Genomic DNA, 55,420 nt, shown 5'->3' with positions numbered 1-55,420 from the left:
CGTCCTCGGCGGGTGCGCCGCGATCGAGAAGGCCGCGGCCGACGCCGGCGTGTCCGTGGAGGTCCCGTTCACCCCGGGCCGCACCGACGCCTCGCAGGAGTGGACCGACGTCGACTCGTTCACCCACCTCGAGCCGTCGGCCGACGGCTTCCGCAACTACCTCGGCAAGGGCCACCAGCTCCCCGCCGAGTACCTGCTGGTCGACCGGGCCAACCTGCTCGACCTGTCGGCACCGCAGATGACGGTCCTCGTCGGCGGCCTGCGCGTCCTCGGCGCGAACACCGGCGGCACGACCCACGGTGTGCTGACCACCCGCCCGGGGCAGCTGACGAACGACTTCTTCACCAACCTCCTGGACATGGACACCACCTGGTCGAAGGTGGCCGAGGAGGAGGGTCTCTACGAGGCGCGCGGCGCCGACGGCGAGGTCCGCTGGACCGGGACCCGCAACGACCTGGTGTTCGGCTCGAACTCCGAGCTGCGCGCCGTGGCCGAGATCTACGCGGAGAACGGCTCCGAGGAGAAGTTCGTCCGGGACTTCGTCAAGGCCTGGGACAAGGTCATGAACCTCGACCGGTACGACCTGGTGCGCTGACGCCCTCGTGAGCACTTTCCGGGGCTATAGCCCCGGAAAGTGCTCACATGCCGAAGGCACCTGCGTCGCCTCGGCGGACCGTCCCGCCGCGGACGACCTCGGCGTACGCGCCGGCGCAGGGCAGCACACCGAACCCCGGTACCTCGACGCGGTTCCCGGTCAGCAACGGCCGGAGTGCGCCGGGGTTCCGGGGCAGGTCGCCGTGCTCGAGCGTCGGCACCGAGCACCGCGGGGTGGGCAGCGTCAGGCGCAGCACCACCTCGCCGATGGTGAGCTCCCGGCCCAGCCACCCGTTCTCGGCGAACGGCTGGACGTCGGTGCCGGAGGTGTCGATCACGAGGTTCGGGCGGTAGCGCAGCGCCTCGACGCCGAGGCGGTCCAGCGTCGCCGTCGTGATCAGGTGGACCGGGGAGTGGTCGACGAACGTGTCGCCCGCCGTCCCCTGCGAGATCTCCAGCGTCGGCGCCTCGACCTCGGCCTCGACGCCCTGCGCGAGGACCTCCTCGGGGTCGGGCCGCTCCACCGACGACGCCGGCGGGCGCTGGTCGCGCATTTCGACGGGGCGCCCGAGGTCGGCGGTGAGGGTCTCGACGAGGCGCGGGTCGTCGGCGTCGAGGGTCTCGCCGGCCGGCGTCGTCACCAGCACGCGATCGTCGTGGGCCGCCGCCGTGTACTGCAGCAGCCGCCGCCACAGCCGCGGGTGCTTGGCAGTGCACACGTAGCCCGTCGCCGGGTCGGTGAGGGCCCGCCAGCGGTCGCGCTCCAGCCCGGTCTCGCCGACCACCGCCTCGTCCAGGTGCTGGCCGAGCATGGACTTCACGGGGTAGCGCGTCAGCGTCGACACCTGCACGGGACCCAACATAGGTGCGCTCCGCGCCCGTGAGCACGTCCCCGTCCCGCGGGCGCCGAGTGGACCTCCACGGCTGCCCGGCCAGCCCTGACGGTCCACTCGGCAGGCATTACCTATCGGCGCGGAGTCAGCACCGGCTTGAGGTCGACGACGGGCGTGCCGTCGAACGCCTCGAGGGCGTCGACGTGGACCCGGGTGCCGTCGACGACGAGCACGCGGACCGTGTGCAGCCCGAGCGGGTTCGGCCGCGCCGGCGAGCGGGTGCTGAACACCCCGGTGGGCGGGCGCGCGGGGTCGTCGCGGGGGTGCACGACCTGGACGTCCCGGTCGGCCTCGTGCAGCCAGGTGACGACCACGAGCTCGTCACCGGGGGCGAGGTCGGCGCAGGCGTCGGCGAGCCCGGGGTCGAGAACCAGCCACGCGTCCGGGGCGCCCTCGTCGGCCTGCTTCGGGGCGTCGTCGCCGGCCCGCAGCCGCGACTCCACGTGGCCGAGCGCCCGCAGCTCGAACGTCGCCCGCGGCTGCCCCGGCATGACGTCAACCTAGCCGTCGTGGCGGCCGCGTCACGCCCCGTACGCCGCGGCGATCTCCTGCGAGCTGGGCCATCGCATCTCGACCATCGGCACGTCAACCCGCGACGATGCGCTCGACGACGGACGCGAGCGAGCGCTGCAGCTCGACGGCCGCGGTGCCGCCGCACGGAGCGACGACGGAGGCGAACCCCGGGTGATCCGTCCCGACGTCCAGGAGCGTCGCCGCGGGCGGTCCGGCGTCGAAGTCGTCGGCGACGACGAGCACGTCGAGCGCGCACACCGCGCCGTCGGTCAGCTCGAGCCCGTCGGCCCGCACGCGCGCCAGGTCGGTGAGTTCGACGAGGGACACCTGGTCGCGGTCGAACACCTCGAGGTAGCCGTCGTCCAGCACGGCGCGGCGAGGCTCGCCGGTGGGGATCAGCCGGGGGTCGCGCGTGCGTGCCCGCATCGCCGCCCGGTCGGGCACCGGCCGCACCACCTCGCCCGGGAGGTCGGCGAACCGGGCCTTGTAGTCCTCCCGCTCCCGCCAGCCGTAAGCCGGGTTCACCCGCCGCACGACGTCGACCGCCCCAGTGCTCACCACGACCAGCTCCGCCACCCGGTCGGCGATCCACGGGACCAGCTGGACCGTCGCGGGCGTCGTCCCGACGATCCCGACCCGCCGACCCGTCAGGTCCTGCCCGTTCTCCGGCCACGCGGCGGTGCGCACGACGAGCCCGCCGAACGCGCGGACGTCGACGTCCGGTTCGACCGGCACCCGTCCGGTGCACGCCACCAGGTGCCGGGCCCTGACGGTCTCGTCGCGGTCGGTCCGCACCGTCCACCCGCCGTCGTCGGGCCGGGCGGAGACGACCCGCGTCCCGAGCCGGATGTCCCGGCGCAGGTCCAGGCGATCGACGACGAAGCGCAGCCAGCGCTGCACCTCGTAGCCCGCCGGGTGGCGCTCGCTCCAGCCCCAGTCGCGGTAGAGCGACTCGGAGAAGAAGTACTGGTAGAGGTGGCACTCGGTGTCCAGGTGGGAGCCGGGGTAGGCGTGCCACCACCACGTCCCCCCGACGTTGCCCGCCTCGTCGTAGGCGCGCACGCGCAGCCCCCGCTCGCGCAGCAGGTGCAGCGCCGCGAGCCCCGAGAACCCCGCGCCGACGACGACGACGTCGACGGCCTCGCTCACGCGGCCGACACCGCCACCTCGAGGCGCGCGAGCCCGCGCAGCCCGTTGTTGAACATCGGCGCCGCGTCCACGATCTCGAACCGCTCCACCCGGTCGGCCAGCCGGTCGAACAACGTCGACATCTCGAGCCGGGCCAGGTGCATGCCCACGCAGACGTGCTCGCCGCGACCGAACGCGAGGTGGTCCGACGGGCGGCGGGCGACGTCGAAGCGGTCCGGGTCGGGGTACTTGCGCTCGTCACGGTTGGCCGAGCCGTAGAGGAGCGCCACCCGGCTCCCCGCCGGGAGCGGCACCCCGTCGATCTCGTGGTCCTCGGTCAGGACGCGGGTGAACTGCGGGACCGAGGTCTCCACGCGCAGCACCTCGTTGATCGCGTGCGGGATGAGCGAGCGGTCGGCGCGCACCAGGTCCCACTGCTCGGGGTTCCGGGCGAAGAGCGCGACGGCGGCGGTGATGCCCAGGATCGTGGTGTCCAGGCTCGGGGTGACGTAGTCCAGCATCATCACCGGGCACTTCTCGCGCGGCATCTCCCCGCGGTCGGCGGCCTCGTAGAGGTGCGCGGCCCACCCGTCGGGGTCGATGTTGCCGGGGACCGCCTCGTTGTTCGCGAACCCGAGGAACTCCTCGACGGCCGGCATCGCGGCGTGGAAGCGCTCGTTCGCCGGGCCCTGGACGTCCCAGATGGCCGCGGCCCACTCCAGCATTTTCTGCCGGTGGCCCTCCCCGAGGCCGACGAGCTGGGAGACCACGGTCATCGGCAGGTGCTCGGCGAGCTCGGTGGCGGCGTCGAAGCGCCCCTTCTCCACCAGCGCGGTGACGATCCGGTCGGCCTCCCGCTCGATCGTCGGGGCGATCTCGCGCATCCGGTCGGGGCGCAGCGGGCGGCCCAGCACGGAGCGCATCATCGTGTGGTCCGGCGGGTCGCTGCACAGCGTGATGCCCTCGAGCTGGGCGTTCATGGTCTCGTCGACGAACACGCTCCTGGCCGACGAGAACGTCTTCCAGTCCATGAGGGCGGCGCGCACGTCGGCGTAGCGCGGCAGCGCGTAGTGGCCGTGGCGGCGCATCTCGACGACGGGGCCGAGGTCGCGCAGCGCGCGGTAGATCGGGTACGGGTCGACGCGGGCGTCGTCGGCGAAGAGGTCGACGTCGCTGACCGGGATGTCCGGCACGGGGCCTCCGGAGGTGGTGGGGATCGTCATCCTGCGCCGCCGGGCCGCCGGGTGGAACGGCCTTCCCACCCAGCGGACGGCGCCTGGTTCATCCCTCCCGTGGCCTCACCCTCCGGACCCGACGAGGCGTCCCGCGAGGACCCGGCCGGCACCTCTCGCATCCCGGAGAGCCGCACGATGGCCCGCGACGGCCGTCGAGCTCGCGCTCCAGCTCCTCGAAGGCCCGCGGTAGGCGCGGCCACGGGCCCGGCTTCCTCACGACGGTCCCGCCGTGGTGTCCTCCCCGCGCGTTGCGGAGAGGAGCTTGGCGGTGTCGAGGAAGTGCCGGATCGCGACGATCTTGCCGTCGCCGTCGAACGTCCACAGGTGCAGCTGCTCGTCGCGGTAGCGCCCGCCCGAGGGCATCGTGTACTCGAGCGCGACGCGGGCCACTGCGCGGTCGCCGTCGACGATGACGTCGCGGACCTCGAGCTGGTGAAAGGTGTTGGCGCCCATCGCCTCGAAGAAGCCGCCGAGGGAGTCCCGGCCGCGGAACGGGCGGTAGAACGCCGGGCCGCCGGCGCGCTGGGCGAAGTTGTCCTCCCAGTCGGACTCCCAGCGCACGTCGTCGGCGATGAGGCCCAGGAGGGTCTCGATGTCGCCCGAGCCGAAGGCCCGGTAGACGGTCGCGACGGTGGTGGCGTTGTCGGTGGTGGTGCTGGTCATGGCTCCGCGCTCCTCGGGTGGCGGGTCCCGGGTCCGGGACCGTGCGACGACGACGGTGCCGTGACCGGGTAGCGGGGCGGGTCACCACGGAGTCACCGCGCGAAGTGACCGGTGCCCCGGAGGGGTGAACCGTGGGAGGCTCGTCGGGCCGGTGAGGTAGCCGGCTGCGACCGGGGGGCGGCGCATGGAGTTCCGGGTGCTCGGGCCGCTCGAGGCCGTGGACGACCAGGGCAGGCCGGCGGAGCTCGGGGGCACGCGCGAACGAGCGCTGCTCGCGGTGCTGCTGCTGGCGCCCGACGCCGTCGTGCCCGCCGCCCGGCTCGCCGGCGAGCTGTGGGGCGAGCGGATGCCCGAGGGCTGGGCGCACGGGCTGAGGGTGCACGTGTCGCGGCTGCGCCGGGCGCTGCGCGCGGCGGGCGGGGACGGCCTGCTGGTCACGCGCGCCCCGGGCTACCTGCTCGCGCTCGCCCCCGACACCGTCGACGCCCGCCGCTTCTGCGGGCTGGTGGCGCAGGGGCGGGCGGTACTCGCGAGCGATCCGGACACCGCGGCCCGCACGCTGCGCACCGCGCTCGGCCTGTGGCGGGGCCCGCTGCTGGGTGACGCGCTCGACTCGCCCCTGATCCGTGCCGAGGCGTCGCGGCTCGAGCAGGACCGGCTCGGGGCCCTCGAGGAGCGCCTCGAGGCCGATCTCGCCTGCGGGCGCCACGGCGAGCTCCTCGGCGAGCTCGACGGGCTGGTCCGTGCGCATCCGCTGCGCGAGCGGCTGCGGGGCCAGCTGATGACCGCGCTCTACCGCGCGGGCCGGCAGGCCGACGCGTTGCGCGCCTACGACGACCTGCGCCACCACCTCGCCGAGGAGCTCGGCATCGACCCCAGTGCGGCCCTGGTCCGGCTGCACGCCGCCGTGCTGCGCCAGGACCCGGCGCTCGAGGGCCGGCCCGCCGCGCCTGCGCGGCCGGCACCCGTCGTCGGGACCCGGTCGGTGACCCCGGCGGCCGCCGGGCCCGCGCTGCTCGCCGAGCGCGGCGGGGTGTTCGTCGGGCGCGGCGGGGAGCTCGGGCGCCTGGAGGCGGTGTGGGACGCCGCGGGCGCGCTCGGCGCCCGGCTCGTCCTCCTCGCGGGCGAGCCGGGGGTGGGCAAGACGCGGCTCGCGGCGGAGCTCGCGGACCGGGCGGCGCGGGACGGCCCGGTGGTCGCCGGGCGATGCGACGAGGACCTCGGCGTGCCCTACCAGCCGTTCGTGGAGGCGCTGCGCGACCACGTCGCGCGCAGCGCCCCGAGGACCCTGCGCGACGGGCTCGGGCGGTGGCCGGGCGAGCTGGTCCGCCTGGTCCCGGAGATCGCGGAGCTGGCGGACGGCCTCGACCCGCCGCTGCGCGCCGACCCGGAGACCGAGCGGCACCGGCTGTTCGAGGCGGTCGCGTCCTGGCTCGCCGCGGTCGGCGCCGGGGGACGGGTGCTCCTCCTGCTCGACGACCTGCACTGGGCGCCGCGGCCGACCCTGCAGCTGCTGCGCCACGTCACCCGCTCCCCGCTGACCGCGGCCCTCGTCGTCGTCGCCACCTACCGCGACACCGAGACCGGCCGTGGGCACCCACTCACCGCGCTGCTCGCCGACCTGCGCCGCCAGCCCGGCGTCGAGCGGATGCACCTCGACGGGCTGGGGGAGTCGGCGGTCGCGGAGCTGCTGCACGGCGCCGCCCCCGACTCCCCGGTCGACCCGGCGCTGGCGCGCGCGATCCACGCCGAGACCGAGGGGGTGCCGTTCTTCGTGCTCGAGGTGATGCGCCACCTCGCCGAGACCGGCACCCTGCACGGCCCCCACGCGCGCCTGCACCTCGAGGAGACGGGGCTGCCCGAGGGCGTGCGCGAGGTGATGGGGCGCCGGCTCACCCGGCTCGCCGACGGGACGGTCGAGGTGCTGCGGATCGCGGCCGTGGCCGGGGCGGAGTTCGACCCGGCCGTCGTGCGCGCGGCCGGCGGCCTCGACGAGGACGCCGTGCTCGACGCCCTGGAGGAGGCCGGCGCGGCGCGGCTCCTCGTCGAGGTCGCCGGCCCGGTGCCCCGGTACCGGTTCGCGCACGCGCTGGTCCGCGCGACGGTGCTCGACGAGCTCACTGCCGCGCGCCGGGCGGCGTGGCACCGGCGGATCGCCGCGGCGCTCGAGGAGCTCGGACCGGCCGCCGACCACCTGCCTGCGCTGGCCTCGCACTGGCTGCGGGCCGGGGGCGGCGCCGCCGAGCGGGCGAAGGCCCGCACCTACGCCGTCGCCGCGGGCGAACGGGCCGCCGCCCAGCTCGCCCACGACGAGGCCGCCACCTGGCTGCGGCAGGCCGTGGAGCTCCTCGAGCCCGACGACGACGCCGGGCGCGTCCGCCTGCTCATCGCCCTCGGCGAGGCCCAGCGCCGCGCCGGCGACGTCGCCCACCGCCAGACCCTGCTCGCCGCCGCCGGGCACGCCCGCAGGCGCGGCGACGTCGAGGGGCTCGCGCGGGCGGCGATCGTGAACAGCCCCGGCAGCAAGCCCTCGGTCTTCGGCATCACCGACCGCGAACGGGTCGCGGTGCTCGAGGCCGCGGTGGACGCCGTCGGGACCGCCGACTCGCCCACCCGGGCGCGTCTGCTCGCGGTGCTGGCGCTCGAGTTGTTCCACACCGGCGACCGGGCGCGGCGGCTCGCGCTCTCGGACGCCTCGCTCGCCATCGCCCGTCGGCTCGGCGAGCCCGGGGTGCTCGCCGACGTCCTCGTCGCGCGGCCGTTCGCGATCGGCGGCCCCGACACGCTCGCCGCCCGGCTGGCCGAGACCGGCGAGCTCGTCGACCTCGCCCGCCGGCTCGGGGATCCGGTGGCGGTGCACCGCGCGTGGTGGACCCGGTTCCGGGTGGCGGTGGAGGTCGGCGACGTCGCCCTGGCGGACCGGTGCCTGACGGCCGAGACCAAGCTGCTCGCCGAGGTGGGCCAGCCCACGCTGGAGTGGATGACGGGTCTGCAGCGGGTCGCGCGGGCCCTGCGGTGCGGCGACCCGGACGCCGAGGGGCTGCTGGAGCGGGTCGCCGCGGCGGGGCGGGCCACCGGGCAGCCGGACGCGCGGCTCTACCACGCGATCCAGCTCTTCCAGCTCTGCCGCGACCAGGGCCGGGTCGCCGACGCCGAGGAGGTCGTCCGCCAGGTGGTCGCCGGCTCCCCGGAGCTGCCCTCCATCCACGCCGCGCTCGCGGTGCTGTGCGCCGAGAGCGGGCGTCCCGACGAGGCCGCGGCGCTCGTGGACCGCCTCGCCCCGCCCGACCTCGGGGACCTGGCCGTGGAGGCCAGCACGATGGTGACCTGGGTGCTCTGCGCGGACGTCGTGGTGGCGCTGGGCGACCGGGAGCGGGCCGCACAGCTCGTGCGCGTGCTGGCGCCCTACCCGGAGCAGATCGCGGTCTGGGCGGTCGGGCTCGGCGTCGGGTCGGTGGCGTCCCGGCTCGGACGGCTCGCGGCGCTGCTCGGGGACGCCGCAGGGGCTCACCGGTACCGGGCGCGGGCCCTGGAGATCGAGGAGCGCGCGGCGGCCCCGACGTGGCTCGCGCGCACCCGGGCGGGCTGATCGCGACGGGTGGTGCCCCGCGCGTGGTCGCCTAGGCTTCGGCGTCGGCGGAGTCCGCGCAGGGAGAGGGTCTGGTGAACGAATCGCTCGGGGTGCTCCTCGCGGTCCTCGTCGGCTCCCTCGCGGTGACCGTGCTGTCGCGCAAGCTGCGCGTCTCGCCGCCCCTGGCGCTCGTCGTCGTCTTCCTCGCCGTCTCGTTCGTCCCCGGCATGCCCGAGGTTCGCCTCGACCCGGACCTCGTGCTGCCGCTCGTCCTCGCCCCGCTGCTCTACTCGGCGGGCCTCCAGAGCTCGCCACGTCGGCTGCGCGAGAACCTTCGGCCGATCGGGCTGCTCGCCGTCGGTCTGGTGCTGTTCACCGCCTTCGCGGTCGGCTTCGTGGCGTCGTGGCTGCTGCCCGGCCTGCCGCTGGCCAGCGGCCTGGTCCTCGGCGCGATCGTCGCCCCGCCCGACGCCGTGGCCGCCGCCTCGATCGGGCGGCGTCTCGGCCTGCAGCGGCGCGTGATGGCGATCCTCGAGGGCGAGAGCCTGCTCAACGACGCCTCGGCGCTCACGCTCCTGCGGATCTTCCTCGCCGCCGCGGGGGTCGGGGCGGTGACGCCCAGCGTGCTGGTCGGGCTGGGCGAGTTCGTCCTGACCGCGGCGGGCGGCGTCGCGGTCGGCGCGGTGATCGGCTGGCTCGTGCACCGCGTCCGGCTCCGGCTGAACGACGCGGTGATGGAGAGCGCGCTCGGGCTGCTCATCCCCTTCGCGACGTACGTGCTCGCCGAGGACTTCACCGGCCCGATCCACGCGTCGGGCGTCCTCGCCGTCGTGGTCGCAGGCCTCTACCTCGGGCACAAGTCGAGCGAGAGCGGGTTCGCCTCCCGGCTCCAGGACCAGGCGGTGTGGGCAGGTCTCGACACCGTCCTCGAGGCGTTCGTGTTCGCGCTCATCGGGCTCCAGCTCGCCCCGGTGGTCAACGAGCTGCGCGCCGGACTCGGCAGCGTCCTGGTGGCCGCGGTCGCCGTGGTGCTCGCGACCGTGCTCGCCCGCATCGTCTGGGTCTTCCCCATGACGTACGTGTTCCGGCTCGTGCCGCGGATCCGGGCCCACGAACCGCGCCGGCCGCCCTGGCGGGTGCCGGCGGTCATCTCGTGGTCGGGGATGCGGGGCGTGGTCACGCTCGCCGCGGCGTTCGCGGTGCCCGACGAGGTCCCCGGCCGTGACGTGATCATCTTCCTGGCCTTCGCGGTGACGGTGGGAACGCTGCTCCTGCACGGGCTGACGCTGCCGTGGCTCATCCGGCGGCTGCGGGTCTACGACACCGGGGCGCAGAGCGACGCGCTCGCCGAGGCCGCCGCGAAGCAGGCCGCCGCCGAGGCGGCGATCACCCGGCTCGACGAGGTCGCCGAGGACAGCATCCCCGAACACATCACCAGCCAGCTCCGCTCCTGGGCCGAGCAGCGGGCGAACGGCGCGTGGGAGCGGCTCGGTCGACCCATCGAGGAGGTGGGGGAGGCGCCGACGGTGACGTTCTCCCGCCTGCGCCGCCAGATGCTCGCCGCCGAGCGGGAGACGTTCGTGCGGTTCCGGGACCAGGGCCGGCTCGAGGACGACGTGTTCGTGGAGATGCTCCGCGAGATCGACCACGAGGAAGCGATGCTGGACCGGTAGGTGCGCTACCCCCCGCCGGCCACGGACACCTCCCGGGCGCGCACGCGGCCCTCGTAGCGCGCGGCGATCTCGCCGAGCACGCCGATGAGCATGCCCCAGGAGGCGACGACGAAGAGCCACGTCCCGGTCCGCGTCCACTCCGGACTGAGGAACATCAGGCTCCCGACGACGAACGCGAGATTGCCGACCGCGCCCACCCCCAGGTGGATCCACGGGACGGCGTGGGCCGTTCGCCGGATGTAGCGGATGTACCAGAGAAGGAACACAGGCCGACGAAGGACCAGGGGAGGGTTCCCCGGCCAGGGCCGATCGGCCGTCGTGGACGACACCTTCGTCCCGGGCCGCAGGACCTTCGGGTGGTGGGCGGGGTCCATGTCGTGCCGCGACCATCATCGGCGACCGAGCACGGCACCCGCCCGGAGGAGGACGAACCATGGACGAGGACACGATCGAGGTCGGCCCGATCGACTTCCTGGTCATCGAGTTCCCCGTCGGGGGCGGCACCGGGGAGGGCCTGCCGCTGCTGCTCGACCTCGTCGACCAGGGGATCGTGCGCATCCTCGACCTGCTCGTCGTCCGCCGGGAGCAGGACGGCTCGATCACCGCGCTCGACGTCGGCGACGTCGACGGCGACGGCATCCCCGACCTGACCGTCTTCCGGGGCGCCGCGTCCGGCCTGCTCGGGTCGGACGACGAGCAGTCGGTGGGCGCGGTGCTCGAGCCCGGCGCCGTCGGCGTGGCCCTCGTCTACGAGAACCTCTGGGCCGCGCCGCTCGCCTCGGCGCTGCGCCGGGGCGGCGCCCGCCTCGTGGCCGGTGGCCGCGTGCCCGTCGACGAGCTGGTCGCCGCCCTCGAGGGCGTCGAGGCCCCGGCCTGAGTCCCTGATCGACCCCCGCACCTCCGACCCCGTTCCGACCATCGAGGGAGACGTTCATGCCCGGCCTCCTGCGCGGCATCGCCCGCACCGCCGTCGTCGCCGGCACGGCCACCGCCGTGTCCAACCGGGTCAGCCGCCGCCAGCGGGGGCGGTGGGCGGCCCAGGAGCAGGCGCAGGAACCCGAGTACGCCCCGCCACCTCCCCAGCAGGCGGCCGGCGACGACATCGTCGGGCAGCTCAAGGAGCTGGCCGAGCTGCGCTCCCAGGGCGTGCTGACCGACGAGGAGTTCTCCCGGCAGAAGGCCCGGATCCTCGCCTGACCGCGGGCCGGGGCCAGGAGGATGACTGCAACGGCGGACGGGCCCGCCGACCCGGCCCGCGTGCTCGCCGGGCGCGGCTACCACGTGCTCCTGCTCGCCGCGGCCGCGCTCGGCGCGCCGGTCGCGCTCGTCGCGTTCGGCTTCCTCGCGCTGGTCACGGTGCTCGAGGACGCCGTCTGGGAGACCCTGCCCCACGCGCTCGGCCAGCAGGAGCCGAGCGCGTGGTACGCCGTCCTCGTCGTCGGGGTGGCCGGCCTGCTGGTCGGTCTGGTCGTGGCGCGGCTGCCCGGTCGCGGCGGCCACATCCCGGTGGAAGGCCTCGGCGGCGGGCCCCCGCGGATCGTCGACCTCCCGGGCTTGCTGCTGGCCGCCCTCGCGAGCCTCGCCCTGGGGACGGTGGTCGGGCCCGAGGCGCCGCTGACGGCGCTCGGCGGCGGCCTCGTCGTGCTCGCCGTGCGCCGGACCCCGCTGGGGCGGTCCCCGTCCGGCACGACGGTGCTCGCCGCGGCGGGCTCCGCGGCCGCCCTCGGGCCGGTGTTCGGCAACCCGCTCATCGCCGCGATCCTCATGCTCGAGATCGTCGGCCTCAGCGGGTCGGGCGTGCTGCTCGTCCTGCTGCCGTGCCTGCTCTCCGCCGGGATCGGGGGGCTGCTGTTCACCGGGCTCGGGAGCTGGACCGGGATCGCCGTGCCCTCGCTGACGATCCCCGGGCTGCCGGCCGCGGCCGTCTCGTGGCCCGCCCTGCTGTGGACCGTGCCGATCGCCGTCCTGGCGGCGCTGGCCGCCCAGCTCCCCCGGCGCCTCGGCCGGCGGAGCGCGGCCCTGACCGCCCGGAGCACGATCCTCGCGACGACGGTGGCGGGGCTGGTCGTCGGGGGCTGCGGCGCCGCGTACCACCTGCTCACCGGGCGGTCGGTGCTCGAGGTCCTGCAATCGGGGGAGAAGGCGCTGGTCGCCCTGGTCGGGGCGCCCCACGCGTGGCCGATCGTCGCGCTGGTGCTGCTGCTCGCGGCCAAGGGGCTGGCCTACGGGGTGTCGCTGGGCGCGTTCCGCGGTGGGCCCACGTTCCCGGCGGTGTTCCTCGGCGCCGCCCTCGGGGTGCTCGTCTCACCGCTGCCCGGACTCGGGACCACGGCGGGCATCGCGATCGGCATGACGGCGGCCACCACCGCGGTGCTGCGGCTCCCGGTCACCTCGGTGATCCTCGTCGTCCTGCTCCTCGGGGCCGGCGGGACCGACCAGGTGCCGGTGATCATGGTCGCCGCGGCGATCGCGATGGTCACGGCGGTCGTGCTCGACGGACGCCGTCCCGACCCCGGCAAGGACTCCGCCGACCACCCCGCCGAGGACCCCGCCGACCACCCTGCCGATCACCCTGCCGAGGACCCCGCCGACCACCCCGCCGAGGGCACCGCTGCCGGTCCGGACGACCGGCCGTCGTGACCGGGGCGCACCCCGTCCGCCTCACGGCTCGCTGAGGGTCACCGTGGCGCCGGCCACCCGGCCGTCGTCGTCGTGACGGCTCGAGACCAGGACGTCGAAGCGCCGGGGGCGGTCCGGGGACGGGCACGGCACGAGGATGCGGACCGGCGCCGGGAGGTTCCCGTGGACGGCCTCCCGGATCGCCCGGGCGACGTCGGCACTGGGGCGGTCACCGGCCTCGTCGCAGAAGGCGAGATAGGAACGACCGACTCCGGCGCGCCCCGGATCGCCCCCGTTGGCGACGCAGAACTCGTCCCAGGCCCGGTTGGTCCATACGATGACCCCGGCCCGGTCGACCAGCGCGACCTCGACCCTCTCGGTGGCCGCCGCCGACGCCGCGGGACCCGAGGGGTCGGCGCGGCCGAGCACGACCTGGCGGGCACCCCGGACCGCCTCGTCGAGCTCGTCGGCCAGCCCGAGCAGGACCTCCCGCCGCTCGCACGTCGCGGTCGAGGCGAGGGCCGTCAGCCGGAGGATGACCTCCATGACGCGGTCCAGGGAGCGGACCCGCAGCTCGTGGGCGAGCTCCTCGCACGCCGCGGCCCGCATCGCGCGCAGCAGACCCCGGGCCTCGCCGGCCGAGACGGACCCGAAGTCGCGGTGCCCGATCACCGGCCTGTCCCGGCCGCGTCCGCCGGCCCCCCTGTCGTGCGGCGGACGCGGCCGGGCAGGGAGAGGAGAGGGGAGCGCACGCTCCCCGCCTCCTCGGGCGGCGCGCTGCCCTCGCCCAGGAGGGCAGCCGCGAGGTCGGGACGGGAGAGCGCGCGCGGTGCTGCTGCGGGTGCGGTCGCTGCGGGGTGTTCCCCCGGAGGTCCTGCCACTGCTGCTCCCGACGAGTGCGTACTCAGCCACCTGGGCTGAGCGGCGCCGGGGTCAGGGGCCTCCGCTGGGTGATCCGACCTCGGACGGTAGCGACACCGGCGCGCTACGACAACCGTCGGACGTGATCGACCTGTGCGCCGAGGCGGGGGACACTCTTGCCCGGCGTGCTCCAATGGGTCCCGGGACCGTCGTCGGCTCCTGAGCAGCCAGGGGTCGTGCGGCCCGCCGCCACGACGACGGTGATCGCGGCGATGCCCTCGGCATCCGTTCCGAGGAGGCCTGATGGGCCCCGACACCTCCTGCCCGCTCAACGGGCGCGACGCCCTGGAGCCGGTCGACCCGCCGTCCGCCGGCGAGGTCCCGCACCACCGCTGCGTGCACCAGGCCGCCGGCATGGTCACCGTGCAGGCCGAGGTGGGCCCGGCCGAGGCCATGTCCCGGCTCCGGGCGGCGGCCTACGCCACCGGTCGCAGCCTGGAGGACCTGGCCGCCGCTGTGGTGGCCCGCGACATCTGGTTCGATCGGCGCGAGAGGGGGTGAGCAGGAGCATGTCGAGCACCACCGAGGAGGATCCGGACACCGCGGCGCGAAGCCGGGAGGCGGCGCTGCTCGGAGCGCTGGTCGACCTGACCGCGACCCTCGTCGCCGACTACGACGTGATCACCGTCCTCGAGGACCTGACCGGCTACTGCGTCGACCTGCTGGCCGTCGACGCGGCCGGGCTCGTGCTGGCCGACGACCGCGGCGGGCTCCAGGTGATGTCCTCCTCCACCGATCACGCGCAGGAGCTGGAGCTCTTTCAGCTGCGCTCTCAGGAGGGCCCGTGCGTGGAGGCCTACCGCTCGTGCGCCTGTGTCGACGCCGGTGACCTCGCCCGGCACGGCCACCGGTGGCCCCGCTTCGCCGCCCGGGCCCGGGAGCTCGGCATCCACGGGGTGCACGCCCTCCCGCTGCGCTGCCGGACGAGCGCCCTCGGGGCCCTGAACCTGTTCGCCACCACCCGCCGGGAGCTCCCGGTGGCCGATCTGCAGGCCGCGCAGGCGCTCGCCGACGTGGCGACCACCGTGCTCCTGCAGCAGCGCACGCTCGACGAGGCCAACCGCGTCACCGAGCAGCTGCAGACCGCCCTGGACAACCGGGTGATCATCGAGCAGGCGAAGGGTGCGCTGAGCGAGCGCGGCGGGATCAGCGCGGACGAGGCCTTCACCCGCCTGCGCCGGTACGCACGCGCCCGGAGCCTCAAGGTCACCGACGTCGCCCACGCGGTCATGTCCGACACCGTCGAGGCCGCCGTCCTGCTCGCCTCCTGACCGGCCCCGGGACGAGATCGCGATGCCGCCCGAGGCCGTCGCCCGGGCCGTCGTGTTCGCGCTGGAGCAGCCGGCCGGGGTCGACGTCGGTGAGATCGTCGTCCGGCCGACCGCCCAGGGCTGACCGGCGGTCAGGACTTCCCGGCCAGCAGGTGCTCGGCGAACCAGTCCCGCGCCGCGGCGGAACTGATCTCGAAGCCCGTCCCGGTGTAGGCGTCGAAGTGGCCGCCCGGCACGGTCACGAGCTTCTTCGGGTGGGCGGCCTGCTCGAACGCGGCCGTCGCGAGCTCGCCCGCGACGAGGCGGTCGTTCGGCGCGACCACCATCTGGAGCGGGGTCGGCGCGATCAGCGGGAGGAAGCGTCCGGGCTCGTAGCCCTGGAGCAGCTCCACCGACCGGAGCGTGACCTGGTTCTCCCACGCGGGCGCCCGGTCTCGCTGGGTCCGCGTGAAGAACTCGAAGGAGTCCGGCGTCGGTAGTGCGGCGGCCGCGACCGGGTCCGTGGCGAGCACCGCACCGAGCAGGTCGGGTCGCGGTTGCAGCTGCATCACGGTTGGTACGGAGATCCGCACCCCGGCCTTGTTCTCACGATGCGTCACGCTTACGGTAAGCCGAACGGGCTAAGAACCTGCTCCCTCGGTCAGATGCTGACGGAGCGTCGATCTTCCTCCCGTCATCTCCACTTCCCAGGGCGGCGCACCCGCCGGCCGTCGGCGCGCGCCGACACCCCACAGAGAGGGACGACATGACCCACGACGAGCTGATGGCCGAGGCGTGCCGACTCGCGAAGGAGTCGGTGGACAACGGCTGGGGCGGGCCCTTCGGGGCCGTCCTCGCGAAGGACGGTGAGATCGTCGCGCGCGGCCAGAACCGGGTGCTGCTCACCGGCGACGTCACCGCCCACGCGGAGATCGAGACCCTGCGCAAGGCGGCCGCCGTCCTCAACCCCGAGGCGCCGTCGATCGCGGCGAGCCACCGCAACGCCTCGACGCTGACTCTCGTGCCGCGTCCCGGGGGTTCGGTCGACCCCGTCCCGGAGCGCGCCCGGATGTTCATGGGCCACGAGATCTACATCAGCGGCGCGCCCTGCCCGATGTGCATGAGCGCCATCTACTGGGCCCGGCTCGACGCCGTCTACTTCGCCAACGACCTCGACGCCACCAAGAGCATCGGCTTCGACGACGCGTTCCAGTACGAGGACTTCACCCGCCCCCTGCACGCCCGCCGCATCAAGATCGAGCAGTTCCGGCCCGACCTCGGCGCGGAGGCCTACTCGGCGTGGTCGTCGAAGGCCGATCGCCACCCCTACTGACCCCGTCGCTTCGCGGAGACAGGTGCAGCACATGGGCGAGACGAGGGTGGAGCCGGCGGTCCGGGGCGGCCCGGCCACCGTCGTGATCGGGCAGCGCGTCAAGCCCGGCCGCGACGCGCAGTACCGGCGCTGGCAGGACGGCCTCACGGCCGCGGCGGCGACGTTCCCCGGTTACCTCGGGACCGAGGAGTCCCCGGCCGACCGGCACGGCGACGCGACGGTCGTCTACCGGTTCGACGCCGTCGAGCACCTCCGGCGCTGGCTGGACAGCCCGCTGCGCCGGCAGCTCGTCGAGCAGGGCATGTCCCTGTTCGACGAGCTGCCGACCCAGCAGGTGCTCGTGGGGGACGGGGACGCGTCGCGGCCGGCGACGGTGGTCGTCTCGCACGCCGTCGACCCCCGCGAGGAGTCGGCGTTCCTGGCCTGGCAGGACCGGATGACCCTCGCCGAGGGCCGGTGGCCCGGGTTCCTCGGGTCGGAACTGTTCCGGCCGGTCCCCGGCGTGCAGGAGGAGTGGACCGCGGTCTACCGGTTCGCCTCCGCGGCGAACCTCGAGGGGTGGCTCACGTCCGACGAGCGCCGCGACCTGCTCGCCGAGGGCGAGCGGTTCCGGGACTTCCGGCTCCGGACGATCACGAACGCGTTCGGCAGCTGGATCCCCACCGGCGACCGGGCCGGCGGCACCGCCGGGCCGCCGTCGTGGAAGACCGCCCTCTCGGTGCTCGTCGGCCTCTATCCGACGGTCGTGCTGCTCACCCTCGCGATCAGCGCCCTCTGGCCGAGCGGGCCGCTGTGGGCGAGCCTGCTCGTCGGCAACATCGCGTCGGTGGCGCTGCTGACGTGGGTCGTCATGCCGGTGGTGACGCGCGCGCTCGGACCGTGGCTGAGTCCGCGGCCCGACGCCGCCCAGCTCCGCACCGACATCGTCGGGACCGTCGCCTCGCTGGCGTTCCTCACCGTCGCGGCCGTCGTGTTCTGGCTCGTCACCGTCCAGCTCTGGAGCCTGCCGTGAGCGTGCTCGACGACCTCGCTTCCACCTCGGGCGTCCCGGTGCTGGCTCCCGGCACCGCCGGGTACGACGACGCCCTGGGCCGGGTCTTCTTCCCGGCCGCCGCCCGGCGGCGGCCCCTCGGCGTCATCGCACCCCGGAGCGCCGCCGAGGTCGCCGCGGTGCTGAAGGCCGCGACGGCCACGGGCACCCGTGTGACGGTGCGCGGTGGGGGACTGAGCTCGAACTGCGTCGCCGACGACGCCGTCGTGCTGGACCTCTCGACCCACCTCGGTGGGGCGGGTCCCGACGGCGAGCGGGTCGTCGCCGGCGGCGGGGCGAGGGTCTCGACGATGCTCGACGCGCTCGCCTCGGCGGGCCGCGCGGTCCCGGTCGGGATCGTCGGCCACGCCGGCCTCGGGCTCGTGACCCGCGGCGGCGTCGGCTACCTGACGCGGTCCCTCGGCCTCACGCTCGACCACCTCGTCGAGGTCGAGATCGTGCTCCCGACCGGGGACGTGGTGCGCCTCTCCGACGCGAGCACCGGCGACGCCGCCGACCTGTGGTGGGCCGTCCGGGGCGCGGCGCCCGTCGTCGGGGTCGTGACCGCCGCGGTGCTGCGCACCCACGAGGTCGGCCCGGTGTGGGTCGACCGCGCGGTGGTGAGGACGGACGCGCTCGCCGCCTACTTCCGGGTCGCGCCCGAGCTGCCGCGCGACACCTCGATGGGAGCGGTCCTCGGCTGGACCGACCTCTCGCCCGACGACCCGGTGCTGCTGCTCTACACCGCGTGCGCGAGCGGGGACGCAGCCGCGGTCGCGCGGGCCCGGGCCGCGACCGACGCCGTCGTGGCCGGCGCCGGGTCCCCGCCGCGGTACCGGTCGGAGACGACGGGCCGCTACCTGAGCGGGCTCCCGGAGTTCTCGCTCCCGGGGGCCGGCGGCGCGGAGCCCGCGCCGATCCGGCTGCCGGAACGGGGGGACGGGCCGCGCGGATCGTTCTTCGGGAAGTCGGTGTTCACCGGCCCGACCCTCGACGCCGCCCTCGCCGACGCACTCACCGCGCGGATCCGGAAGGCACCGACGCGGGCGTGCCGCATCGACTTCCAGCACACCGGCGGTGCCCTCGCCGACGTCGATGACGCCGCCACCGCGTTCCACGGCCGTCGCGGGGAGTGGAACATCCCCCTCAACGCCATCTGGACCGACCCCGCGGACGACGAGTCCTGTCTCGCCTGGGCCCACGACACCGTCGAGGCACTGCGCGCGCACACCCTCGGCACGTACAGCGTCGAGCTGCGCCCGGGCTTCCCCGAGACCGATGCCGAGATCGCGGCGGCCTACGGGGACGGCCTGGCGCGGCTGCGCAGGATCCGTCGGCGCAGCGATCCCGAGGGGGTGCTCGGCGTCCTGCCCGTGTAGAGGCGCCCGCGGGCTCGTCGTTCTCGCCGGGCAACCGGGTCGCGGCCACCAGCACGATCGGTGCGCTCGCCGAGCGGGCGACCGCCGCGGAGACCCTCACGTTCCCGATGCCCGACGCCGTCGACCTCGACGCGGCCGCGTGCCTGCCGATGAACTACCTGACGATGTCGTTCGGCCTGGTCACCCGGGGCGGGCTGCAGTAGGGCGAGACGGTGCTGGTGCACGGCGCCGCCGGCGGCATCGGCACCGCGACGATCCAGCTGGCCGCCGCGCTCGGCGCCCGGGTGATCGCGGTGGCGTCGACCCCGGACAAGCAGGACCTCGCCCGCCGCGCCGGCGCCCACGAGACCGTCCCGGCGGAGGGCTTCAAGGACGCCGTCGCGGAGCTCACCGGCGGGAAGGGCGTCGACGTCGTCGTGGATCCGGTGGGCGGCGACCGCTTCACCGACTCGCTGCGCAGCCTCGCGCCGCTCGGGCGGCTGCTCGTCGTCGGCTTCACCGCGGGCGAGATCCCGACGGTGAAGGTGAACCGGCTGCTGCTCAACAACATCGACGTCCGCGGCGTCGGGTGGGGCGCCTACGCGCTCCCGCGGCCCGGGTACGCGCGTGCGGAGTGGGACCGGCTGTGGCCGATGCTGGAGTCCGGAGCGCTGGCGCCCCCGATCAGCGCGCGGCGTCCGCTGGAGGAGGCCGGCGCCGCGGTCGCGCTGCTCGAGGACCGGGAGGTGCTCGGTCGGGTCGTCGTGACGCCGCGCTGACGCGGACGCCGGGCCCCTCAGGCGCCCAGGCGCAGCGCGGTCACCCGATCCCGGTCGAGCGTGACCGCGACCTGGCCGGGGCGCACCGCGCCGTCGTCGTGGTGCCCCCGCACCCGCCACGTGGTGGTCGCGCCCGCGACGTGGCGGGCGGTGGCGTCGATCGCCACGTCGCCGGCCAGCAGGTCGGCGACCGCCGCGACGGAACCGTCGGCAGCGTCGTCGAACGGGTGCTCCAGGCGCACCGCGGCACCGTCGAGCAGCGACCGCAGCGCCTCGGCGTCCTTCGCCGCCCACGACCGCTCGAGGGCGAGGCCGAGGACGAAGCGGTCCGCCTGGTGCACCCCGTCGCGCTGCAGCCGCTCGAGGAACGCGGGCTCGGGTTGAGCTTGGACGCGGCGCCGAGGAAGTCGGTGGCGGTGGTGCGGTGAACGCGGAGTGGCTCCCGCCGCCCTGACACGCGATGGCGACGCGTCGGCCGGCTGCGGAGGGATCACGCGTCATCGTCGGCCAGGCGCCGCCCGGCCGGTAGACCCGGGTCGGCGTCAGCGTCGTCGCCACCAGGGCAGGGCCGCGCGCCGTCGGGGACCCGTCGGCGCGGTCGGGCACGCCCGCGCGCGGTGGGCCCACTCCGGCATCCGCGCGCCGAGTACCGCCTCCACGTCGTCCGCGGGCCCGCGGAGCAGGCGTTCGGTGAGGGTCGGCTCACCGCCGAGGAGCCGCGCCAGGTGACGCGCCGGGACCTCGGAGCGCACGACGGGGACGCCGTAGCGGCGGCTCAGCACCGCACGCTGCTCGGCCGGGATCACCGGGGCGGTGACGAGGAAGCGCGGGTAGCCGTGCGAGGCGCGCCACCCGCGGGTGCCCTCGACGACCTGGCCCCAGAGCGCGACCGCGCCGAGCACCTCGTGGTCGGACGGGCCCCACTCCAGCACCCCCGGATCGGCGACCGCGTACAGCCCGCAGCCGCAGCGCTCGCCCGGCGGGGTGTGGTCGCGGGACCCGCACGAGGCGACGAGCGGGCGCCGCGCGGGCCACGCCGACCCGGCCAGCGGCGCGATCAGCTCGGCGCGCCGCTGCGCCCGCCGTCCGATGCGCCACGTCCGCCAGCCGAGGACGGCGTCCGGGACGTCGGGAACGGTCCCGACGTCGGGGGCGCCCGCGCTGCTGGGCGACCGGGGTGGGAGCGGGAGGGTCACGAACGGAGGTCGGCCGGGACGTCCGGGGTCGGGACGGCCTCGCGGCCCGGCGTCTCCGGCTCCGCGTCGGCTGACGGCTCGGTCGGCGCCCGCGCCGGGACGGGCGAGCTCACCGGCTCCGCGGTGAAACGACGGCGGACGGGTCCGATCTCCATGATGTACACGCTGCCACCCGGGAGAGCGCGGGACCAGCCGTCGTGCGCCGGTTCTCAGCTCACCGAGTCGGTCGCGGAGTCGAGGAGGATCGCGGTGCGCACCGGGATGCCCTCGATCTCGCGGGGCAGGAGCCGGACGTCGGGGTCGGCGGTGGCGACGACCAGGCCGTCGACGGCGGGGTGCTCGGCGTAGCGGCGCAGCCGCTCGGTCAGCGAGGTGCTCACGCCGTACGGCGCCAGGACGACCCCGACCGACGCCTCGACGCGCGGGAACGGCTCGGCGACGAGCAACGACAGCTGCTCGCCGCCGTCGAGGGCGAAGTTCGTGAGCGTGACCAGCCCGGCGCCCGCCAGGAGGAGGGCGAGCATGCTCAGGACGGAGGCGGAGTCGAGGTGGGTGAAGGCCGTCCCCTCGATGAGTTCGACGACCCGCTGCGCCAGCGGTTCCACGTGCACGTGTCCCACCGCCGTTCCCGCGCCCCACGTGTGCCCGCCCCGCGCCGGCACCTATCGACCGATTATCGCGCGTAGATGACCGCAGGGCGATCCCCTCGTCGTCCGAACCTGCTACCGGCACACCGCCGGTTCAGGCGGCGGGGGAGTGGTCCGTCGCGCGGGACGCGAGCACCTTGCCGTCGGTGAAGCGGACGCCGTCGGCGCACCGCGCCTCGACCGCGCCGCCGCCGAACTGCTCGGCGTAGAGCTGCGCGTACAGCCCGTCGCGGGCGAGGAGCTCGTCGTGCGTGCCCTGCTCGACGAGCCGGCCGTCGTCCAGCGCGAAGATGACGTCGGCCGACAGGATCGTCGAGAGCCGGTGCGCGATGGCGATGGTGGTCCGCCCCGACATCACCCGCTCCAGAGCCTGCTGGACCAGCCGTTCGCTCGTGGTGTCCAGCGCGGAGGTGGCCTCGTCGAGCACCAGGATCCGGGGATCGGAGAGGATCACGCGGGCGATCGCGACCCGCTGCTTCTCGCCGCCGGACAACCGGTACCCGCGCTCCCCGACGACGGTGTCGTAACCGTCGGCGAGGCCCTCGAGGTGCTCGGCGATGTTCGCGGCGCGGGCGGCGGCGCGCAGCTGCTCGTCGGTGGCGTCCGGCGCGGCATAGCGCAGGTTCTCGGCGACGGTGGCGTGGAACAGGTAGCTCTCCTGGGTCACCATCCCGACCAGGACGGGGAGGGAGGCGAGGGTGAGCTCCCGGACGTCGGTCCCGTCGAGGCACACCGCCCCCGCGTCGACGTCGTAGAGCCGCGGGACCAGCGACGACAACGTCGTCTTGCCCGCCCCGCTCGGCCCGACGATCGCGGCGAGCTGACCGGGTGCGATCCGTAGCGACAGGTCCTCGAGCGCCCACGGGCCCGGCTCGTCGTCGTCGGTGGGATAGCGGAACCACACGCCGCGGAACTCGACCTCGCCGCGCGCGTCCGCCTTCGCGAGCGGGCGGGCGCCGGGGGAGTCCCGGAGCGCCGGGACGAGGTCGAGGTACTCGAAGATGCGGCCGAACAACGCCAGCGACGTCTGGACGTCCAGCGAGACCCGCAGCAGGTTGACGATCGGGAACAGCAGCCGCGTCTGCAGCGTCGTGAACGCCACGAGCGTGCCCGCCGAGATGGCGGTGTCGCCGCGCGCAAAGAGCACCCCGGCCACCAGGTAGACCACCGCCGGGATCAGCGCGAAGAAGCCGGTGACGACGGCGAAGAACGACTGGCCGCTCATCGTCTGCCGGATCTGCAGCGTCGTCTGCCGGTCGTTCTCGGAGCGGTAGCGGGCGATCTCCTGCTCCTGGCGCCCGAACACCTTGGCCAGCAGGACCCCCGAGACCGACAACGTCTCCTGGGTGATCGCGCTCATGTCGGACAGTGACGACTGCGTGCTCGCCGCGATCTTCCGGCGGACCCGGCCGACGCGGATCTGCAGCACGAGGAACACCGGCAGCAGCACGAACGCGACCAGCGAGAGCTGCCACGACAGCGCGAGCATCGCGACCACCGAGGCGACGACGGTGACGACGTTCCCGAGGATCGACGACGCGGTGTCGGTCACCACCGACTGCACCCCGCCCACGTCGTTGTCCAGCCGGGACTGGATCGACCCGGTCCGGGTGGACGTGAAGAACCCGAGGTGCATCCGCTGCAGGTGGGTGAAGAGCCGGTCGCGCAGCGACTGCATGACGCGGTTGCCGAGCACTGTCGTCAGGTAGGTCTGGCCGATCCCGATGACGGCCGACAGCGCGGCGATCCCGATCATCAGTCCGACCAGCACCGACAGCAGCCCCAGCCGGGGCCCGCCGCGGACGAAGAGCGCGTCGTCGAAGACCCGTTGGGTGAGGAACGGGGTGACGACGCCGAGCGCGGACGTCGTGAAGATGGCGAGCGCGATCAGCGTCAGGCGTCCGCGGTAGGGGGCGAACAGGGCGAGCGCGCGGCGTCCCGTGGTGTCCTTCGCCGCCGGGGTGGTCGTCGGGGTGGTGCCGTTGCGGCGATCAGCCATGCGCCCGTCCTCTCGTGCGGGCCCACTGTGCTGGTGACCGGTGTCCCGCGTCCAACCGACCGAGGCCCTGCGGCTACCGGTCGGCGAGGAGGGCCGTGGCCACCTCACCGCCGAGGGCGACGTTGCCGCGGTAGACCGCGACGTTGACCTCGAGGCTGCGCCCGGCCGTCGAGCGGCGGATGCGCTCGAGGAGGTACGGCGTCGTCGCCTGCCCGGTGATGCCGTCGGCCCCGGCGTCGTCGAGGGCGTCGTCGAGGACCCGGCGGTGCTCGTCGACGTCGAGCTGGGCCTCCTCGGCGACGGGGTTGGCCAGCAGCACCGCGCTGCGCAGTCCGAGCGCGTCGCGGGCTCGCGCGACTGCGGCCGCCTCGGCCGGGGTCTCGACACGGGCGGGCACCCCGAAGCCGGAGTCGCGGACGTAGAAGCCGGGGAAGGCGTCCGTGCGGTAGCCGAGCACGGTGACGTTGAGGGTCTCGAGGCGTTCGAGGGTCGCGCCGACGTCGAGGATGGACTTCACCCCGGCGGAGACGACGAGGATCGGGATGCCGGCGAGCGCGACGAGGTCGGCGGACTCGTCGAACGTGCTCGACGCACCGCGGTGCACCCCGCCCAGCCCGCCGGTGGCGAACACCGCGATTCCGGCGCGGGCGGCGAGCAGGGCGGTGGCGGCGACGGTCGTTCCGCCGTGGGCGCCGCGGGCGAGTGCCACCGGGAGGTCGCGGACGCTGACCTTGGTGACGCCGTCGTCGGTGGCGAGGCGTTCCAGCTGGCCCGGGTCCAGGCCGACGACCGGCCGGCCGTCGACCACGCCGATCGTGGCCGGCACGAGGCCGGCGTCACGCAGGAGCGTCTCCGCGTCGTGCGCCACCTCGAGGTTGCGGGGGCGCGGCAGGCCGTGGGTGAGGATCGTCGACTCGAGGGCGACGACGGGCCGACGCTCGGCGACCGCCGCGCGGACCTCGTCCGAGACGGTGACGGGCTCCACGCACTCCTCCGATCGTCGCCGGCGCCTCCATCCCTAGTGATAGATCACGAGCAGCGCGATCACCAGCCCGGCGACCACATCACCGCGCCGTCGACCTCGGCGGCTGGGGCACGCTCGGGCGGATCGGCATTGGCCTCGGGGGGCGAGGCGCTGAGCGAATTCGTGTCGTCGTTGGCGGGCCGGGAATCGGCGGTCGCCTCGTCGCAGAATTCCCGCGCTACGTTCGCCTCGCGCGGAGGAGAGTTCGATTTCTCGTACACCGTGCGTCCGGGGGACACCCTTTCGTCGATTGCCACCGGACACGGCACCACGGCCACCGCAGTCGCCGTCGACAACGGCCTCTCGGGCCCCGACCACATCACGCCCGGGGAGCACCTGTCCCTGCGCTGACCGTCGCGTCACCCGTCGAACCGGACCACCTGACGAGCGTTTCGGCGGGGGACGGTCACGGGGTTGTCCCAGGTCGAGTCGTGGACGTCGCCCACCGGGTGGACGTCGGTGACGACCAGGTACGACTCCTCGGCGGCGAAGATCGCCTGCACCGTCGCCGGGTCGGAGACCCGACGGGTGGGCGCCGACGCCCGGCGGACGGTGCGGCCCGCCGTCCTCGCCGTCATCTCCCCGGACAGGCGTTCGCCGACCACGGCGCTCCACTCCTCGGCGCCCTGGACGAACCGGATCCACCGCACCCGCTCCGACGGGGCCGCCACCGTGGCCCCGACCGTCGCCGCGAGATCGGCGTAGCGGGACTCGGCCCCGTCGGGATCGACACCCGGCACGAAGAACCCCGTCACCCCGGCGGCCCGGCCAGGATCTGGGGGCGGGGCCAGGGGCCGGGACAGGAGACGTCGTCGTGCCGCGCCTGCTCGGTCCGTTCCGCCAGCCAGGCCGGCCCCACGACCTCGTGCGACGACCACGTCGTCGCCCCCCACGTGAGACCGGCGCGCTCGGTCGTCGCCGCGACGAGGCCGTCGCGGTGGGCGCAGAACAGGGACGACTCCGCGAGGTCCCTCAGCTGCTCGACGTCCAGCGGGATCTGCCGGCCACGGATCGGGGACCGCAGGACGGCGCCGACGTAGGCGTGGACGTGCGGGCGCAGGCCGTTCACGCCGGGAACCCGCTCCTCGACGATGTGCGTGATGCGCAGGCGGGCGGCGGGATCGACCTCGGCGCCGACGAGGGCGCCGACCCCGGCCTGGATGCCACGGACCGTCTCGCGGGTCTGCTCGATGTGCAGCTTGCGCAGCACCGCGAGCTCGGCCGCGTGGCCCGTCGACTCGAGCATCGTCATGTAGACGGCAAGGGACAGCGGCATCGGTACCACGACGTCGAGGGCGTCGTCCGGCGGGAAGCCGGTGACCAGGTCGAACAGGGGAGCGGGGTCGACACGCGGACCGGACACCGACGTCATCGTCACCACCCCCGAGCGCCCCGCGCACCGCCGAGCGTAGGGCGCCGTCATCCACCCCGCCGGACGATCACGGCATGGAGGTGCGCGGCGAGGGCGGGGTCGGAGACGGTGACCCTCGCCACAGTCAGGGGTACAGTGGGTGTTCACCCATTCGAGTGAGGGGCGCTTCCATGAACATCGGCGAACCAGTCCGCACCCTCGTCGTCGAACCCATCGTCAGTCCCGTGCCCGACGGCGATCTCCCGGGCCACCTCGCCGAGCTGGAGCCGGCCCCGACGATGCCGATGCCCGGTGCCGCGGCCACGATCACCGTCGGCGATCCCGAGGCGTGACCCTCGCTCCCGATCTCCCCACCCCGATCGTCGGGTGGCGGGCCTGGAACGTGGTCGACCGGGGGCTGGGGCCTGAGCTCGTCTCACCGGTCCGCCCGTTGCGGTGGCGACACCGTGTCGCGACCACGGCGACCTGCGCCGCCGGCTGCGAGCAATGCCCGTCTCCGGAATGTCAGTGCGGCCTCTACGCCATGGTGCGGTTCGATGCTCTCCCCGTCGGGTTCCGGAGTGGGGCGGTCGTCGTCGGCTGCTGCGCGCTCTGGGGACGCACCGTCGAGCACAGCGCTGGTTTCCGGGGGCAGCACGCCTACCCGCTCGTCCTCGTCGTCACGTCCGGCCTCGGGCTGGAATCCACGCCCCGGATGCGGCGCCTCCGACGCCAGCTCAGACTGCCGACGCTCGAGGGCGCTCTGATCCAGCCGCAGAACGCTGATGGTGTGGAGGCGCTCTCCCGCGACCTGGGGCGCCTCTACGGGGTGCCGGTGCACCCGGTGGCGAACCTGCCCGACACCTGGTCGTGCGGCTGGGCGCGGGCGAGCGATCCCGAGGCCGACGCGGTGCGGGCCGAGGCGGTCGACGGGCTCGCCGCCCGCCGGCTCGGTGACCGGGCGGCCCATGATCGCCTCACCCGGTGCCTGCAGGACATGCTCGACTCGGGTGGGTGAGCGCGGGGACGCGGCCTACCCTCGTCGCGTGGCGACCTTCGGTGGCATCTTCCGCTCGCCCCGCATCGAGGGCGTCGAGGAGTCCGACGACGACGGCGAGCGGGGCAGGGTCGTGGGCCTGGATCTCGAGACCGGCGTCGTCCGGGTCCGGGTCGCCCGCACCGAGGACGCCGAGGAGCCGCGGCGCCCGGACCCGCCGGCGGAGTGACCCGGCGTCGGTAGGACCCCTCGGCAGCGAAGATCGCCCCGGTGGCTAGAGGAGCTCGGCGAGGAGCGCCGCGGCCCGCGCCGCACCGTCGGCCTCGACCGGTCGATAGGCGATCGGGCGATCGATCTCGGTGGCCATGGCCTCGGCCAACCGTTCGGCATCGGTGGTCGCGTAGTCCATCCGGCGCCCGGCCCCGTACTGGGCGAGCCGATGGGGCACGTGCACCTGCTGCTCGAAGTGGTGACCGAGCGGGAAGTACAGGAAGGGGCGGCGCAGGGCGGTCAGCTCCATCGTCGTGGTGAGGCCGCCCTGGACGACCGCGAGATCGCAGGCGGCGAGATGCCGATGGAGGTCCGGGACGTGGCCGCGGACCTCGACCCCCGCGGGCGCGGGCACCGATCCGGGGTCGATCCGGGGACCGGTCACCACGACCATGCGCAGCCCGGGAATCCGCTCGGCGGCCCGCGGATACGCCTCCAGCGCCCGCCCGAGGAGATCACGGCCGACCCCCGAACCGCCGACCGTGACCACACACACCCGCTCCCCGGGGCGGTGACCCAGCTCGGCCCGTATCGCCTCGCGGTCCGCGGACGGGTCGAACCCGGTGACGTAGCCGGTACACGCGTACCGTTCCGCGGCCCATTCCCGGACCGTCGGCAGTCCGGGACCGAGCGAGGAGTCCACGAGGTCCTCCGGGTTGCCGACGAAGATCGAGCGGTCCCGGAGCCGGGGGAGATGGCGCATCCGCCCGACCCGCTCGGCGTTGACGTCGGCGGTCAGCGCTGTCTCCGCCAGGCCGCCGTCGGGCAGCGGGAGCATGCCGATGAAATCCGTCAGCCACGCGTACGCGGTCGTCTTGAGCTCCGGGTTGTCGAACAGGAAGTGGTCGACGTCCCATCCCTCGTCCGCGATCCACAGATCGTACGGATCGTCGGAGACCAGGTCGTGGAAGACCATGAAGTTCGCGGCCATGATCTCGTCCATCCGCCGCAGCGACTGGAACGCGTGCAGATCGTGCTCACCGGCCTCGGACTCGAAGTGTCCGCTCTCGCTGGCCAACCACCGGGATGCCGGGTGCACGCGTTCCCCGGCGTCCGCGAGGACGCGCGTCACCGGATCCTGGGTCAACCACTCGATCTCGAGATCGCCGCCGCAGCGGTCACGGAGTTCGGTCGCGATCGCGAGATCGCGGCGCACGTGCCCGAGGCCGATCGGGGAGGCCACGAAGAGCGCCCGTTTCCGACGTCGCCGGGGCGGTGTCCAGGTGCGGTGCCGCGGGCGCGGCGTGAGCGATTCGACGAACTCGCGGATCAGGAGGTTGCTGCCCACCGGGTCGCGCATGGTGGGGGCGTGGCCCCCGCCGCGGATGGTGACCAGCGCGCCGCCGGTCCAGCGCGCCAGGTCGACGCCGGTCTCGTAGGGCACGATCGCGTCCTGGTCGCCGTGCACGACGAGGACGGGACACCGCACCTGCCGGCCGATGGCTTCGGCGTCGGCCGCGTCCGGGGCGTCCACGGCGGGCGCGGTCAGCAGCAGCGTCTCGGCGTCGGTCTCCAGCCCCCAGCCGACGCCGTCCTCCCACTGCTTGCTGGAGTGGGGTTCGGTGAAGACGCCGGACATGAAGAACTCGACGAATCCGCGGTAGTCACCGCTGATGTAGTGCCGGTTGAACTTCTCCGAGCCCTCGTACGACGCCTTGGGCTGATCGAAGTCGGCCGGTAACCGCCAGGGGAGGGCGGTGCCGATCGCGATCACTCCCGCGGCCCGATCCGGATGCCAGGCGGCGAGCTGGAGCGCGTGACGCCCGCCCAGCGACAGCCCGACCGGGACCGCGCGATCGACCCCGACCTCGTCCATCACGTCGATCACGTCCTGCACGTACTCGTGGTCGGCGTAGGCCTCCGGGACCGGTGGCCGGTCGGCCCGGCCGTTGCCCCGGCCCTCGACGACGACGATGCGGAAGTGGCGTGCGAGGTAGGGAATCTGCGCCTTCCACTGGCGGGCGTGCACGATCGCCCACGAGGTCAGGAATACGACGGTCGGCTCCGCGGCGGTGAGCTGGTCGTCGTACACCTCATAGCCGACCCGGACCCCGTCGCGCACGATCTCGCCGATCTTGTCGGGTTCCCGAGCGCGCATCGTCACCCCCCGTACTCGGAGTGCGCCCATTGTCTCGCTCGGGTGGTGGTGTCGATACCGGCATTCGTGCGCAGATTCGTTCGGACAGTGACCGGAGTGTCCCGCAGCGGTAGATTTCCACCCTGGGGCGGGTGATCGTCGAATTCGGGGGGCCACGTGGGAGACACCGCCGATCCGGTGCGGCACCGCGGGACCCTGCCGGTCGTGCCGGGCGCGCTCATCGGCCGCGACGAGGAGATCGCCGCCCTCGAGCGGCTGCTGACATGCCCCGACGTCCCGATGGTCACGCTCTCCGGCCCGCCCGGTGTCGGCAAGACCCGGCTCGCGATCGCGGCGGGGCACGCCCTCGGCGCACGCTTCGCGGACGGCGTCGTCTTCGTCGACCTCGTGTCGGTCCGGGACAGCGAGCTGGTCCTCGCGGAGATCGCCGCGATGTGCGGGTCGCCGGACCCGGGGACCGCGACGCCGCCCGACCGCCTGGCCGAGCGACTGCGCGGCAGGGAGGTGCTGCTGGTCCTCGACAACTTCGAGCACGTCCTCGACGCCGCCCCGGGCCTGACCGCGCTGGTAGCCGCCTCGACCCGGATCCGTCTGGTGGTAACCAGCAGGGAGCGACTGCACCTGTCCGCCGAGCTCGAGGTGCCGGTGCAGCCGCTGTCGCTGCCCTGCGACGACTCCCAGGAGCTCGAGCGGTTCGTCGGGACGCCCTCGGTCGCGATGCTGGTCGACCAGGTGCGCCGCTTCCAGCCCGACTTCGAGGTGACCCCCGCCAACCGGGCCGCCGTCGCCGAGATCTGTGTCCGGCTGGACGGCCTGCCCCTCGCGCTCGAGCTCGCCGCCGCCCGGTTGAAGTTGTTCAGCCCGACAGAGCTGACCTTCCGGTTGCGGCACCGGATGGGGTTGCTGACCAGCGATACCAGGGACCGGCCCGACCGGCACCGCACGATGCGGGCGGCGCTGACCTGGAGCCACAACCTCATGACGCCCGACGAACGGGCGCTCTTCCGCCGGCTGTCGGTCTTCGTCGGCGGGGCCACGCTCGACGCCGTACAGGACGTGTGCGCCGTCGACGACCCGCTCGGGACCGCGATGTCGCTGGTGGAGAAGAGCCTCGTGCGGCGCCGGCTCGGTCACGACGAGGCCGCGGAGCTCGTCATGCTGGAGAGCCTGCGTGAGTACGCGGCCGAGCAGCTCGCCGAGCACGGGGAGGTCGACGGGACCCGCACCCGGCACGCCCGGTACTTCGCAGAGTTCGGGACACGGACCGAGGAGCTCATCGGCACCGACGAGGAGTCCTGGTGGGTGGACGCGGTGGGCGCCCACCAGGCGAACGTGCGGGCGGCGCTGGCCCACGCCACCGGGTCCGGCGACGTCTGCCTGGTCCTGCCGCTCGCCTCCGCCCTGGGCTGGTACGCCTACACGCGGGGCCGGCTCGGCGACGTCCGCGTGACCGTGGACCGGGCTCTCGCCGTCGTGGACGCGAGCGGGGCCCGGGCGCCGGACGAGGCGCTGTCGGGGACCCTCCTCATCGGGGCCGTCATCGCGACGGGTCGCGGCGACCTGGACCGCGCGGAGAGCCTGCTCGCCCGCGCGATGGCGATCAACGATCGGGTCGGCGCGCCGCGGCGTGCGGCGATCGGCAGCGCCTTCCGTGGTCACCTGGCCCGCGCCCGTGGACGGTTCGACGAGGCGGTGGCCCATCACGAGCGGGCCGGCCGGCTGCACGAGGACATCGGCGCCACCCCCGGTGTCGCGTGGTCCCGGTACGACCTCGGGCTCCTGGCCCGGGGACGGGGCCGTCTCGACGAGGCGGCCGAGCACCTGCGCACGAGCCTCGCGCGGTTCCGGGAGATGGACCACGGGTGGGCGATCGGCTGTTGTGCCGGGGTCCTGGCCGCCGTGGAGCTGCGGCGACGCCGCCCGGACGTCGCCGCGACACTGCTCGCCGAGGCGTTGGAGCGCTGCGCCCGCGTCGACGACGACCGCGGGATCGCCCAGTGCCTCGAGGGCGCGGCCGCCGTGGCCGCGGCCCGGGCCGACCCCCGCACGGCGGCCCGACTGCTCGGCGCCGGCGCCGCGTTGCGGGAGCGGGTCGCGGCGCCGATCGCGGACGAGGACCGGGACGATCGCGACGACGTCCTCGCGCGGGTCCGTCGCGAGCTCGGCCCCGACACGGCCGACCTCGCCCGGTGCGCCGGCCGCGACATGCCCACGGCGTCCGCGCTCGCGATCGCACGGGAGACCGTGCGGCGGACGCCTCCGCCGCCGGCCGCGCCCTCCCCGGTGCTCGGCGTGCTCACCCGGCGCGAGCGCGAGGTGGCGCTGCTCGTCGCGCGGGGGCGCACCAACCGCCAGATCGGTCGGGAGCTGGGCATCACGGAGAAGACCGCCGAGGTCCACGTGCACCACATCATCCGCAAGCTCGACGCGAGCAGCCGCGCGGAGGTCGCCGCCGTCGTCGCCGGCGGTCGGGAGCGGCCTCTGTCCGGGACCCGCTGAGGAGGGGCCCGCAGCGGGCCCTACATGGTTCCCCCGATATCGCCCGCCCTCCTCGGCGCCGTACACCGGACGCCTGGCCTCCCGTGATGGTCACGGAGGCCGGGGGAGTCGAAGGGGAGAACGACGATGACCGCGACCGTGATGACCTCGACCTACACCGTCGAGGGCCGACTGCTCGAGATCTGTACCTGCAACGCGATCTGCCCGTGCTGGGTCGGGGAGGACCCGGACGGGGACGACTGCCAGGGCGTGATCGCCTGGTACATCGACCACGGCGTCGTGCAGGACGTCGACGTGTCGGACCGGGCGGTGGCGGTCGTCTGCCACATCCCCGGCAACGCGCTGGCCGGCAACTGGACCGCCGTCGTCTACGTGGACGACCGGTGCACCGACGAGCAGCAGCAGGCGATCCTGAACGTGTTCACCGGCCAGCTCGGCGGTGCCGTCGCCGACCTCGCGGCGCTGATCGGCGAGGTGGTGGCGGTGGAGCGCGCGCCGTTCACCTTCAGCGTCACCGAGGGGGCCGGCACGCTGCGGATCGGCGACGCCGTCGAGGCGGTGCTCGCGCCGTTCCAGGGCGCCACCGGCAGGACCACGACGCTCTCCGAGACCGTCTTCAGCACGATCCCGGGCTCGCCGGCCTACCCCGGCAAGGCCAGCGTCTACCGCCGCGCCGGCCGGCTGCTCGGGCGACCGGACGTGGACATCTCCGGCAAGAACGCGGTCCAGGGCGCGTTCCGCTTCTCGGGCTGATCCCGGTGTCCACGACCACCGGCGCGCCGCTGCGCGTACCCCGGCGCCACGATCCGGCGCTGACGATCTGGACGGTCGCCGGGCTGTGCTGGGTCGGCACCGTCGTGCTCGCCCTCACCGGCGGCCACGAGCTCGCCCACCACGACGCCGTGCTCGAGGAATCGACACTCGCCTGGCCGCTGCGGATCACGGCGTTCCTCGCCGTCTGGCTGGTCATGGTGGCGGCGATGATGCTGCCGACCGTCATGCCGTTGGTGCGGTTGTTCGGGCCGGTGAGCGCCCGGGCGCCCCGCCCCCGCGCGGCCCGCGCCGGGTTCTACCTGGGCTACCTGACGGTGTGGACCGCGTTCGGGCCGGTCGCCCTGTTCGGCGACGCCGGGATCCACCGGCTGGTCGACACGTGGCCCTGGCTCGACGAACGATCCGGGCTGGTGCTGGCGGCGACGCTCGCGCTCGCCGGGGCGTTCCAGTTCAGCCCGCTGAAGAACCGGTGCCTGAGCGTCTGCCGCGACCCGGCGTCGTTCCTCTGGCAGCACTACCGACGGGGTGCCGGCGGCGGTTGGCGCCTGGGCCTCGGGCACGGCCTGTACTGCCTGGGCTGCTGCTGGGCCCTGATGCTGGTGATGTTCGCTGTCGGCGTCAGCAGCCTGGCGTGGATGCTCGCGCTCACCGGCGTGATGCTCGTCGAGAAGACCACCCGGTTCGGAGCCCGGCTCGTGGCCCCGGTGGGTGTCGCGCTGCTCGCGGGTGCCGCGGTGGTGGCCGTGCCGGCGTTGCTCTGATCCTGCTGACCCGACCCCGGAGGACGGAACCGTGGACATCGTGATCCTCGCCCACGAGGAGACAGCCCAGGCGTACGACCCGGCGCTGGCGGCCCTGGCGGTCGCCGTCGTGGTCCTCCTGGTGCTCCTGCTGGCGGGCGCCCTCGCACGCCGCCGGCGACGGACGGGTGGTCGCTGGACGCCGTGACGCCCGCCCAGGATGCTCGCGGGCGTGACCAACACCCCGGGCCCGCGGCTCGTCGGCCGCGACGACGAGCTGCGGGCCCTGGTGGAGCGGCTGGACGGGGTCCAGCTCGGCGGCGTGGCGCTCGGCCTGGTCGGCGAGCCCGGTGTCGGGAAGAGCGCGCTCCTGGCGGGCCTCGCCGAGCACGCGCGGGAGTCCGGGTTCCGCGTGCTCACCGCGCGGGGCGCCCGGTCCGAGTCGCACCTGCCCTTCGCCGCCCTCCACCAGCTCCTGCGTCCGCTGCTCCCGCGTGCGGACCGGCTGCCCGACCGTCAGCGGGAGGCCCTGCTCGCGTGCTTCGCGATGACCGACGCGCGCGTGGACAACCCGTTCTTCATCGCGCTGGCCGTCCTCGAGCTCCTCGCCGACGCGGCGGCCGAGGCGCCGGTGCTGGTCGGCCTCGACGACCTCCACCGGATGGACCGGCCCACGGTCGAGGTGCTCGTCTTCGTCGCGCGGCGGATCGGTGGGGAGCGGATCGCGCTCGTGTGTGCGGCGCGCCCCGGGATACTGCCGGTCGACGACGACGAGACCGTCACCTGGATCGGGGTCGAGGGACTGGACGGGCCCGCGTCGGCGGCGTTGCTCGACGAGCACGCTCCCCACCTGGCCCCGCCGCTGCGCGCCCGCATCCTGCGCCACGCCGAGGGCAACCCCCTCGGGCTGCTCGAGCTGGCCGTGGCCGCGGGGTCCGGCGGGCACGGCTGGGCGGATCCCGACGACGACCTGCCGATGACCACGCGTCTGGAACGCGCGTACGCGGCGCGGGCCGACGAGCTCGACGCGGCCGCGCGGGCGATCGTGGACGTGGCCGCGCTGGACGACGGCGACGACATCGGCGACGTGCTGGCGGCCGCGGAGATCCTCCAACCCGCCGCCGGACAGCTCGCCGCGGCGGCGCCGGCCGTGGACCTCGGGCTGCTCACCATGGTCGGCGAGACCTACCGGATTCCTCACCCGCTGGTGGCGTCGACGCTGCGCCACGCCCTGTCGCCGGCGGCCCGCCGGGACGCCCACGCGGCGCTGGCCCGCGTCCTGGCCGCCGATCCGGACCGTGCCGTGTGGCACCGGGCGTCCGCGGCGCCGGGACCGGACGAGCAGGTCGCCGCCGAGCTCGAGCGGGCGGCCACCGGGGCGCACCGTCGTGGCGCGGTGTCGACGGCGCTCGCGTGGCTGGAGCGGGCGGCCGCGCTCAGCCCCGACCCCCAGACCCGTGCCGCCCGGCTGATCGGCGCCGCGGAGCTCGGCTACGAGCTGGGACGCTTCGCGCAGGTGGAGCAGATCGCCGGGCAGGTCTCGGGGATGGACCTCCCGCCGCGCGAGCGGTCCCGGCTGACCTGGCTCGAGGGGGCCTTCCACGACGGCTCGACGAGCGAGCCGGCGGAGATCCGGCACCTGGTCGAGCTGGCGCGCCGCGCCGCGGTCGACGACGACGCCGACCTCGCGATGCAGCTGCTGGTCGGTGCGGCCCGCCGGGTGTGGTGGCGCGACCCCGGGGAGAGCGTGCGGGAGGACATCGTCGGGGCCGCCCGCGAGGTCCCGCTGCCGGGCGGCGATCCCCGGGTCCTGGCCGTGCTCGGGCTCTCGGAGTCCCTGACGCTCGCGCCGACGATCGTGGCCGAGCTGGAGCGATGGCCCGCGGACGCGGGCGGCCGACCGGATCTCGCCGGGCTGCTCGGCATCGCCGCGTTCTGCGTCGGGGACTTCGCCCGCGCCGAGGTGTTCCTCTCGACGGCCATCACCGCGCTCCGCGCCCAGGGCCGGCTGAGCCTGCTGGCCGAGGCCCTCGCGATCCGGTCCTGGGCCGAGATCAACCTCGGGGTCTTCGACGCGTCGAGGTCGGCCGACGAGGCCCGGCGCCTCGGCGACGAGACCGGGCAGGCGGTGTGGGCCGCCACCGCGCGCGTCGCGGTGACGGTCATCGAGGCCCTCGGCGGCCGGTGGGACGTCCGTCACCCGCTCCTGGCCGAGGCCGAGGACACCGCGGTGCGCACCCCCAACGCGAGCTCGTCCCTGCTCGCCGCCGCCCAGCTCGCCCGCGGGGTCGCCGCGCTCGGCGCCGAACGTCCCGAACCGGCCTTCGGCGAGCTGCACCGGGTCTTCGTCCCCACCGATCCCGCGTGCCAGCGGGTGCAGCAGCTCTGGACGATCAGCTACCTCGCCGACGCCGCGGTCCACGCGGACCGCCGCGAGGAGGCGCTGTCCCTGCTCGACGGGGTGGAGCGTTCCGCGGGCCCGGACCCCGCGCTCGGACCGACGATCGCGCTGCAGTACTCGCGGGCCGTCCTGGCCGATCACGACTCGGCCGACGAGCTCTTCCGGACCGCCCTCGACGGCGCTGCCGGGCCCTACCCGTGGCACCGCGCCCGGCTGCAGCTGGCCCACGGGTCGTGGTTGCGCCGCCAGCGGCGCACCGCCGAGTCCCGCGCGCCCCTGCGGGCCGCCCGGAGCACGTTCGACGCCGCCGGCGCCCACACCTGGGCTCTCCGGGCCGACCGCGAGCTGCGGGCCACGGGCGAGCGGGGGTGGCGCCCGGCGCGGAACCTGCGCGACCAGCTCTCCCCGCAGGAGACGCAGATCGCGGAGCTCGCGGCGCAGGGGCTCTCCAACCGCGAGATCGGCCAGCGGCTCTTCCTGTCCCACCGCACGATCGGCTCGCACCTGTACCGGATCTTCCCCAAGCTCGGGGTGACCAGCCGCGGGCAGCTGACGACCGTGCTCCTCGGCGACGACGGACACGCCCCGCCCGCGCCGTGACAGTCATCCGACGCTAGCGCCGCACCGGTGCGCCGTCGGCGCTGCGTCGTCGTGACCGAAGCCGCTGCGCCCCGTCGTCGTCATCCTCGGACTGAAGTGGCGGGCCGGCGAGGAGCCCCGGCCGCCGGAAGCGAAGGAGACGACCGTGGGCACACCCGTGCTCTTCATCCATGGCCTCTGGCTGCACGCCTCGTCCTGGGACCCGTGGATCGAGAGGTTCCGCGAGGCGGGCTACGAGCCGCAGGCCCCGGGCTGGCCCGGCGACGGCGACACGGTGGAGGACTCCCGCCGCGACCCGGACGCGATCGCGGACCACGGCATCGACGACGTCGTCGCGCACTTCGCCGGGATCGTCGACACGCTCCCCTCCGCCCCGATCCTCGTCGGGCACTCCTTCGGCGGCCTGATCGCCCAGAGACTGCTGGGGCAGGACCGCGCCCGCGCCGCGATCGCGATCGACGCCGCCCAGATCAAGGGGGTGCTCCCGGTCCCGCTCTCGGCGCTCAAGGCGACCCTGCCGGTGTTCCGCAACCCGGCCAACCGGCACCGCTCGGTCTCGCTCACACCTGAGCAGTTCCGGTACGCGTTCGCCAACACGGTGCTGCAGGAGGAGTCGGACCGGCTCCACGAGCGCTGGACGATCCCGGCGCCGGGGCGCCCCCTGTTCGAGGCGGCGTCGGCGAACTTCGATCCCCATTCCCCGGCGAAGGTCGACACCGCCAACGAGAACCGCGGGCCGCTGTTGCTGATCGCCAGCGGGAAGGACCACACGGTGCCGGAGTCCGTGACGCGCTCGACCCTCAAGCAGTACCGCCACTCCAGCGCCGTCACCGACATCGAGACCTTCCCCGACCGGGGTCACTCGCTGGTCGTCGACTCCGGCTGGCCGGAGATCGCGGACCTCTGCCTGGGCTGGCTGAAGGAACACGACCTGTGAAGCTCGACCTCGCCGGCCGCACCGCCGTCGTCACCGGAGCCAGCCGGGGCATCGGGCTCGAGGTGACGCGAGCACTCCTGCGCGAAGGGGTCGCGGTCGCCGCCGGCGCACGGAACGGCTCCCCGGAGCTGAGCGCGCTCGCCGACGAGGACGAGGTGCTCGTCGTCCTCGACGACCTCACCACCGCCGACGGCAGCCGGACGCTCGTCGACCAGGCGGTGGAGCGCTTCGGCGGCATCGACCTGCTGGTCAACAACGTCGGCGGCGTCCGTCCCCGCACCCACGGGTTCGTCGAGGTCACCGACACCGACTGGCAGTGGGCGCTCGAGGTGAACCTGCTCTCGGCGGTGCGCGCGACGCGGGCGGCCGTGCCCCACCTCGTCCGCCGCGCCCCCTCCGCGATCGTCACCGTCTGCTCGGTGAACGCCGCGCTCCCGGACCCCGGCGTGATCGACTACAGCGCCGCCAAGGCCGCCCTGCGCAGCTTCTGCAAGTCCCTCTCGAAGGAGCTGGGCCCGCAGGGGGTCCGGGTCAACACCGTCAGCCCCGGCCCCGTCGAGACCGCGCTCTGGCTCGGGCCCGGCGGGGTGGCCGAGACCGTCGGGCAGGCGCAGGGCGCAGACCCGGACGCCGTGAAGGCGGCCGCGGTGGCCGGCACCCCGACCGGCCGCTTCACGCACCCGTCGGAGGTCGCCCAGCTCGTCGTGCTCCTCGCCTCCGAGACCGCCGGGAACGTGACGGGCGCGGACGTCGTGATCGACGGGGGCATGGTCAGCACCGTGTAGACCGCTAGCGCTGCGCCCCGGATCTCGGCAGGTCGTGGAGCACCATCCCCAACAGGGTCATGGCGAGGGCGGTCAGGCCGAGGGCCATGCCCACCGGGCCGAGCAACGCGCCCGCCGTGACGAGCGCGAGGACGACGAGGACCGCGGCCGACACGGCGGCGACGCGGGACCACCGTCGTCCGGGGCGGGTGCGCGACGACGTCGCCGCGAGGCGACGGCCTCGCAGGAGTCCAACATCAAGCTGCACGACGTGGCTGGTCGAGGACACCCGCGCGAAGCAGGACGGGCCGGTGCCGGGTGACGCGTCCGGCGGCGCTGCTGCGTCCGGATGACGACGGCGACACCGACGCGGGAACGAACCTGGTCGGGAACGCCTCGGGACGGGTAACTCTGGCGCCGGTCGCGACGACAGGGTGACGACCTCGTTCGTCCTCCACACCTCGGGGGGTGGCGCCGACGGCCGGGCCCCGCGCCCGGTCCCCGACAGAGTCGAGGTGGGGGGATGGCGACCGTTCTCGACGTCACGACGACCGGGCTCCGGGTGCGGTTCACGGGATCGGACCGGCTCGCTGCGTGCTGTGCAGGGCTGGACGTTCCCTTCGAGCGGATCGTCGGGTCCCGGGTGATGACCCGCGACGACGCCGTCGCCTCGAGCCCCCGCCTGCCCTGCCCCGGCTCCTGGTGGCCCGGGACGCTGCGCGCGGGCTCCTGGGGAGTCGGGGAGCGCCGGCAGCTCTGGAGCGTCCGCCGGGGCGCCTACGTCGTGGTCGTCTACCTCTCGGGCCGCCCGTTCCACCGGGTCGTCGTGGACGTGGCGGACCCGTACCAGTCCCATCGCCGCCTCGAGGCAGCGCTCCTGCACAGCAAGAAGACCAGTCCCCGCCGGGCGCTCCGAGACCGGCTGCCGCCCCGACTCGACGACGGGGTCGACCCCACCGGTCGTCGGTGACGCCGTCGTCACCCGGGTCGGGATCAGGCGGCGTCGAGCCCGCCGACCCTCCGGCCTCCTGCCACCGACGGGGCCTCGTCGACGGTCTCGGGGCGCGGCCCGCCGTGCGCGACGGCGCGGTAGAGCAGCACCATCCCGACGATCTGCCCGAGGTGGTAGGCGGAGTCGGGGTCCAGCCGCAGCACGGCGGACGCGCCCGGGACCAGCCGCAGCAGCGCGGCCGCGATGCTCACCCCGATGGCCACCAGCATGGCTCGTCCCGACGGGTGCCCGTGCACCCACGCCCAGATCCACAGCCCGATGACGCACGCCATGGTGAGGCTCTCGCACCCCATCATCGCGGTGATGCTCGGATGGCCGGTGGCGGCGATGACCGCGTACGCGACGAAGCCCAGCAGCCGCAGCGGCCAGAACACCATGGCGCGGCTCCGGCCGAGGACCGCGACCACGGTCGCGGCCAGCACGTACGACATCATGACGACGACCATGGTGCTCATGACGGCCCAGGTGATCTCGCCCCAGAGCGGGAGGCCCACGAGGTAGCCGTGGAACACCGCGCCGATCAGCGCGGTCACCGCCGCCCAGGCGAAGGCGGCGCGCCAGTACCTGCCGCCCTCGACGTCCCGGGGCACCCGGGGTGTGAGGTAGAGGGTGACCAACCCCAGCGCGAGGTCGGTCAGCGAGGCCATCGGCTGGACGAGCACGCACCACGGTACGTCCGGCGGTGCCCCGCGGAGCAAGGTTCTCGTGGGGCGTGGTGGCCGGGGCGCAGCCCTGGCACGGTGAGCACGTGGGACGGTTGGACGAGCTCGACCTTTCGGTGCGGCTGTCCCGGGAGCAGGGGGACGCTGAGCTGCTCAAGGCCCAGCGGCGCCTGGTGCACCTGCGGCTGCTGCTGGCCGGCCTCATCGGGCCGGGCCAGATCGGCCCCCCGCTGCTGGTGCTGTTCGAGGGCTGGGACGCCTCCGGCAAGGGCGGCGCGATCAAGCGGTTGGTCGCCCCGCTCGACCCGCGCCACGTGCGCGTGGTCCAGTTCGCCGCCCCGACCTACGACGAGCAGCGCCACCATTTCCTGTGGCGGTTCTGGCCGGCGCTGCCCGGCTGGGGCGGGATGGCCGTGCTGGACCGGACCTGGTACGGCCGCGTGCTCGTCGAGCGGGTCGAGGAGTTCGCCACCGAGGCGGCCTGGGAACGGGCCTACGGGGAGATCGTCGACCTGGAGACCACCCTGGCCGCCGAGGGCACCATCCTGGTCAAGTTCTTCCTGCACATCTCGGCCGCCGAGCAGCTGCGACGCTTCCAGGCGCGCGAGCAGGATCCCTACCGCGGCTGGAAGCTCACCGCGGAGGACTGGCGCAACCGCGACCGGCGTCCCGCCTACGAGGCCGCGGTGGAGGAGATGCTGCGCCGCACCGACTCGCCCGCTGCGGCCTGGCACCTCGTCGCGGGCGACGACAAGCGCTGGGCCAGGGTCGAGGTCGTGCGCACCGTGTGCTCGGCGATCGAGGCCGCGCTCGACGCTCACGGCACCGACCCGGACCCGTCGCTCTGACACCGGCCCTACGGCCCCGGTGGTCCGTCACCGCGGCGGCGGCGCGGGGAGCGTCCCGAGGACCGACTCGACCGCCATGCCGAGGGCGAGCAGGCGGGTGTCGCTGTGTGGGTCGGCCGCGGTGTGATGGGAGCCGTGCCGGCACCCCCATCCTCCGCGTCCCCGTTCTGGCGGCTGTTCCGGGTCGTCTCGACGCTCGACAGCTACCTGCTGCGGGCCACCGGCGGCCGTCGCAGCCTGATCACCCGCGCCCCGACGCTCGTCCTCCACGACGTCGGCCGCCGCTCGGGGCAGGAGCGCGCGACCCCGCTGATCTACCTCGACCGCCCGCCGGACCTGGTGGTCGTCGCCTCGAAGGGCGGCGCGGACCGCCATCCCGCGTGGTTCCACAACCTCGTGGCGATGACGACCGCGCGGGTCGACCTGCCGGGTGGGGAGTCGCGGGTCGTGCGTCCGCACGTGGCGGGGCCGCAGGAGCGGGCCGAGCTGTGGCCGCGGCTGGTCGAGCTCTACCCGGACTACGCGACGTACGCGACCTACACGGAGCGCGAGATCCCGGTCGTCGTCCTCGAGCCGGCCGACCCCTCGTGACGATCGCCGTGGTGACCGGCGCCAACCGAGGGATCGGGCTCGAGGTCGTCCGCCGCCTCGCCGAGCGTGGCTGGTCGGTCGTGCTCGGCTCGCGTGACGTCGACCGTGGCCGGGAGGCCGCCCGCGGTCTCGACGGCGTCGTCGTCCACGCGCTCGACGTCGCCGACCCCGCGTCGGTACAGGCCCTGGCCGATCGGGTGCGCGACGAGCACGGCGGGCTGGACGTGCTGGTCAACAACGCCGGCATCCACTACGACACCTGGCAGGACGCCGTCCACGCCGACCTCGAGGTGGTCTCCGAGGCGATGCGTGTCAACGTGCTCGGGGCCTGGCGCATGGTCGTGGCCTGCGCGGACCTGCTGCGCCCGGGCGCCCGCGTCGTGAACGTCTCCAGCGGGGCCGGCTCGTTCGGGGAGACCGCCGGTGGGGGCGGTGTGCCCGCCTACGCGGTGTCGAAGGCCGCGCTGGACATGCTCACGGTCAAGCTCGCCGCCGACCTGCGCTCCCACGGCGTCCTGGTCAACGCGGTCTGCCCCGGCTGGGTCGCCACCGACATGGGCGGCGCCGGCGGTCGCCCACTGGCCGCGGGTGCCGCGAGCGTGCTGTACGCCGTCGACCTCCCGCCCGGTGGCCCGACGGGCACCTTCACCCGCGACGGAGCCCCCGTGCCCTGGTGACGACGGCGACCGCGGACTCAGTGCTCCGCTGCGGTCGTCCCCCAGCCCGTCCACTCCGGATCGCCCGTGAGTGCGCCCGCCTCGAGGAGGGCCAGTTCGGCGATTCCGGAGGCGGGCAACGTCATGAGGGTCGAGGAGTGGGAACAGCCCGTCGGCGGCGCCTGCGGCCGGAGTGAGGGGCCTTTGTCCCTTCCGGAGAAGCCTCAGGACCCTGTCGTCACCACGCGACGGGCAACGACCGGAGCCCGTAGACGACGTGGAAGGAACGGAACTCCACCTCGTCGTCCGCGATCGCGAGCCGCAGCCCCGGGAAACGTCGCAGCAGCGCGGGGAAGGCGATGCGCATCTCCATCCGGGCCAGCGGGGCGCCGAGACAGTGGTGCACGCCGTGCCCGAACCCGACGTGGTTCATCGTCCCGCGCCCGATGTCGAGCGCGTCGGGATCGTCGTAGACCTCCGGGTCACGATTGGCCGTCGGCAGCGCGAAGGCCACCAGGTCGCCCCGCGGGATCGTGACCCCGTCGATCTCGACGTCGCGGGTCGCGAGCCGCGGCGCCCCGGAGTGGACGATGCTCAGCCAGCGCATGAGCTCCTCGACCGCGCCCGGCACGCTGGCGGGGTCGTCGCGCACCTCGGCGAGCTGGTCGGGATGCCGGAGCAGCGCCAGGGTGCCCAGCCCCAGCATGTTCGACGTGGTCTCGTGCCCGGCGATGAGCAACAGGCCGGCGATGCCCACCAGCTCGGCCTGGTCGAGGTCGTCGCCGTGCTCGCGCACGAGCATGCCGAGCATGTCCTCTCCGGGACTGCGTCGAGCCCGCTCGGCGAGACGGGTCATGTACGCCCGGGACTCGACCTGCAGGCCCATCCGCTCCTCGACCGGGACGGAGACGTCGAGCAGGCGGCCGGTGCGGCGCTGGAACTCCTCGCGGTCCTCGTAGGGCACCCCGAGCAGTTCGCAGATGACCAACGACGGGATCGGGAGCGCGAACTGCGCGACCAGGTCCGCCGGCGGCCCGGCGGCCTCCATGGCGTCCAGGTGGGCCTCAACGATCTCGACGATCCGCGGTTCGAGGCGGCGCATCCGCCGCATCGTGAAGTCCGGGGTCAGCATGCGCCGCAGCCGCGTGTGCTCCGGCGGGTCGTAGGCGAGCAGATTGCCCCGCCGGTTCGCCTGCATCTGCTCCGGATCGACGTCGCGGGCCAGCTCCTGGTTCACCTGCGCCGGCGACCAGGCGTTGCTGAACGCCTCGGGGTCGCCCAGCAGGCGCCGCACGTCGGCCTGCCGCGTCACCAACCACGAGGTCATCCCGAAGGCGTTCTCCACCCGGGTCACTCCCGGGCCCTCGCGCAACGCGGTCAGGGCCGGATCGGGATCGAAACCGGACCGCCGCATCTGCAACGGCAGGTCCTCCGGCTCGGTGATCTGCCGCAGCCGGGGTCGGGTCGCGGCTCCGGGTGTCGCGGTCGTGGTGTCGGGTCGCGCCGACGGCAGGTCTCCCACCAGCTTCTCCCTTGCTTCGAGGACCGCTCCAGGCTACCTCGAAGTGGGAGAGATCTACCGTTTCAGCGCGGCCCTGGTCCTCGTAGGGGTAGATGGCGCCGTCGATGTCGATGCTCCGCTCGTGGCGGTCCGGGCTGTCGTCGTGGGGGAAAGGCCGGGGTCGGGGTCGTCGGGCAGATGACGGTGTCGAACTCGGCGAAGAATTCCCGCCAGTCGCGGCGCTGCAATTCGCGGCGGTGGTTCGCCTCGGTCCGTCCGCGGTGGCTGCACCTGACCGAAGCCGCGATGCTCCACGCGCAGCTGCTGTTGTGAGTAGTTCGGGGACGGACCATGGGTCCGCCCCCGAACTACTCACTGCAGTTCAGATCACTTGTCGCAGTGGTGGTGGTGCCGCTTCGGCTTGCACTCCTTGGGCTCCCAGCAGTCCTGCGGCGGCTTGCACTCGTGGCAGCCACAGCCCCGGTGGTGGTGGTGCTTGTGGCGGGGCGGTGCGCAGAGGTCGAGCAGTCCCATGGTGTGTCCTCTCCATCTCTGGGTCGAAGACGGGCGCGGAGACGGTGTCACCACGCTCGTGATCCGCTTATCTCTAAGTCGTGATCCGTCGTTACCTCCATCGGCTTCGTTGCCGCAAGTTACGACGAACGGACGCGTAGCTGGGGCCGAAAGCGGGCCCAGATCAGTGGTGCCGGTCGATCGTCAGCTCTGCGCCGGCCGCCGAGACGATCTCGATGCCGAGCGCGGCGATCGGGGTGTGCGCGCCGGCGGGCCCGCGCCCCTCCGTCAGTCGTCGGGCGACCTCGGCGGCGACGGCGGCGGTGAAATCGCCCGCGTCGCGGGCGCGCAACCAGCCCTCGCCCACGGTGCCGTCGGCCCACTCGACGCGGGCGTGGGCGTAGGAGTGTTCGCGCGGGCGTTCCCGGGTCCGGGTCCGGACGGCGGCCACTCGGCGCCGGGTGATGCGTCGCACCGGCCCCGCCGACAGCGCCAGGCCCGCGACCGGCAGCAGGGCGCGCACCAACCCGCCGGTGGGTGCCAGGGTCGACGCGGCGACCACCGAGGGCGCCCCGCTCGCGCGCCGCGCCGCGACGAGCTCGCCTAACGGCATCCCCGCGGTGGTGACCTGCGTGCAGTCGGGGAGCGTGAGCAGTACGGCGTCGTGGCCCGGCGTCACCCGTTCCAGGTGGCCGTCGACGTAGCGACGTCCGCTCTCGGGAACGGCGTCGACGATGCTCGCCGCCAGCGCCTGGCCGATCGTGCCGTCCTCGCTCGCGACGGAGGGCACCATGTCGGTGCGCACCCGCTCGGGCTCGGGACGGCCGGCACACAGCGCCGCGACGACGCTCTCGGTGGCCGCTGCCCCGAAGCCCGCTCCGGGCACGAGCGTCCGGCCCGCCGCCACCGCGCGCTCGTGCAGGTCGAGCACCTCGGAGAAGGACTGCACGTCGTTGGCCAGGTCGAGGTAGTGGCTGCCCGGCAGGCAGGCACGCGCGAGCTTCTCGGCGGTCTCGGTGAACGGGCCGACCGTGTTGACCACGACGCTCGGCCGGTCCGCCCGGATCCGGGCCACCACCGCGTCGAGGGAGCTCGCGGCGAGCGTGCGTGCCGCGCGCGGGAAGGACGCCTCCAACCGGGCGGCGTTCCGACCGACGGGCACGGAGCTCACCGCCGGTCAGCGCCCCGACGATCCGCCGGCCGCTGCGGCCCGTCGCGCCCAGAACCCAGACCTCCATGAACGACTCCTCGATCTCCAGCGATGGCACACAGTGTCATCGCCGGGCCGGGCTGGGTCGGCGCACGTTCTTCCGCGACTTCGCCGACAAGCGCGAGGTCCTCTTCGCCGGCTCCGAGCAGGTGCCGGCCGCGGTGACCGGGGCGGCCCGCGAGGCCGATCTCGGGACGGACGACGCCCCTCGAGGTGGCACTGCACGCATTGCGCACCGTCAGCGAGCTGATCGTCGAGCGGGTGGAGCCCGCCGACTCCCGCGACCGGCGGCGGGTGATCGCCTCGAGTCCCGAGCTGCAGGAACGGGAGCGCACCAAGCTGGCCGCGTGCACGGCCGCGCTGGTCGACGGACTGCGCGAGCGAGGCATCGCCGAGGACACCGCGCGCCTGGTCGCGCACGTGTCCGTGGCCGTGTTCGAGGCTGCCTTCACCCGCTGGCTCGGCGTCGACGGCACGGCGGGGATCACCCGCTGCTTCGACGACGCCGTCGACGAGATCGCCACCCAGTTCGCCCACGACCACGTGGCGCGCACTCGAGAGACTCGGTGACGTGTCCGATGCGTCGCCCTGATCGGCGGCCGGCCGACCCGCCCTAGGGTCGGCGACGCCGGAGCACCGTCACCGGCACCATCAGGGTCCTGGTGATCTCGGTGGACAGCCGGAGCCACCACCGCAGCGGGCGCGGGACGACCAGGAAGTCCCCGGAGGCCGCCGAGCGCAGAACCCGACCGAGGACCCCGCCGTCGCCCGCGCGTTCGTCGTACCCGGCCGTGCTCACGTGCAGGGTCGCGACCCCGTCGCCCTGCTCGTCGCTGGAGGTCTCACCCACGTGCTCGACGAGCCGGCGGACGCCGCTGTTGTCGGTCAGCACCTCGGCGGTGAAGCGTTCGACGCCCTCCTCGGCGGCCCGACGAGCCAGGTCGTGGGCCAACGCGGTGCCCAGACCGCATTGTTGCCAGGCGTCGGCCACCGTGATGGCCATCTCGGCCGACGCGCGGTCGTCGTCGTCGCGGATCCAGCGGGCCTCGCCGACGACGTCGTCGCGGCCACCGGCGGTGGCCACGGCGACGAGCGCTTCGTGATCGCTGTGGTCGACGTCGACCAGCCGGCGCAGGGCCCGGTCCGACACCGCGGGCTTGCCGCCGAGGAAGCGCTGATAGCGCGAGCTCTGGCTCAGTTCGTCGAACATCGCGCCCAGGCCGGCCCGGTCCTCCGGGCGCAAGGTGCGGACGACCACCGTCTCGCCGGACCGGAGCCGGACCCGGTGGTGCACCGTCGCCGGGCCGTCGCCGTCGGAGGACATGGCCCCCAGGGAACCGCGCTTCGCGCGCTCTGCCAAGCCGGTCACGGGTGCGGGAGCGCGCACGTTCGGTCGCTCGGACGCGCTGAGCAGGGTCGTTCGGGCGTGCGTCCCGCGCAAATGACGGCGCCGCGCGTCGGGTCGACGTGCTCGTCCTCCGAGCGCGTTTCCGGGGCCCACGGCGTGGGGCAGGCTCTCCTACTCGGGGTGGCGAGGGGAGCCGGGATGGCGAAGAAGGACGACAAGAAGGCCGACAAGTCCGACAAGGGCGGAGACGACACGGCCGGCGTGAAGGCGCCGATCCCGAAGCCGCCGCCGCCGGCGACCGTACCCACGACGCCGAGCGGCTCCGGCTCGGCGGACGACGTCGATGCGGGGACGACGACGCCGACCAGCGCCCTCACCGAGCCGGGCGGCAACGCGGCGGAGATCGCTCGCCGGGCCTCGCCGGCGTCGTCGGCCCCGCTCACCGTCGACACCACGACCCCGGTGCGGGCGCTGACGGCTCCGGCCGGCGACCCCAGCCTCGCGAGGGGCGCCCAGCCCGGTCTGCAGCTGCCGCGGACGTCGGACCTCGTGGACGGGCTCACGGGAGTGCTCCGCGCCCCGGCGCAGATCGCCGGTCGGGTGCTGCCTGCCCGCCGCGCCCCGGTGGTGCTCGGCGTCGCCGCCCTGACGCTCATCGGCGTCCTGGACTGGCCTGCCGCGATCGCTGCCGGCCTCGGCTACGAGGCACTGCGGCGCTGGGCCCCGAGCGACGAGCGCCCTCGCACGCGCTGATCGTGCCGCGGCTCGCTCGCCGATGACTGACCGTCCCGAACCGCGGAGCACGGACTCGGCGGCCGAGCCGACATCTCCGACACCGCGGCGGAGAGAGGTGCGGTCCCCGGGGGTCCGGAACGGGCACCCGGTCCGGACCGAATCTCGCTCCCGACCCCCGGAGGCTCCCGTGTGGCTGTTCCTCTCGAGGCGCCTGCGCGCCTACGTCCTGCTCGCCCTCGGCGCGCCCCTGGTCGCGTGGGCGCTCGACGCGTTGGGGCGGCGGATCGAGGCGCGGCGCGGCGCGACGCGTGTCAGCCGGGTGCTGAGATGGGGCGGGCGGCGGCTGCGCCGCAAGGCGCGTGGCCCGTTGCGCCACACCGGTGAGGACGTCGGCGAGCACGTCGACGTGGCCTCCGACCACCCGGGCGAGCCGGGCTACGCCCGGACCGCCGCGGCGCAGCAGGCGCACTCGGGCACGCGGGTCGGCTGAGGTTCATCGCACCGCGAGCCCGTCGCCCCGCGCTCCTCTACGGGTCCAGACCCGTTGGTGGGCGGGGCCGCTTCAGCCAGCTTGCCCCGTCCCGAGCCTCGCGCCAGGCCTCGGTGGTGATGAGCGGGAGGAAGCCGGTCCAGAACTGGTTCATCTGATCCCAGAGCTCCTGCTTGGGGCACAGGGACTCGAGCAACGTGGCGCGTCCGGCGAGGCTGACGACGAGTTCGTGCGCGGCCCAGCGCGGCTCGACTGCGGGTAGCAGCAGGCGCTGCTCCGCGGCGAGCGTGAACAGCCGAGCGAGATCACGCTCCCAGCCGGCGCTGACGTCGGCGAGCGTGGGCTGCTCGAGGACCTGGTCGCGCAGGACTCGGGCCGCGCCGCGCACGATCGGGTCGTCCAGGCGGACCACGACGACGTCGGTCACCGCGAGGAGAGCGTGGAGGGGGTCGGGGGTGTCGCGTTCGGCGGTGGGGATGACATGGTCCCAGGAGGCGGTCATCGCCTCGACCAGCGCGGCGGCGACGGCGTGCTTGGAGGGGAAGTGGAAGTACAGCGCGCCCTTGGTACCTGCTCCCTCGCTGAGCAGGTCTTTGAGGCTGGTGGCGTGATAGCCGTGTGCGGCGAAGTGCTCGCCCGCGGCGACCAGCAGGGCGCGCCGGGTGGCCGCGGCGCGCTGTTGCTGCCGGCCGGTGTGGGCCCGCCCGGAGGCCCCGTCCGCCCGGCCACGGGTCGCGGAGTCGTCGGGGTGTGAGCTGGTCACGAGTGGGTTGCCTTCTACGTTCCGGTCGGTATGTTTTCACGGTAGTGGGTGCCTGATCGGGGGGCCACGCCGGAGGTGGGGGGTCTTCCGGCCGGGATGGTCAGGTAGGGCGGCTCGGGCCCGGAGACGGGCCGACCGTCCGCGTGGCGCCATCGGTCTCGGACCTGATGGCGCCACGCCCTCTGTCTCGAGAAGGGGGTCTGGCTCCCGGACAGGGCTCCGGCACCCGCAGGTAGGTGCAGCCAGGGTCATCGGGCCCAGGCTGGTCCTCGGTCTGGGCGCGCCGATCGTCGGGCTCGGCCTCCCTGCTTCGCCGGCTCAGGGGGGCACGGCACGCACCAGCAGGTCCGCCTCGGCGCGCAGGCCGTCGGCGAGCACGTCGACGCCGGGGACGAGTCCCGGGTCGACGCACAGCCCGAACGAGAGCACATCGGCGGTCGACCCCGCCGTCACCCGCAACGCGTGGTGGAACCCGATCTCGGCGAGGGGCCACATCGTGCGCACGCGACGGTCGAGGACGGCCACGGGCATGCGGGGTCCGGGGACGTTCGAGACGCTCACGGTGAACGCGCGCGCCGTCGCACGCAGCCGGTCCGCCACCCGCCGCAGCGAGGGCGACACCTCGGACAACCGGTGCAGCAGGGCGTCGATCTGCTGGGCGTCCGCGGCCTCCTTGCGGCGGCTGGTGAGCTCGTGCACGGCCCGCAGTCGTTCCAGCGGGTCGACGAGGTGGACGGGCAGCGGCAGGTCGAACGCCGAGTCGCGGTTGCCGCTCGCCGCACCCTCGCGTGGCAGGCTGACCGGCACACGCACCCGCAGGTCGGTGACCGAACCCGCGTGGTGGTCGATCCAGCGACGCAGGCCCCCGGCGAGCACGGTCAGGACCGCGTCGTTGACCGTCGCCCCGGCCGACCGGGCTGCCGCGTGCACGGACGGCAGATCGGTGTCGAGGAAGTCGACGTCGCGCCGGGTGGAGATCGTCCCGTCGAAGGGGGAGTGCGCCGGCCCCATGGCGAACTCCCGACCGATCGCGGCCATGAGGTGCGCCCGGCGCCGGACGTGGTCGGCGTGGATCGCGGCGGGCGGGGAGACCGCGGGGCCGGTGGCGGGCCGGCCCACGTCGTCGGCGGGACCCTCGTCGTAGACCACCGTGCGGGCCAGCCGCGTCACCGTCGCCCCGTCGGCGAGCGCGTGGTGCAGCCGCCAGAGCAGCGCGGTGCCGCCGTCGGCCAGGGGCGCCACATCGATGGCCCAGAGGGGACGTGCGCGGTCGAGGCGCTGGGCGAATCTCTCGGCAACAAGAGCGCGGAGTGGGGCGGGGCCGTAGGGAGCCTCGGGGGCATCGGCGACGTGGGCGGCCAGGTCGAGCCCGGCGTCGGGTACCCAGACCGGTCTGTCGGGCGACCCGGCGAGGCGGTAGCGGAGCTCGGGAGCGGCGGGTAGGCGCGCGGCGATCCGCTCGCGCAGTGCAGCGGCGCCCAGGGGAGGCCCGTCGAGCAGCACGATGTGCAGGACGTGCCCGACGACCGTCGCGCACTCCAGGTCCAGGATGGCGCGGTCCTCGTCGGAGAGCGGCACGCAGGTCGGCTCGGTCGGGGTATTCACAGGTACCCCAGATCCCGGGCCTGCACGGTGAGCTCGTCACGGAAGGCCGGGTGGGCGACGGCGATCAGGCGCCGGGCGCGTTCCGCGATCGTCGCCCCGCGCAGCTCCGCGACCCCGTACTCGGTGACCACGTTGTCGACGATGTTCTTGAACGTGGTGACCGCGGCGCCGGGCTGCAACTGCGGGACGATCCGCGACACCGTGTCGTCATGGGTGGCCGAGTGCAGGACGATGAATGCCGCGCCGTTCTCGGACATGATCGCGCCGCGGGCGTAGTCGGGCTGACCCCCCGACGACGAGAAGTACTCGCTGCCCAACGACTCCGAGGCGCACTGCCCCAGGAAGTCGACCTCGAGGGTCGCGTTGACCGCTCGGAACACCGGTTCGCGGGCGATGATCCAGGGGTCGTTGGTGTAGTCCACGGGGTGGAACTCGACGCCCGGGTTGTCGGCGACGAAGTCGTAGAGGCGCTGGGTGCCCAGGCATCCCGTCGTGACGATCTTGCCGCGGTGCGTGGCCTTGCGGGTGCCGGTGATGACCCCCTGCTCGGCGAGGTCGACGAACCCACTGCCGAACACCTCGGTGTGCACGCCCAGCTCGCGGTGGTCGCCGAGGCTCGCCAGCACCATGTCAGGCACCGCGCCGATGCCGATCTGGAGGGTGGCCCCGTCGGGGATGCGCTCGGCGACGAGGGCGGCGATCGCCCGGTCCCGCGCGCTGACCTCGGGGCTCGGCGGTACGACGAGGGGACGGTTCGCCTCGCACCAACCGACGACATCGTTGACGTGGAGCTGGTTGGCCCCGTAGGTGCGCGGCATCTGCGCGTTGACCTCGACGAAGAACGGCACCTCGCCGATGAACGCGGCGGTGTACGTGGCGTCTGTGCCCAGCGAGAAGTAGCCGGGCCCGGCCGGCGGCGAGACCGAGGCGACGACGAGGTCGGGTGCCGCCGACCGGCGCAGCAGGCGCGGCACGTCGCTGAAGTTGTTCGGCACCAGGTCGCAGTGCCCGGCGTGGAAGGCCTCGCGGGTCGCGGGGGAGAGGAACCACGAGACGTGGCGCAAGCCCGGGACCTTGCCCTCGATCGAGGGTCGCGGGCGCGGGGCGAGCATCTGGTGCAGCCGGACGTCGCTCAGGCGGTCCCCACCGGCCTCGAGGGCGTCGAGCACCGTTGCGGGCTCCCCGTTGAAGGAGTTGACGACGATCTGCGCACCACGCCCGACGTGATCGAGCACGGCGGTGGCGGGACGCCGCAGCGCGGCGATCGTCTCGGCGATGGAGGAGGCCACGAAGCGGATCCTGGGCCACCAGGGTCCTCCTGACCAGCATGTTCGCAGTCCGGGGCCGTCCGGTCACGTCGCGTCGCGACATGGCCCCCCGATTCGTCGCGCGGCGCGGGGCGTAACCGCTTCGGCGCACCCGTCGCGCCGTGTTGCGGAGCCCTACAGGTCGTAGCCACGGCGGAGCAGCATCAGCGCCGATTCTCGGTTCCCCACGGAGTCCATCGCATCGACCCCGAGCGCCGTGGTCACCCGGTTGCAGATCTCCAGAAGGGCGGCCGCGTGGGCCGCCTCCCGAATGGCGTCGTCGCCGATGCCCGCCGCGCGCAGCGTCGCGACGTCGGCGGTCGTCAGGCCCTCGGGATCGCGGGAGAGGCGTCGTAGGAACTCCAGCATCGGGGGGACGGCCTGTTCGACGTCGGCCGGCAGCTCGGCCTTGCGGTGCACCAGCGCGTCGACGACGGGATGCCCGAGGCATTCCGCGGCGATCTGCGCGTGCACCCCGGTGCAGTAGCCGCAGGCGTTGCCCGCGGAGACGGCCGCGCCGAACACCTCTCGCTCGCCGATGGCCCACCGCCCCGGACCGCGGAGCACCGCGTCGCCGTACCGCCCGATGGGGGTTCCGAAGAAGGTCGGCCGGAATCCGAGCACCCGGACGAAGCCGGACACGGGACCGCCCGAGGCGAGCGGCGGCCTCCCCGCCGTCGGCGCCCGCGCTTCGCGCCCGCGCCGAATGGCCGCCAGGCGGATCACGACGAGGCCGCCAGCAACTGTTCCACGGTTCGCAGTCGGACACCGGCAGCGGCGACCGCGACGGTCACGACGCACTCGAACAGTGCGTCCTCGGTGTAGCCGGCCGCGAGCAACGCCGCGACGTCTTCATCGGTCACCGCGAGCCCGCCGTCCGCCACCTTCGCCGCGAACGCCGCGAGACCCTCGGGTGCCGCGCCCCCGACGACGAGCGACTCGCGCACTTCGGAGAGTAGGTCCCCGTCGTCACCCGTCACGGCTGCTGTCAGCTCCCCGAACCGCCGATCGCGCAGCGCGGCGGCCTCGGCCAGCGTGTCCAGCGTGGGCCCTGCGTCGGGTAGCGACTCTTGGCGATCGACCTGGTGCGGCTCCACGTCTCTCACTCTCCCTGCCGACTTGGTCGGGCGCGTTGCGGGCCTTTCTGGCAACGGCATGTGACCAAGGTTGGGCCGAACGGGTCTCCATCGAGCACGTGGCCGGATAACGATTCCGGCGACTCGGGACGGCTCCTCACAGCTCTGCACGGTCTCGTCGCGGCCGCGAACCGATATCTCCAGGAACCGCCGCGGAGACGGTGCGAGCCCCGCAGTGCGGAACGGGCACCCGGCAGCGGACCGAACCCTCATCACCGATGCCCGGATGCCCCTGTGTGGGGCGGCTCCTACCACCCGGGCGAGCCGGGCTACGCCTGGACCACCGCGGCGCGACAGGAGCACCCGGGCAACCGCCGAGTCGGCTGAGGGCGTGGAGCGGGAGCGGATCGGGTGCCGGCGCCGGATCCTTCCTCGGGGTCGTGATCTCGTCCCATCCCGCTCGGCGCCCGGGCGGGCCGTTACCAGGGAGGGGCGAACTGAGCGAAGACGGCCTCGGCGGTTCGGGTAGCGGGAGTTGACACGAGGAAACAGCGCGGTACAACTCAACCTCTACTGAAGCGCCGGCGAGGGGAGCATCGTGGACACCAGCAAGAAGGTAAAGGCCAGCAAAGTCATCAACGCCCCAGCAGAGGACATCTTCGCGCTGCTCGCCGATCCGAACCGGCACACCGAGTTCGACGGGGCGGACATGCTGCGCGGCCCGGAAGGCGACGCGGCGCCCATCGGCGGGATCGGGCAGACCTTCACCATGAACATGTACGCACCGGACCTCGGTGAATACCGGATGATCAACACGGTGGTGGCGTTCCTACCCGGCGCCCGAATCGGATGGGGCCCCAGGGTCGACCCGACGTGCAGCCTGGCCGAGCAGCTCGGTGACATGGACGCCGGCGGGCACACCTACACCTATGACCTCAAGCCCGTGGACGGCGGGACGGAGGTGACCCAGACCTACGAGTGGATGAGCGTGAAAGACCCCAACTTCGAGGCGTTCTTCCCCCGAGTCTCGCAGGAGCAGCTCGCCGCCACCCTGGACAACCTCGAGGCCGCCGTCAGCTGATGGGATGAGGGAGCCGCCCGCTCCTCGGCTTCGAGCGATTCTCGGGGTCCTACGTCCCGACGACTCCTACTATGTGATCTCGACGTTCGAAGTCCGCGGCCATTGCACCACCCCGGGTCGAGCAGCCCGTCCTCCACGAGTCATGCCCTGACGCTCGTTGGCCGGTGACCCGCTTGCCCGGCCGGGACCTCGACGAACCCGGCCTTGGAAGATCGTCGCTCACACCTCGAGCGGGCGATGCTCACCGGCCGGCCCTGTTGCTGAGCGACTGCTCACTGATACTCCGTACCCCGACGATCTCGGAGTTCCGGATGATCGTGCCGTCACCGGTCGCCGTGGCCCCGTTGGGCATGCTCTGTTCGAAGAGCTCGGTCAGCCGGTGCACAAGTCGTGAACCCTCCTCGTCGTCCACGCCTTGCAGGACTACCTCGTGCCCGCCCCGGAGCATGATCGTTATTCGTCTGCTCATCTCCACAGCCCTCTCGTCGCCGTCGGGAAGTCTCACATCGCCGGCAGGATGCAGCGAGGAATTCGCTCGTGCCCGGTCCAGCTGAACGAAGTCGTCCCGGGAGGAGAGTTCGCGGCGGACGCCGCGATCGCCGGTCTCATCTTGAACTCGATGTGTGCAGAGCCGACCCGACGAGCGTCCACGCCCCGGCTGGCCGCCAGCCCTGCCGACCTCCTCGGGGTGCATCACCTCGGGCGGCCGCGTTTCGCGGATGGTTCCGGTCGGGCCTGGTCTTCGTCCGCTTGCGACCGCTGCCGTCTGGGTGGGGCTGGGAGCCATCGGTAACGAAGTTCTCCTCCGACCGATGGTTCGGATGCGAACTGCGCACCAGCCCCTTCAGTTGGAACGGGAGCACCCATGACGACCCATCAGCAGCAGCCAAGTGTCGAGGACGACGGTGGCGCTACTGAGGCGTTCCACATCCCGCAGCAGCGGAGCTACCAGGGGCCTCAGGCCCCGTTGTCTCCGCCGCCGTTCCAGCAGCAGGGCGGTCCTCCGCAGCCGCCGAAGAAGCGACGCCGCTGGCTGTGGGTGCTCGGCGGAATCGTCGCGCTGATCGTGGTCATCTCGGCCGCGAATCACGGAGGGAGCACGACGGCCCCCGCCGCGTCCACCGCACCGAGCGCGAGTGCCTCCGCCCCGGCCGCGGGTGGTCAGAGTGCTGCGCCCGCTCCAGCACCGGCCACACCGCCGAAGGTGTACACCGGCAAGGGCGACGATGTGGTGAAGATCGACAAGTCGGCGGGTCCGGCGATCTTGACGTTCGCCTGTCCGAAGTGCTCCGGGAACACCATTGTCCAGAGCAACGGCGCGGACCCGCTGCTGGTCAACACGATCGATTCCTATACCGGCAAGAAGGCAATCGATGTCACCGACGGCAGCACCACCTCCGAGTTGACGATCAAGGCGACCGGGTCCTGGAAGGTGACCGTCGGGGGCCTCGACCAGGCCAAGCAGGCGACCGGTGACGCGCCGATCACCGGCAAAGGTGACGACGTAATCATGCTTTCCGGGGACACCACCACTGCAGCGATCACCAACAAGGGCGGGGCGAACTTCATCGTCCAGGACACGCCCGCAGACGGCGGATTTCCCGACCTCGCGGTGAACACGATTGGCTCGTACACCGGCACCGTCCAGCTCTCCGCGCCGGCGCTTGTGCAGGTCACCTCCGTCGGGACCTGGAGCATCACGCCCGGGTCCTGATCGCCGACCTCCGTGGGGGAGAGCCCGTCCTGGTCCGCCGGGGCGGGCTCTCCTCCTTCCAAGGGTCGACGCCACCCACTGCTCGACTCGCCAGAACCTACGACCGCGACGTGCCAGCCCGGAGAGACCCGAGGGGGCGTTCGGCACGGTCAACTCCATTGGCAGCCGCTCGCGCCCTCAACATGATCATTCGGCCAGGCGGTTCGACGCGCCCCCGCGCAAGGGCTCCGCCCTGGGTGAAGACGCTGCGAGGGATTGCTCGACGCAGACGTCATCGGCGCTTGCGCAGCTCGAACCGGCTCTTCCGGATTTAGACGGTATGGGGGCTGCTGGACCCCCGTAGACCGGCCGCTACGCGCCCGGGCTCTGCGCCCCGCCTTGTCGTTGGCTGCTCTGGTCGGTCGGTGACAGGGCACCGGATACGCCCGCGACGAACACGTTGTAGCCAGAA

Annotated in this window: 60 protein-coding genes and 1 pseudogene; 30 read left to right on the top strand and 31 right to left on the bottom strand. The window is 74.0% G+C overall.

From position 1 onward, the window contains the following. Positions 1-595: peroxidase family protein (locus VGH76_RS04810; protein WP_331555476.1), on the top strand; the 595-nt coding region annotated here is incomplete at its 5' end. A gap of 43 nt (positions 596-638) precedes the next feature. Here the strand turns inward: VGH76_RS04810 and VGH76_RS04805 are convergent. The 5 genes from VGH76_RS04805 to VGH76_RS04785 form a co-directional block, all read right to left on the bottom strand. Next, positions 639-1,445 (bottom strand): MOSC domain-containing protein, encoded by an 807-nt coding sequence (locus VGH76_RS04805; RefSeq protein WP_331555475.1) that lies wholly within the window; start codon positions 1,443-1,445, stop codon positions 639-641. A gap of 113 nt (positions 1,446-1,558) precedes the next feature. Continuing rightward, a complete protein-coding gene (locus tag VGH76_RS04800) occupies positions 1,559-1,978 on the bottom strand; it encodes an SAM-dependent methyltransferase (RefSeq protein WP_331555474.1) in 420 nt (139 codons plus the stop codon). A 94-nt stretch (positions 1,979-2,072) separates the two neighbouring features. Then, positions 2,073-3,149: an NAD(P)/FAD-dependent oxidoreductase gene (locus VGH76_RS04795; RefSeq protein WP_331555473.1), complete on the bottom strand. Its 1,077-nt coding sequence runs from the start codon at positions 3,147-3,149 to the stop codon at positions 2,073-2,075. Continuing rightward, positions 3,146-4,321 carry a cytochrome P450 gene (locus VGH76_RS04790; RefSeq protein ID WP_331555472.1) on the bottom strand — a complete coding sequence of 392 codons (1,176 nt, stop codon included), beginning with the start codon at positions 4,319-4,321 and terminating at the stop codon, positions 3,146-3,148. Before VGH76_RS04790 ends, VGH76_RS04795 begins: the two co-directional genes overlap by 4 nt. A 255-nt stretch (positions 4,322-4,576) precedes the next feature. Next, the gene (locus VGH76_RS04785; protein WP_331555471.1) at positions 4,577-5,026 is read right to left on the bottom strand and encodes a nuclear transport factor 2 family protein; all 450 of its coding nucleotides are present in this window, start codon (positions 5,024-5,026) and stop codon (positions 4,577-4,579) included. Positions 5,027-5,210: 184 nt separating this feature from the next. On the opposite strand from VGH76_RS04785, the gene VGH76_RS04780 reads away from it, so the two are divergent. Together VGH76_RS04780 and VGH76_RS04775 are read left to right on the top strand one after the other, a co-directional pair. Then, the gene (locus VGH76_RS04780) at positions 5,211-8,615 is read left to right on the top strand and encodes an ATP-binding protein (RefSeq protein WP_331555470.1); all 3,405 of its coding nucleotides are present in this window, start codon (positions 5,211-5,213) and stop codon (positions 8,613-8,615) included. Positions 8,616-8,689: 74 nt separating this feature from the next. Continuing rightward, positions 8,690-10,270, top strand: coding sequence for a Na+/H+ antiporter (locus tag VGH76_RS04775; protein WP_331555469.1), 1,581 nt, complete (start codon positions 8,690-8,692; stop codon positions 10,268-10,270). 5 nt (positions 10,271-10,275) lie between these two features. On the opposite strand, the gene VGH76_RS04770 is transcribed toward VGH76_RS04775, so the two are convergent. Next, on the bottom strand, positions 10,276-10,536 hold the full coding sequence (locus VGH76_RS04770) for a YrhK family protein (RefSeq protein WP_331555468.1): 261 nt from the start codon (positions 10,534-10,536) through the stop codon (positions 10,276-10,278). A 167-nt stretch (positions 10,537-10,703) separates the two neighbouring features. Here VGH76_RS04770 and VGH76_RS04765 point away from each other — a divergent pair, with 167 nt between their 5' ends. The 3 genes from VGH76_RS04765 to VGH76_RS04755 are packed head-to-tail and all read left to right on the top strand — an operon-like array spanning position 10,704 to position 12,910. Next, on the top strand, positions 10,704-11,147 hold the full coding sequence (locus VGH76_RS04765; protein ID WP_331555467.1) for a DUF6325 family protein: 444 nt from the start codon (positions 10,704-10,706) through the stop codon (positions 11,145-11,147). 56 nt (positions 11,148-11,203) lie between these two features. After that, positions 11,204-11,467 carry an SHOCT domain-containing protein gene (locus VGH76_RS04760; protein ID WP_331555466.1) on the top strand — a complete coding sequence of 88 codons (264 nt, stop codon included), beginning with the start codon at positions 11,204-11,206 and terminating at the stop codon, positions 11,465-11,467. Positions 11,468-11,488: 21 nt separating this feature from the next. Then, positions 11,489-12,910, top strand: coding sequence for a chloride channel protein (locus tag VGH76_RS04755; protein WP_331555465.1), 1,422 nt, complete (start codon positions 11,489-11,491; stop codon positions 12,908-12,910). Between the two features lie 21 nt (positions 12,911-12,931). On the opposite strand, the gene VGH76_RS04750 is transcribed toward VGH76_RS04755, so the two are convergent. After that, on the bottom strand, positions 12,932-13,561 hold the full coding sequence (locus tag VGH76_RS04750) for a PAS domain-containing protein (RefSeq protein ID WP_331555464.1): 630 nt from the start codon (positions 13,559-13,561) through the stop codon (positions 12,932-12,934). A 492-nt stretch (positions 13,562-14,053) separates the two neighbouring features. Between VGH76_RS04750 and VGH76_RS04745 the strand changes: the two genes are divergently transcribed. Further along, entirely contained in the window at positions 14,054-14,311 is a 258-nt protein-coding gene (locus VGH76_RS04745; RefSeq protein WP_331555462.1) for an ANTAR domain-containing protein, read from the top strand. Between the two features lie 8 nt (positions 14,312-14,319). Beyond that, positions 14,320-15,081, top strand: coding sequence for a GAF and ANTAR domain-containing protein (locus VGH76_RS04740; protein ID WP_331555461.1), 762 nt, complete (start codon positions 14,320-14,322; stop codon positions 15,079-15,081). Between the two features lie 131 nt (positions 15,082-15,212). Here VGH76_RS04740 and VGH76_RS04730 read toward each other — a convergent pair whose 3' ends face one another. Beyond that, positions 15,213-15,680 (bottom strand): alpha/beta hydrolase, encoded by a 468-nt coding sequence (locus VGH76_RS04730; protein ID WP_331555460.1) that lies wholly within the window; start codon positions 15,678-15,680, stop codon positions 15,213-15,215. Positions 15,681-15,826: 146 nt separating this feature from the next. Here VGH76_RS04730 and VGH76_RS04725 point away from each other — a divergent pair, with 146 nt between their 5' ends. From VGH76_RS04725 to VGH76_RS04710, 4 genes are all read left to right on the top strand, one after another. Then, positions 15,827-16,393, top strand: a complete 567-nt coding sequence (locus tag VGH76_RS04725; RefSeq protein ID WP_331555458.1) for a nucleoside deaminase — start codon at positions 15,827-15,829, stop codon at positions 16,391-16,393. A 31-nt stretch (positions 16,394-16,424) separates the two neighbouring features. Next, entirely contained in the window at positions 16,425-17,405 is a 981-nt protein-coding gene (locus tag VGH76_RS04720) for a hypothetical protein (protein WP_331555457.1), read from the top strand. After that, the gene (locus VGH76_RS04715) at positions 17,402-18,802 is read left to right on the top strand and encodes an FAD-binding oxidoreductase (protein ID WP_331555456.1); all 1,401 of its coding nucleotides are present in this window, start codon (positions 17,402-17,404) and stop codon (positions 18,800-18,802) included. Before VGH76_RS04720 ends, VGH76_RS04715 begins: the two co-directional genes overlap by 4 nt. A gap of 212 nt (positions 18,803-19,014) precedes the next feature. Continuing rightward, entirely contained in the window at positions 19,015-19,560 is a 546-nt protein-coding gene (locus VGH76_RS04710) for a zinc-binding dehydrogenase (RefSeq protein ID WP_331555455.1), read from the top strand. 17 nt (positions 19,561-19,577) lie between these two features. On the opposite strand, the gene VGH76_RS04705 is transcribed toward VGH76_RS04710, so the two are convergent. The 9 genes from VGH76_RS04705 to VGH76_RS04665 all read right to left on the bottom strand — a co-directional run bounded on the left by VGH76_RS04705 (position 19,578) and on the right by VGH76_RS04665 (position 25,789). Then, entirely contained in the window at positions 19,578-19,901 is a 324-nt protein-coding gene (locus tag VGH76_RS04705; RefSeq protein ID WP_331555454.1) for a hypothetical protein, read from the bottom strand. A gap of 201 nt (positions 19,902-20,102) precedes the next feature. After that, positions 20,103-20,756: a hypothetical protein gene (locus VGH76_RS04700; RefSeq protein ID WP_331555453.1), complete on the bottom strand. Its 654-nt coding sequence runs from the start codon at positions 20,754-20,756 to the stop codon at positions 20,103-20,105. Next, entirely contained in the window at positions 20,753-20,911 is a 159-nt protein-coding gene (locus VGH76_RS04695; protein WP_331555452.1) for a hypothetical protein, read from the bottom strand. The genes VGH76_RS04700 and VGH76_RS04695 overlap by 4 nt, the downstream gene beginning before the upstream one ends. A 54-nt stretch (positions 20,912-20,965) precedes the next feature. Continuing rightward, positions 20,966-21,367, bottom strand: coding sequence for a hypothetical protein (locus tag VGH76_RS04690; protein WP_331555451.1), 402 nt, complete (start codon positions 21,365-21,367; stop codon positions 20,966-20,968). A 130-nt stretch (positions 21,368-21,497) separates the two neighbouring features. Continuing rightward, on the bottom strand, positions 21,498-23,402 hold the full coding sequence (locus tag VGH76_RS04685; RefSeq protein WP_331555450.1) for an ABC transporter ATP-binding protein: 1,905 nt from the start codon (positions 23,400-23,402) through the stop codon (positions 21,498-21,500). Positions 23,403-23,475: 73 nt separating this feature from the next. Then, entirely contained in the window at positions 23,476-24,387 is a 912-nt protein-coding gene (locus VGH76_RS04680; RefSeq protein ID WP_331555449.1) for a pseudouridine-5'-phosphate glycosidase, read from the bottom strand. Between the two features lie 59 nt (positions 24,388-24,446). Next, on the bottom strand, positions 24,447-24,683 hold the full coding sequence (locus VGH76_RS04675; RefSeq protein WP_331555448.1) for a hypothetical protein: 237 nt from the start codon (positions 24,681-24,683) through the stop codon (positions 24,447-24,449). Between the two features lie 102 nt (positions 24,684-24,785). Beyond that, positions 24,786-25,181: a hypothetical protein gene (locus tag VGH76_RS04670; RefSeq protein WP_331555447.1), complete on the bottom strand. Its 396-nt coding sequence runs from the start codon at positions 25,179-25,181 to the stop codon at positions 24,786-24,788. Then, positions 25,178-25,789 (bottom strand): hypothetical protein, encoded by a 612-nt coding sequence (locus VGH76_RS04665; protein ID WP_331555446.1) that lies wholly within the window; start codon positions 25,787-25,789, stop codon positions 25,178-25,180. Before VGH76_RS04665 ends, VGH76_RS04670 begins: the two co-directional genes overlap by 4 nt. Before the next feature lie 532 nt (positions 25,790-26,321). Here VGH76_RS04665 and VGH76_RS04660 point away from each other — a divergent pair. Beyond that, positions 26,322-26,795 carry a hypothetical protein gene (locus VGH76_RS04660; RefSeq protein WP_331555445.1) on the top strand — a complete coding sequence of 158 codons (474 nt, stop codon included), beginning with the start codon at positions 26,322-26,324 and terminating at the stop codon, positions 26,793-26,795. 28 nt (positions 26,796-26,823) lie between these two features. Next, on the top strand, positions 26,824-27,003 hold the full coding sequence (locus VGH76_RS04655; protein WP_331555444.1) for a hypothetical protein: 180 nt from the start codon (positions 26,824-26,826) through the stop codon (positions 27,001-27,003). 45 nt (positions 27,004-27,048) lie between these two features. Here the strand turns inward: VGH76_RS04655 and VGH76_RS04650 are convergent, their stop codons facing one another. Further along, positions 27,049-29,142: an alpha/beta fold hydrolase gene (locus VGH76_RS04650; RefSeq protein ID WP_331555443.1), complete on the bottom strand. Its 2,094-nt coding sequence runs from the start codon at positions 29,140-29,142 to the stop codon at positions 27,049-27,051. A gap of 204 nt (positions 29,143-29,346) precedes the next feature. On the opposite strand from VGH76_RS04650, the gene VGH76_RS04645 reads away from it, so the two are divergent. The 7 genes from VGH76_RS04645 to VGH76_RS04615 all read left to right on the top strand — a co-directional run bounded on the left by VGH76_RS04645 (position 29,347) and on the right by VGH76_RS04615 (position 37,878). After that, positions 29,347-31,641 carry an ATP-binding protein gene (locus tag VGH76_RS04645; RefSeq protein ID WP_331555442.1) on the top strand — a complete coding sequence of 765 codons (2,295 nt, stop codon included), beginning with the start codon at positions 29,347-29,349 and terminating at the stop codon, positions 31,639-31,641. A 126-nt stretch (positions 31,642-31,767) separates the two neighbouring features. After that, entirely contained in the window at positions 31,768-32,394 is a 627-nt protein-coding gene (locus VGH76_RS04640) for a DUF1326 domain-containing protein (RefSeq protein ID WP_331555441.1), read from the top strand. Between the two features lie 5 nt (positions 32,395-32,399). Further along, the gene (locus VGH76_RS04635; protein WP_331555440.1) at positions 32,400-33,176 is read left to right on the top strand and encodes a DUF2182 domain-containing protein; all 777 of its coding nucleotides are present in this window, start codon (positions 32,400-32,402) and stop codon (positions 33,174-33,176) included. Positions 33,177-33,207: 31 nt separating this feature from the next. Then, the gene (locus VGH76_RS04630; RefSeq protein ID WP_331555439.1) at positions 33,208-33,363 is read left to right on the top strand and encodes a hypothetical protein; all 156 of its coding nucleotides are present in this window, start codon (positions 33,208-33,210) and stop codon (positions 33,361-33,363) included. A 24-nt stretch (positions 33,364-33,387) separates the two neighbouring features. Continuing rightward, positions 33,388-36,156: an ATP-binding protein gene (locus tag VGH76_RS04625; protein ID WP_331555438.1), complete on the top strand. Its 2,769-nt coding sequence runs from the start codon at positions 33,388-33,390 to the stop codon at positions 36,154-36,156. A gap of 145 nt (positions 36,157-36,301) precedes the next feature. Continuing rightward, a complete protein-coding gene (locus VGH76_RS04620; RefSeq protein WP_331555437.1) occupies positions 36,302-37,093 on the top strand; it encodes an alpha/beta hydrolase in 792 nt (263 codons plus the stop codon). Continuing rightward, positions 37,090-37,878 carry an oxidoreductase gene (locus VGH76_RS04615; protein WP_331555436.1) on the top strand — a complete coding sequence of 263 codons (789 nt, stop codon included), beginning with the start codon at positions 37,090-37,092 and terminating at the stop codon, positions 37,876-37,878. The genes VGH76_RS04620 and VGH76_RS04615 overlap by 4 nt, the downstream gene beginning before the upstream one ends. A 4-nt stretch (positions 37,879-37,882) precedes the next feature. On the opposite strand, the gene VGH76_RS04610 is transcribed toward VGH76_RS04615, so the two are convergent. Next, complete coding sequence (locus VGH76_RS04610) at positions 37,883-38,032, bottom strand: hypothetical protein (protein ID WP_331555435.1); 150 nt, start codon at positions 38,030-38,032, stop codon at positions 37,883-37,885. A 348-nt stretch (positions 38,033-38,380) separates the two neighbouring features. Here VGH76_RS04610 and VGH76_RS04605 point away from each other — a divergent pair, with 348 nt between their 5' ends. Continuing rightward, positions 38,381-38,827, top strand: a complete 447-nt coding sequence (locus VGH76_RS04605; RefSeq protein WP_331555434.1) for a hypothetical protein — start codon at positions 38,381-38,383, stop codon at positions 38,825-38,827. A 23-nt stretch (positions 38,828-38,850) separates the two neighbouring features. On the opposite strand, the gene VGH76_RS04600 is transcribed toward VGH76_RS04605, so the two are convergent. Further along, a complete protein-coding gene (locus tag VGH76_RS04600) occupies positions 38,851-39,531 on the bottom strand; it encodes a DUF6962 family protein (protein WP_331555433.1) in 681 nt (226 codons plus the stop codon). An 86-nt stretch (positions 39,532-39,617) separates the two neighbouring features. On the opposite strand from VGH76_RS04600, the gene VGH76_RS04595 reads away from it, so the two are divergent. The 3 genes from VGH76_RS04595 (at position 39,618) to VGH76_RS04585 (ending at position 41,647) form a co-directional block, all read left to right on the top strand. Continuing rightward, the gene (locus VGH76_RS04595; RefSeq protein ID WP_331555432.1) at positions 39,618-40,379 is read left to right on the top strand and encodes a hypothetical protein; all 762 of its coding nucleotides are present in this window, start codon (positions 39,618-39,620) and stop codon (positions 40,377-40,379) included. A 135-nt stretch (positions 40,380-40,514) separates the two neighbouring features. Beyond that, complete coding sequence (locus VGH76_RS04590) at positions 40,515-40,970, top strand: nitroreductase family deazaflavin-dependent oxidoreductase (protein WP_414637669.1); 456 nt, start codon at positions 40,515-40,517, stop codon at positions 40,968-40,970. A gap of 11 nt (positions 40,971-40,981) precedes the next feature. Beyond that, the gene (locus VGH76_RS04585; protein WP_331555430.1) at positions 40,982-41,647 is read left to right on the top strand and encodes an SDR family NAD(P)-dependent oxidoreductase; all 666 of its coding nucleotides are present in this window, start codon (positions 40,982-40,984) and stop codon (positions 41,645-41,647) included. Between the two features lie 217 nt (positions 41,648-41,864). On the opposite strand, the gene VGH76_RS04580 is transcribed toward VGH76_RS04585, so the two are convergent. The 4 genes and pseudogenes from VGH76_RS04580 to VGH76_RS04565 all read right to left on the bottom strand — a co-directional run bounded on the left by VGH76_RS04580 (position 41,865) and on the right by VGH76_RS04565 (position 44,802). Then, positions 41,865-43,040, bottom strand: coding sequence for a cytochrome P450 (locus VGH76_RS04580; protein WP_331555477.1), 1,176 nt, complete (start codon positions 43,038-43,040; stop codon positions 41,865-41,867). A gap of 181 nt (positions 43,041-43,221) precedes the next feature. Continuing rightward, a pseudogene (locus tag VGH76_RS04575) lies at positions 43,222-43,414 on the bottom strand (amidase family protein); the annotation flags it as partial. Positions 43,415-43,514: 100 nt separating this feature from the next. Continuing rightward, complete coding sequence (locus tag VGH76_RS04570) at positions 43,515-43,661, bottom strand: hypothetical protein (RefSeq protein ID WP_331555429.1); 147 nt, start codon at positions 43,659-43,661, stop codon at positions 43,515-43,517. A gap of 163 nt (positions 43,662-43,824) precedes the next feature. Next, positions 43,825-44,802 carry a hypothetical protein gene (locus VGH76_RS04565; RefSeq protein WP_331555428.1) on the bottom strand — a complete coding sequence of 326 codons (978 nt, stop codon included), beginning with the start codon at positions 44,800-44,802 and terminating at the stop codon, positions 43,825-43,827. Between the two features lie 261 nt (positions 44,803-45,063). Between VGH76_RS04565 and VGH76_RS04560 the strand changes: the two genes are divergently transcribed. Further along, a complete protein-coding gene (locus tag VGH76_RS04560) occupies positions 45,064-45,420 on the top strand; it encodes a hypothetical protein (RefSeq protein WP_331555427.1) in 357 nt (118 codons plus the stop codon). A gap of 43 nt (positions 45,421-45,463) precedes the next feature. Here VGH76_RS04560 and VGH76_RS04555 read toward each other — a convergent pair whose 3' ends face one another. Then, positions 45,464-46,174 carry a GNAT family N-acetyltransferase gene (locus VGH76_RS04555; protein WP_331555426.1) on the bottom strand — a complete coding sequence of 237 codons (711 nt, stop codon included), beginning with the start codon at positions 46,172-46,174 and terminating at the stop codon, positions 45,464-45,466. A 222-nt stretch (positions 46,175-46,396) separates the two neighbouring features. Between VGH76_RS04555 and VGH76_RS04550 the strand changes: the two genes are divergently transcribed. Beyond that, on the top strand, positions 46,397-46,951 hold the full coding sequence (locus tag VGH76_RS04550) for a hypothetical protein (RefSeq protein WP_331555425.1): 555 nt from the start codon (positions 46,397-46,399) through the stop codon (positions 46,949-46,951). Positions 46,952-47,120: 169 nt separating this feature from the next. Further along, complete coding sequence (locus VGH76_RS04545) at positions 47,121-47,423, top strand: hypothetical protein (protein WP_331555424.1); 303 nt, start codon at positions 47,121-47,123, stop codon at positions 47,421-47,423. A gap of 37 nt (positions 47,424-47,460) precedes the next feature. Here the strand turns inward: VGH76_RS04545 and VGH76_RS04540 are convergent, their stop codons facing one another. The 5 genes from VGH76_RS04540 to VGH76_RS04520 all read right to left on the bottom strand — a co-directional run bounded on the left by VGH76_RS04540 (position 47,461) and on the right by VGH76_RS04520 (position 52,195). Continuing rightward, entirely contained in the window at positions 47,461-48,186 is a 726-nt protein-coding gene (locus VGH76_RS04540) for a TetR/AcrR family transcriptional regulator (RefSeq protein ID WP_331555423.1), read from the bottom strand. Positions 48,187-48,504: 318 nt separating this feature from the next. Further along, positions 48,505-49,791, bottom strand: a complete 1,287-nt coding sequence (locus VGH76_RS04535) for a wax ester/triacylglycerol synthase domain-containing protein (RefSeq protein WP_331555422.1) — start codon at positions 49,789-49,791, stop codon at positions 48,505-48,507. After that, complete coding sequence (locus VGH76_RS04530; RefSeq protein ID WP_331555421.1) at positions 49,788-51,080, bottom strand: acetyl-CoA hydrolase/transferase family protein; 1,293 nt, start codon at positions 51,078-51,080, stop codon at positions 49,788-49,790. The genes VGH76_RS04535 and VGH76_RS04530 overlap by 4 nt, the downstream gene beginning before the upstream one ends. A 153-nt stretch (positions 51,081-51,233) precedes the next feature. Further along, the gene (locus VGH76_RS04525; RefSeq protein ID WP_331555420.1) at positions 51,234-51,740 is read right to left on the bottom strand and encodes a hypothetical protein; all 507 of its coding nucleotides are present in this window, start codon (positions 51,738-51,740) and stop codon (positions 51,234-51,236) included. Between the two features lie 80 nt (positions 51,741-51,820). Continuing rightward, complete coding sequence (locus VGH76_RS04520) at positions 51,821-52,195, bottom strand: hypothetical protein (protein WP_331555419.1); 375 nt, start codon at positions 52,193-52,195, stop codon at positions 51,821-51,823. Between the two features lie 577 nt (positions 52,196-52,772). Between VGH76_RS04520 and VGH76_RS04515 the strand changes: the two genes are divergently transcribed. Further along, on the top strand, positions 52,773-53,255 hold the full coding sequence (locus VGH76_RS04515) for an SRPBCC family protein (RefSeq protein WP_331555418.1): 483 nt from the start codon (positions 52,773-52,775) through the stop codon (positions 53,253-53,255). Positions 53,256-53,496: 241 nt separating this feature from the next. On the opposite strand, the gene VGH76_RS04510 is transcribed toward VGH76_RS04515, so the two are convergent. Beyond that, entirely contained in the window at positions 53,497-53,949 is a 453-nt protein-coding gene (locus VGH76_RS04510) for a hypothetical protein (protein WP_331555417.1), read from the bottom strand. A 171-nt stretch (positions 53,950-54,120) separates the two neighbouring features. Here VGH76_RS04510 and VGH76_RS04505 point away from each other — a divergent pair, with 171 nt between their 5' ends. Beyond that, complete coding sequence (locus tag VGH76_RS04505) at positions 54,121-54,969, top strand: hypothetical protein (RefSeq protein WP_331555416.1); 849 nt, start codon at positions 54,121-54,123, stop codon at positions 54,967-54,969. The last annotated feature ends 451 nt before the right edge of the window (positions 54,970-55,420 follow it).

The sequence above is a fragment of the Actinomycetospora sp. genome, assembly GCF_036497585.1.
Classification (GTDB): domain Bacteria; phylum Actinomycetota; class Actinomycetes; order Mycobacteriales; family Pseudonocardiaceae; genus Actinomycetospora.
The sequence above is the reverse complement of the archived record's forward strand: the minus strand, read 5'-3'. Positions and strand labels throughout refer to the sequence as shown.

Bases quoted from the DNA above. Each gene is read 5' to 3' on its own strand.
- VGH76_RS04660 (WP_331555445.1), top strand. From the start codon at position 26,322: ATGGTGCGGTTCGATGCTCTCCCCGTCGGGTTCCGGAGTGGGGCGGTC.
- VGH76_RS04785 (WP_331555471.1), bottom strand. From the start codon at position 5,026: ATGACCAGCACCACCACCGACAACGCCACCACCGTCGCGACCGTCTAC.
- VGH76_RS04570 (WP_331555429.1), bottom strand. From the start codon at position 43,661: ATGGGACTGCTCGACCTCTGCGCACCGCCCCGCCACAAGCACCACCAC.
- VGH76_RS04755 (WP_331555465.1), top strand. From the start codon at position 11,489: ATGACTGCAACGGCGGACGGGCCCGCCGACCCGGCCCGCGTGCTCGCC.
- VGH76_RS04580 (WP_331555477.1), bottom strand. From the start codon at position 43,040: ATGCGGCGGTCCGGTTTCGATCCCGATCCGGCCCTGACCGCGTTGCGC.
- VGH76_RS04765 (WP_331555467.1), top strand. From the start codon at position 10,704: ATGGACGAGGACACGATCGAGGTCGGCCCGATCGACTTCCTGGTCATC.
- VGH76_RS04640 (WP_331555441.1), top strand. From the start codon at position 31,768: ATGACCGCGACCGTGATGACCTCGACCTACACCGTCGAGGGCCGACTG.
- VGH76_RS04800 (WP_331555474.1), bottom strand. From the start codon at position 1,978: ATGCCGGGGCAGCCGCGGGCGACGTTCGAGCTGCGGGCGCTCGGCCAC.
- VGH76_RS04780 (WP_331555470.1), top strand. From the start codon at position 5,211: ATGGAGTTCCGGGTGCTCGGGCCGCTCGAGGCCGTGGACGACCAGGGC.
- VGH76_RS04695 (WP_331555452.1), bottom strand. From the start codon at position 20,911: ATGGAGATCGGACCCGTCCGCCGTCGTTTCACCGCGGAGCCGGTGAGC.
- VGH76_RS04725 (WP_331555458.1), top strand. From the start codon at position 15,827: ATGACCCACGACGAGCTGATGGCCGAGGCGTGCCGACTCGCGAAGGAG.
- VGH76_RS04605 (WP_331555434.1), top strand. From the start codon at position 38,381: ATGGCGACCGTTCTCGACGTCACGACGACCGGGCTCCGGGTGCGGTTC.
- VGH76_RS04550 (WP_331555425.1), top strand. From the start codon at position 46,397: ATGGCGAAGAAGGACGACAAGAAGGCCGACAAGTCCGACAAGGGCGGA.
- VGH76_RS04740 (WP_331555461.1), top strand. From the start codon at position 14,320: ATGTCGAGCACCACCGAGGAGGATCCGGACACCGCGGCGCGAAGCCGG.
- VGH76_RS04555 (WP_331555426.1), bottom strand. From the start codon at position 46,174: ATGTCCTCCGACGGCGACGGCCCGGCGACGGTGCACCACCGGGTCCGG.
- VGH76_RS04760 (WP_331555466.1), top strand. From the start codon at position 11,204: ATGCCCGGCCTCCTGCGCGGCATCGCCCGCACCGCCGTCGTCGCCGGC.
- VGH76_RS04745 (WP_331555462.1), top strand. From the start codon at position 14,054: ATGGGCCCCGACACCTCCTGCCCGCTCAACGGGCGCGACGCCCTGGAG.
- VGH76_RS04510 (WP_331555417.1), bottom strand. From the start codon at position 53,949: ATGCACCCCGAGGAGGTCGGCAGGGCTGGCGGCCAGCCGGGGCGTGGA.
- VGH76_RS04720 (WP_331555457.1), top strand. From the start codon at position 16,425: ATGGGCGAGACGAGGGTGGAGCCGGCGGTCCGGGGCGGCCCGGCCACC.
- VGH76_RS04685 (WP_331555450.1), bottom strand. From the start codon at position 23,402: ATGGCTGATCGCCGCAACGGCACCACCCCGACGACCACCCCGGCGGCG.
- VGH76_RS04505 (WP_331555416.1), top strand. From the start codon at position 54,121: ATGACGACCCATCAGCAGCAGCCAAGTGTCGAGGACGACGGTGGCGCT.
- VGH76_RS04650 (WP_331555443.1), bottom strand. From the start codon at position 29,142: ATGCGCGCTCGGGAACCCGACAAGATCGGCGAGATCGTGCGCGACGGG.